At 47.5% G+C, this 57,671-nt stretch carries 44 protein-coding genes (2 of these 44 cut by a window edge); 19 read left to right on the top strand and 25 right to left on the bottom strand.

The features are described from left to right. A protein-coding gene (gene malT, locus OH458_RS08040; RefSeq protein WP_269977912.1) for an HTH-type transcriptional regulator MalT crosses the window boundary here: on the bottom strand, positions 1–233 show its beginning. The gene continues 2,476 nt to the left of window position 1, outside the view; 233 of the gene's 2,709 nt are visible here — the first part of the coding sequence; the start codon lies at positions 231–233; its stop codon lies beyond the left edge, outside the window. A 552-nt stretch (positions 234–785) separates the two neighbouring features. Between malT and OH458_RS08035 the strand changes: the two genes are divergently transcribed. The 6 genes from OH458_RS08035 to gloA2 all read left to right on the top strand — a co-directional run bounded on the left by OH458_RS08035 (position 786) and on the right by gloA2 (position 9,930). Further along, positions 786–3,239 carry a glycogen/starch/alpha-glucan phosphorylase gene (locus OH458_RS08035; RefSeq protein WP_269977911.1) on the top strand — a complete coding sequence of 818 codons (2,454 nt, stop codon included), beginning with the start codon at positions 786–788 and terminating at the stop codon, positions 3,237–3,239. Between the two features lie 98 nt (positions 3,240–3,337). After that, positions 3,338–5,518, top strand: a complete 2,181-nt coding sequence (malQ, locus tag OH458_RS08030; protein ID WP_269977910.1) for a 4-alpha-glucanotransferase — start codon at positions 3,338–3,340, stop codon at positions 5,516–5,518. A gap of 266 nt (positions 5,519–5,784) precedes the next feature. Then, the gene (gene glgB / locus OH458_RS08025; RefSeq protein ID WP_269977909.1) at positions 5,785–7,965 is read left to right on the top strand and encodes a 1,4-alpha-glucan branching protein GlgB; all 2,181 of its coding nucleotides are present in this window, start codon (positions 5,785–5,787) and stop codon (positions 7,963–7,965) included. A 365-nt stretch (positions 7,966–8,330) separates the two neighbouring features. Next, entirely contained in the window at positions 8,331–8,972 is a 642-nt protein-coding gene (locus OH458_RS08020; RefSeq protein ID WP_269977908.1) for a hypothetical protein, read from the top strand. A gap of 133 nt (positions 8,973–9,105) precedes the next feature. Further along, on the top strand, positions 9,106–9,534 hold the full coding sequence (locus OH458_RS08015; protein WP_269977907.1) for a VOC family protein: 429 nt from the start codon (positions 9,106–9,108) through the stop codon (positions 9,532–9,534). A gap of 9 nt (positions 9,535–9,543) precedes the next feature. Next, positions 9,544–9,930: an SMU1112c/YaeR family gloxylase I-like metalloprotein gene (gloA2, locus tag OH458_RS08010; protein ID WP_269977906.1), complete on the top strand. Its 387-nt coding sequence runs from the start codon at positions 9,544–9,546 to the stop codon at positions 9,928–9,930. On the opposite strand, the gene OH458_RS08005 is transcribed toward gloA2, so the two are convergent. The 9 genes from OH458_RS08005 to OH458_RS07965 all read right to left on the bottom strand — a co-directional run bounded on the left by OH458_RS08005 (position 9,927) and on the right by OH458_RS07965 (position 21,733). Continuing rightward, positions 9,927–10,727, bottom strand: coding sequence for a Cof-type HAD-IIB family hydrolase (locus OH458_RS08005; protein WP_269977905.1), 801 nt, complete (start codon positions 10,725–10,727; stop codon positions 9,927–9,929). The two genes, gloA2 and OH458_RS08005, sit on opposite strands and share 4 nt — an antisense overlap. 149 nt (positions 10,728–10,876) lie before the next feature. Continuing rightward, entirely contained in the window at positions 10,877–11,581 is a 705-nt protein-coding gene (locus OH458_RS08000) for a hypothetical protein (protein ID WP_269977904.1), read from the bottom strand. A gap of 2 nt (positions 11,582–11,583) precedes the next feature. Then, positions 11,584–11,994, bottom strand: coding sequence for a hypothetical protein (locus tag OH458_RS07995; protein WP_269977903.1), 411 nt, complete (start codon positions 11,992–11,994; stop codon positions 11,584–11,586). Between the two features lie 563 nt (positions 11,995–12,557). Then, positions 12,558–16,004 carry a hypothetical protein gene (locus tag OH458_RS07990; RefSeq protein ID WP_269977902.1) on the bottom strand — a complete coding sequence of 1,149 codons (3,447 nt, stop codon included), beginning with the start codon at positions 16,002–16,004 and terminating at the stop codon, positions 12,558–12,560. Between the two features lie 115 nt (positions 16,005–16,119). Further along, positions 16,120–17,100, bottom strand: a complete 981-nt coding sequence (locus OH458_RS07985; protein ID WP_269977901.1) for an ABC transporter ATP-binding protein — start codon at positions 17,098–17,100, stop codon at positions 16,120–16,122. A 13-nt stretch (positions 17,101–17,113) separates the two neighbouring features. Continuing rightward, positions 17,114–18,067, bottom strand: a complete 954-nt coding sequence (locus tag OH458_RS07980) for an ABC transporter ATP-binding protein (RefSeq protein ID WP_005469434.1) — start codon at positions 18,065–18,067, stop codon at positions 17,114–17,116. Next, positions 18,064–19,053, bottom strand: a complete 990-nt coding sequence (locus OH458_RS07975) for an ABC transporter permease (protein WP_038135358.1) — start codon at positions 19,051–19,053, stop codon at positions 18,064–18,066. The genes OH458_RS07980 and OH458_RS07975 overlap by 4 nt, the downstream gene beginning before the upstream one ends. Positions 19,054–19,061: 8 nt before the next feature. Then, positions 19,062–20,036 (bottom strand): ABC transporter permease, encoded by a 975-nt coding sequence (locus tag OH458_RS07970; RefSeq protein WP_269977900.1) that lies wholly within the window; start codon positions 20,034–20,036, stop codon positions 19,062–19,064. A gap of 62 nt (positions 20,037–20,098) precedes the next feature. Next, positions 20,099–21,733, bottom strand: a complete 1,635-nt coding sequence (locus OH458_RS07965) for an ABC transporter substrate-binding protein (protein ID WP_269977899.1) — start codon at positions 21,731–21,733, stop codon at positions 20,099–20,101. A gap of 437 nt (positions 21,734–22,170) precedes the next feature. On the opposite strand from OH458_RS07965, the gene OH458_RS07960 reads away from it, so the two are divergent. Further along, complete coding sequence (locus OH458_RS07960; RefSeq protein WP_269977898.1) at positions 22,171–22,959, top strand: hypothetical protein; 789 nt, start codon at positions 22,171–22,173, stop codon at positions 22,957–22,959. Positions 22,960–23,081: 122 nt separating this feature from the next. Here the strand turns inward: OH458_RS07960 and OH458_RS07955 are convergent, their stop codons facing one another. After that, positions 23,082–24,077: a LacI family DNA-binding transcriptional regulator gene (locus tag OH458_RS07955; protein ID WP_269977897.1), complete on the bottom strand. Its 996-nt coding sequence runs from the start codon at positions 24,075–24,077 to the stop codon at positions 23,082–23,084. 361 nt (positions 24,078–24,438) lie between these two features. Here OH458_RS07955 and OH458_RS07950 point away from each other — a divergent pair, with 361 nt between their 5' ends. The 3 genes from OH458_RS07950 to OH458_RS07940 all read left to right on the top strand — a co-directional run bounded on the left by OH458_RS07950 (position 24,439) and on the right by OH458_RS07940 (position 29,682). Beyond that, entirely contained in the window at positions 24,439–26,388 is a 1,950-nt protein-coding gene (locus tag OH458_RS07950; RefSeq protein WP_269977896.1) for a hypothetical protein, read from the top strand. Positions 26,389–26,447: 59 nt separating this feature from the next. Then, positions 26,448–28,034, top strand: coding sequence for a glycoside hydrolase family 16 protein (locus tag OH458_RS07945; RefSeq protein WP_269977895.1), 1,587 nt, complete (start codon positions 26,448–26,450; stop codon positions 28,032–28,034). Between the two features lie 319 nt (positions 28,035–28,353). Further along, positions 28,354–29,682 (top strand): carbohydrate porin, encoded by a 1,329-nt coding sequence (locus tag OH458_RS07940; protein ID WP_269977894.1) that lies wholly within the window; start codon positions 28,354–28,356, stop codon positions 29,680–29,682. Positions 29,683–29,820: 138 nt separating this feature from the next. Here OH458_RS07940 and OH458_RS07935 read toward each other — a convergent pair whose 3' ends face one another. Continuing rightward, a complete protein-coding gene (locus OH458_RS07935; protein ID WP_269977893.1) occupies positions 29,821–30,702 on the bottom strand; it encodes a helix-turn-helix domain-containing protein in 882 nt (293 codons plus the stop codon). Between the two features lie 141 nt (positions 30,703–30,843). Here OH458_RS07935 and OH458_RS07930 point away from each other — a divergent pair, with 141 nt between their 5' ends. Next, positions 30,844–33,618, top strand: a complete 2,775-nt coding sequence (locus tag OH458_RS07930) for a glycoside hydrolase family 3 protein (RefSeq protein ID WP_269977892.1) — start codon at positions 30,844–30,846, stop codon at positions 33,616–33,618. Positions 33,619–33,774: 156 nt separating this feature from the next. Further along, positions 33,775–34,038, top strand: a complete 264-nt coding sequence (locus OH458_RS07925) for a hypothetical protein (protein WP_269977891.1) — start codon at positions 33,775–33,777, stop codon at positions 34,036–34,038. Between the two features lie 38 nt (positions 34,039–34,076). Here OH458_RS07925 and OH458_RS07920 read toward each other — a convergent pair whose 3' ends face one another. From OH458_RS07920 to OH458_RS07900, 5 genes are all read right to left on the bottom strand, one after another. Next, positions 34,077–35,669: a BCCT family transporter gene (locus tag OH458_RS07920; protein ID WP_039481446.1), complete on the bottom strand. Its 1,593-nt coding sequence runs from the start codon at positions 35,667–35,669 to the stop codon at positions 34,077–34,079. 183 nt (positions 35,670–35,852) lie between these two features. Beyond that, entirely contained in the window at positions 35,853–37,079 is a 1,227-nt protein-coding gene (locus OH458_RS07915) for a quaternary amine ABC transporter ATP-binding protein (RefSeq protein ID WP_005469405.1), read from the bottom strand. Then, positions 37,072–37,971 (bottom strand): ABC transporter permease, encoded by a 900-nt coding sequence (locus OH458_RS07910; RefSeq protein ID WP_005469046.1) that lies wholly within the window; start codon positions 37,969–37,971, stop codon positions 37,072–37,074. Before OH458_RS07910 ends, OH458_RS07915 begins: the two co-directional genes overlap by 8 nt. Before the next feature lie 85 nt (positions 37,972–38,056). After that, entirely contained in the window at positions 38,057–39,046 is a 990-nt protein-coding gene (locus OH458_RS07905) for an ABC transporter substrate-binding protein (RefSeq protein WP_269977890.1), read from the bottom strand. Between the two features lie 201 nt (positions 39,047–39,247). Beyond that, positions 39,248–40,996, bottom strand: a complete 1,749-nt coding sequence (locus OH458_RS07900) for an SgrR family transcriptional regulator (protein WP_269977889.1) — start codon at positions 40,994–40,996, stop codon at positions 39,248–39,250. 368 nt (positions 40,997–41,364) lie between these two features. Between OH458_RS07900 and OH458_RS07895 the strand changes: the two genes are divergently transcribed. After that, positions 41,365–42,801 (top strand): coniferyl aldehyde dehydrogenase, encoded by a 1,437-nt coding sequence (locus tag OH458_RS07895; protein WP_269977888.1) that lies wholly within the window; start codon positions 41,365–41,367, stop codon positions 42,799–42,801. 23 nt (positions 42,802–42,824) lie between these two features. On the opposite strand, the gene OH458_RS07890 is transcribed toward OH458_RS07895, so the two are convergent. Then, a complete protein-coding gene (locus OH458_RS07890; RefSeq protein ID WP_269978266.1) occupies positions 42,825–43,748 on the bottom strand; it encodes a LysR family transcriptional regulator in 924 nt (307 codons plus the stop codon). A gap of 147 nt (positions 43,749–43,895) precedes the next feature. Between OH458_RS07890 and OH458_RS07885 the strand changes: the two genes are divergently transcribed. Next, positions 43,896–44,615: an SDR family oxidoreductase gene (locus OH458_RS07885; protein ID WP_005469316.1), complete on the top strand. Its 720-nt coding sequence runs from the start codon at positions 43,896–43,898 to the stop codon at positions 44,613–44,615. Positions 44,616–44,682: 67 nt separating this feature from the next. Then, entirely contained in the window at positions 44,683–44,856 is a 174-nt protein-coding gene (locus OH458_RS07880) for a hypothetical protein (RefSeq protein ID WP_005469303.1), read from the top strand. A 79-nt stretch (positions 44,857–44,935) separates the two neighbouring features. Here OH458_RS07880 and nagB read toward each other — a convergent pair whose 3' ends face one another. Further along, complete coding sequence (nagB, locus tag OH458_RS07875; RefSeq protein WP_039477618.1) at positions 44,936–45,736, bottom strand: glucosamine-6-phosphate deaminase; 801 nt, start codon at positions 45,734–45,736, stop codon at positions 44,936–44,938. A 364-nt stretch (positions 45,737–46,100) separates the two neighbouring features. Here nagB and OH458_RS07870 point away from each other — a divergent pair, with 364 nt between their 5' ends. After that, complete coding sequence (locus tag OH458_RS07870; protein WP_269977887.1) at positions 46,101–47,240, top strand: tetratricopeptide repeat protein; 1,140 nt, start codon at positions 46,101–46,103, stop codon at positions 47,238–47,240. An 85-nt stretch (positions 47,241–47,325) separates the two neighbouring features. On the opposite strand, the gene sstT is transcribed toward OH458_RS07870, so the two are convergent. The 5 genes from sstT to OH458_RS07845 all read right to left on the bottom strand — a co-directional run bounded on the left by sstT (position 47,326) and on the right by OH458_RS07845 (position 50,874). Next, positions 47,326–48,546: a serine/threonine transporter SstT gene (gene sstT / locus OH458_RS07865; protein ID WP_269977886.1), complete on the bottom strand. Its 1,221-nt coding sequence runs from the start codon at positions 48,544–48,546 to the stop codon at positions 47,326–47,328. Between the two features lie 226 nt (positions 48,547–48,772). Beyond that, a complete protein-coding gene (locus OH458_RS07860; RefSeq protein WP_269977885.1) occupies positions 48,773–49,219 on the bottom strand; it encodes a copper chaperone PCu(A)C in 447 nt (148 codons plus the stop codon). Between the two features lie 2 nt (positions 49,220–49,221). Then, positions 49,222–49,812: an SCO family protein gene (locus tag OH458_RS07855; protein WP_269977884.1), complete on the bottom strand. Its 591-nt coding sequence runs from the start codon at positions 49,810–49,812 to the stop codon at positions 49,222–49,224. Beyond that, complete coding sequence (locus OH458_RS07850) at positions 49,809–50,237, bottom strand: hypothetical protein (protein ID WP_269977883.1); 429 nt, start codon at positions 50,235–50,237, stop codon at positions 49,809–49,811. Before OH458_RS07850 ends, OH458_RS07855 begins: the two co-directional genes overlap by 4 nt. A 100-nt stretch (positions 50,238–50,337) precedes the next feature. After that, positions 50,338–50,874, bottom strand: a complete 537-nt coding sequence (locus OH458_RS07845) for a GNAT family N-acetyltransferase (protein WP_269977882.1) — start codon at positions 50,872–50,874, stop codon at positions 50,338–50,340. 226 nt (positions 50,875–51,100) lie between these two features. On the opposite strand from OH458_RS07845, the gene OH458_RS07840 reads away from it, so the two are divergent. Next, complete coding sequence (locus OH458_RS07840; RefSeq protein WP_269977881.1) at positions 51,101–52,378, top strand: HD-GYP domain-containing protein; 1,278 nt, start codon at positions 51,101–51,103, stop codon at positions 52,376–52,378. Positions 52,379–52,402: 24 nt separating this feature from the next. Here the strand turns inward: OH458_RS07840 and OH458_RS07835 are convergent, their stop codons facing one another. Beyond that, the gene (locus OH458_RS07835; RefSeq protein WP_269977880.1) at positions 52,403–53,032 is read right to left on the bottom strand and encodes a DUF2057 family protein; all 630 of its coding nucleotides are present in this window, start codon (positions 53,030–53,032) and stop codon (positions 52,403–52,405) included. 401 nt (positions 53,033–53,433) lie between these two features. Here OH458_RS07835 and OH458_RS07830 point away from each other — a divergent pair, with 401 nt between their 5' ends. Next, positions 53,434–54,831 carry a tryptophanase gene (locus tag OH458_RS07830; protein WP_005469170.1) on the top strand — a complete coding sequence of 466 codons (1,398 nt, stop codon included), beginning with the start codon at positions 53,434–53,436 and terminating at the stop codon, positions 54,829–54,831. Positions 54,832–55,198: 367 nt separating this feature from the next. After that, positions 55,199–57,671, top strand: the 5' portion of a protein-coding gene (locus OH458_RS07825; protein WP_269977879.1) for a glycosyl hydrolase family 18 protein. The gene runs 71 nt beyond the window's last position; only the first 2,473 of its 2,544 coding nucleotides appear in the window; it begins with the start codon at positions 55,199–55,201; its stop codon lies beyond the right edge, outside the window.

Below are 57,671 nucleotides of genomic sequence, written 5' to 3'. Positions count from 1 at the left end.
AGGTAGTTCATAAAACGGAAAGAGTCGTTGTCACTTTCGTCTATGCTGTACCAACCGACGTTAACTTTGTCCGATAGCCATTGAGCCGCCATCGTGGTTTTTCCATACCCCGCCGGAGAGCGGAAAAGGACCAGTTTGTAGCAAGGGGCTTGTTGCAACAAATCTAAAACTCGCGGACGAACGATAGCATTATGTAATCGACCCGGTCGGGTTAACTTAGAAGGAATCCACATCTTCTTTTCCCTGCTCAATACCCCTAATTGTTGTTATTCACTCTGCTAGGGGGTGGTGAATAAATAGCCAATAGGCCTTGTTGACAGCGATGTTACTTGAGAACGAACCCCACAGTTATTGATCAACCACGAGATTTTTGTGTAATTCACACTTTGTTGTTATCTACGCCCCTAAATTGTGACAACTATCACCTTTGTGGCGGGTTGTGAGTGCGACCTCTATCCTTTGTTGCACCAAAAATGATGAAAACTGAGTAACAGATGAAAACTTAATGTGATCAAGTATACATATCCATCAATTGGTTGTTTTTCTGAACCAACAAGTTTCATAAACAGGATGTAGGGTTAATTCGTTGATGGTGTGATCTCAATCACCAGGGTCTGCGCTCAGGAATAGTGAACTGAGAGTCAGATCACTCTGCTTTGAGGTGTCCTCCCTCTACGCCCTGAGCCCTCCTCCTAATAAGCCGTTTTGGAGGAGGATGTTTTGCTAGCCGTGCCCATGCACGATATGCCTCAGATGAATTAGAACCAATAAGTGAGATTTCTCTAATGAAACCTACGCAACAGACAAGCTTTGATAAAGCGACTTTCCAACATGACGTGAAAATGCACCTTTCAGCAACGTATGCAAAGACGGAAGAGACAGCAACGTCACGTGAATGGTACCTAGCAATGGGTAAAGCGTTAGCAGAGATAACGACACTCGATCTGCTAAAAACGGAACAAGATCCTAAAATCCAAAACGCAAAAAGCGTTAACTACCTATCACTTGAATTCCTCATTGGCCGCTTGACAGGTAATAACCTCATCAGTATGGGCCTTTACGAGCAAATCACTGAAGCGATGGCTGAGCTAGGCCAAAACCTGACTGACCTACTTGAAGAAGAGCGTGACCCTTCGCTAGGTAACGGCGGTTTGGGTCGTCTTGCGGCGTGTTTCATGGATTCATGTGCGGCTCAAGAATTCCCAACTGTGGGCTACGGTCTGCACTACGAGTACGGTCTGTTTAAGCAATCTTTCGAAGAAGGCCGTCAAAAAGAAGCGCCAGACGCATGGCGTGGTGTTGAAGGCTACCCTTGGGAAGTGGCTCGTCCAGAACTGGCACAAGAGATTGGCTTCTACGGTCACGTTGACGTTGAATATGTGAATGGCAAAGAAGTCCGTAAATGGGTACCAGGCATGACGGTAAAAGCGATGCCTTGGGACTTGCCAATTGTGGGTTACGAATCAGACACGGTGTACCCACTGCGTCTTTGGGAATGTCAGGCGATTGCTCCATTCTCACTTGCGAGCTTTAACAACGGTGACTACTTTGAAGCGCAGCACTCACTTATCGATGCAGGCAACATCACCAAAGTTCTGTACCCGAACGACAACCACGAGAAAGGCAAAACTCTGCGTCTAATGCAGCAGTACTTCCACTCAGCAGCGTCAGTACGCGACATTCTACGTCGTCATGAAGCGGCAGGCTTTGCACTCGCGGATCTTCCAAAGCAAGAAACGATTCAGTTAAACGATACGCACCCAACGATCGCTATTCCTGAATTGATGCGCATCCTTATCGATGAGAAAGGTTTGTCTTGGGATAAAGCGTGGGAAATCAGCGCGAATACTTTTGCGTACACTAACCACACGCTACTACCAGAAGCATTAGAGACATGGCCTGAGTCGTTGATTCAGCGTCTACTTCCGCGTCATATGGAAATCATCTTTGAAATCAACCACCGCTTCCTACAAGAAGTTCGTAAGATGTGGCCTGGTGATGGTGAGAAGCAAGCGAAGCTTTCTATCATCCAAGAAGGTTTCAACCGCATGGTTCGCATGGCAAACCTATGTGTGATTGGCTCGTACAAAGTGAATGGCGTGGCAGCGCTGCACTCACAACTGGTTAAAAAGGACCTGTTCCCTGAGTTCAATGAGATCTTCCCAGGTAAACTGACAAACGTAACCAATGGTATTACACCACGTCGTTGGTTGAAGTTCTGTAACCCAGGTTTGTCTAACCTCATCTCAGAAAAAATCGGCACAGAATGGCCTGCAAAACTAGAGCTACTTGAAGGCATTGCTCAATACGCGACGGATGCGAAATTCCAAAAAGCATTTATGGCCGTTAAGAAGCAAAACAAACAGCGCTTGGCGGATTGGGTTCAAGAAAACATGGGCATCGAGCTTGATACTAACGCGATCTTCGACGTTCAAATTAAGCGTCTGCACGAGTACAAGCGTCAACACCTAGACTTGCTACACATCTTGTCGCTTTACCACCGCATCATCAATGATCCAAGCTTTGAATGTACGCCGCGCGTGTGTTTCTTCGCTGCGAAAGCTGCGCCGGGTTACCACCTAGCGAAAGAGATCATTTTTGCGGTCAACAAGGTTGCTGAGAAGATCAACAACGACCCACGTATTGGCAACAAGCTAAAAGTGGTCTTCATTCCTGACTACCGCGTGAGCATGGCAGAAATCATCATCCCAGCGGCAGATGTTTCTCAACAAATCTCGCTAGCGGGTAAAGAAGCATCAGGTACCGGTAACATGAAGATGGCGCTAAACGGTGCGCTAACGATTGGTACGATGGATGGTGCGAACGTAGAGATTCGTGAAGAAGTTGGCGATGAAAACATCTACATCTTCGGTCTAGACGTTGAGGGTGTACAAGCGCTGAAAGCACAAGGCTACAACCCTTACGACTACTACCACGCGGATCCACTGCTTAAAGCGTCGCTTGATTTGCTAACGGGTGATGAGTTCACTCCAGGTCAACCTGGCTTGCTACGAGCAACATTCGATAGCCTGCTTGATGGTGGCGACCCATACCTATGTTTGGCTGACTTCGCATCGTACGTTCAAGCGCACGAAGAGATGGGCAAACAATACCAAGACCAAGCAGGTTGGGCGAAGAAAGCCATTCTCAACACCGCCTTGGTTGGCAAGTTCACATCAGACCGCTCAATTCGAGACTATGTGAACAACATTTGGAAATTAGAGTCAGTAAAACGCTAATTTACTCATAAAGCCAAGACCTTCGGGTCTTGGCTCACTCTTTTAATCTATTAAATACCCTACATTTTGAAGGTATACGCAGTCCTTCGGAGAGAGCGATGAAAGAACAAAACGCATTAAAACAAGTCGCTGAAATGGCAAGAATTGCCGACAGCTACGTAAGCGCGTGGGGAGATGAAGCAAAAGTTGAGGACGAAACGATCCGTCACTTACTTGCGTCTTTAGGCTACGACGTAACCAATGATGAAACTCTTCTACAATCGGCAGAGAAAAAGCATAAGAAAGATGTGCTTGAACCAGTATTAGTAATTCGTGATGGCGAGCCTGTAGAGGTGGCATTGAACTTGGGTGCAAGTGCCCGAGAAAGCGAGTTTAGCTGGCAGCTGGCGACTGAGCAAGGAGAGGTACTTGAAGGCTATCTTCAGTCTCAGATCGTGCGTGATGAGCGCAAAGAGGGTGGCCCTTTAGTGTTTGCACTACCAAGTGATTTGCCTTGGGGTTACCACAAATTGACCGTGACACGTAAGCGTCGCAAGTCGCCATACGAGATGACACTGATCGTGACGCCAAAAGCGTGTTTCAAGCAAGCAGACATCGAAAATGGCAAAAAAATGTGGGGCCCAAGTGTCCAACTTTATACACTTCGCACTCAGCACAACTGGGGGATGGGTGACTTTGGCGACCTAAAACAACTGGTTGCGGATATCGCCTCTCGCGGTGGCGATTTTGTTGGCTTAAACCCAATTCACTCACTCTTTCCTGCCAACCCAGAAGGGGCGAGCCCATACAGCCCGTCTTCTCGTCGTTGGTTAAACATCCTATACATCGACGTGAGCTCAGTGCCTGAGTTTTCATTGAGCATTGAAGCGCAGCAAATGGTGGGCAGTGCGGAGTTCCAGCAACGCCTACAAAAAGCGCGTGACTCTCACTGGGTCAACTACACCGAAGTGTCAGAACTGAAAATGAGTGTGCTGCCACTGCTGTTCAATGAGTTTAAGAAACGTCACCTCGACAAAAACAGCGAGCGCGCTCAAGCATTCTTGGCCTTTGTTGAACAAGGTGGTGACAGCCTAGTCCACCAAGCGGCGTTCGATGCGCTGCACGCGACGTTACATGCTGAAGATAACAACGTTTGGGGGTGGCCTGTCTTCCCTGAAGAACTGCGTCAATTTGATAATGCCGCAGTGCAGAAGTTTATTACTCAGAACCAAGATAAAGTGCATCTTTACATGTACTTGCAGTGGGTTGCAGACTCTCAAATTAAAGAAGCGCAAGCGCTGGCAGAAGAGAAAGGCATGTCTGTGGGGCTGTATCGTGACCTAGCGGTTGGCGTGGCGGACTCTGGCGCGGAAACGTGGGCGGATAATGGCAACTTGATCCTTGATGCCAGCATCGGTGCGCCGCCAGATATCTTAGGTCCATTGGGTCAAAACTGGGGCTTACCACCACTTAACCCTCAAGTATTGAAAGCGACAAGCTACGATGCGTACATCCAGCTTCTGCGTGCCAACATGAAACACTGTGGTGCACTTCGCATTGACCACGTACTTGGCTTGCTGCGTCTATGGTGGATTCCAAAAGGTGAAAACGCGACCAAAGGCGCGTACATCTACTACCCAGTTGAAGACATGCTGGCAATCTTGGCGCTTGAATCGCACCGTCACCAATGTAGTGTGATTGGTGAAGATTTAGGAACCGTGCCGGATGAAATCGTTGAAATTCTTCGTGATGCGGGCGTTCACTCCTACAAGGTGTTCTTCTTCGAAACGTCGGAAGATGACGGTGGCTTTATCTCTCCGGCGCATTACGCTGAGCAATCTATGTCTGCGCTATGTACTCACGATATGCCGACATTGAGAGGTTTCTGGCACTGCGATGACCTTAAAATGGGTCAAGAGCTTGGCTTGTATCCAGACGAAAAACAGCTCCAAGGCTTGTTTGAAGGCCGCTTAGAATGTAAGCAAGGCATTCTAGATTCTGTAGCATGGCACGGTTATCTACCAGAAGGCGTGGGCCGTGACGCTCAGTACGTTCCGATGGATTCATATTTAGCCGAAGCGTTGCAGCTGCATGTGGCTGCGGGCGCTTCAACCTTGCTGAGTGTTCAGTTAGAAGATTGGTTGGAAATGGATCAACCTGTTAACATTCCAGGTACGGTCGACGAGTATCCAAACTGGCGTCGTAAGTTGTCGATGAACCTAGATGAAGTGTTTGCACAAGAAGGCGTGAACCGTATTGCTCACAAGCTGACAGAAGTTCGTGCTAAGGTAAGCAAATAGTCGCTGCTTTCACCTTTTACATAGAAAAATATCGACTTAGTCACTCTATGTAAAAGCGTAATTCAGTACACTTTCAGAACGCTATTTTAAGCCCGCAATCATATGGCGGGCTTTTTTATAAATTAGAACAATAATATCAACTTAGTCTATGTGATGGTTTCTTTTTGCTTGCTAATACCGTGCCCCAACGGTGAGGGATAGGGACAGAATTCACCCATTCACAGTGCCAAGTCGATACATGAAAGTTCGGTTAGGGAGAGATACATTTGAAAACGGCTATTCTGGACAAAAAAACGCAAGCGTATAACCAGCTTTCTCATGCAACGTTTGTTGACCCATTTTCATTCCTTGGTCCATACCTTGATGCTGACGACGGTGCGATCCGAGTATGGATGCCAGGTGCAGACTCGGTCTCGTTGTTGATTGATGGCGAAGACCCGATTGAATTGACGCGCGAAGATGCGTCAGGCTTTATTCTTGCGGACAAGCGTGACTTACATTTCACCCACTACCAACTTGCAGTGCAGTGGGGAGAGACAGAGCAAATCGTCGACGACCCTTATCAGTATCACAATATTTATGCGGAATACGATGACCTGCATACGCCAAAAGAGATGTATAAGCACATGGGCGCGCAGTTCATTACCCTTGAACGTGACGGTAAGCAGATCAGCGGTACGCGTTTCTTGGTTTATGCTCCTCATGCAAGCGCATGTAGCTTAGTTGGGGATTTTAACCAGTGGGATGGACGCCGCACACCAATGCAGCGCTTAGATTACGGTATTTGGGGTTTGTTTGTGCCTAACCTGCCGGAAGGTACCCAATATAAGTTCGAGTTGAAAGGACCCAATGGTGAGGGGCTACCGCACAAAGCCGATCCGTGGGGCGCTCACTCTGAGCAGTTCCCGTCGTTTGCGTCGTTAACTTATGACCACTCTCGCTACGCGTGGCAAGACGAAAAGTGGCAAACCCGCCCTGTCACAGAGAAACGCAAAGAAGCCCTTTCGTTTTATGAGTTGCATGTCGGTTCATGGAAAAGAGACGACAACGGCGATTTTCTCAATTATCGCGAGCTGGCCGATGAGTTGATTCCTTATTTGGTCGAGATGGGCTATACACATGTTGAGCTTATGCCAGTTTCGGAGCACCCGTTTTACGGATCTTGGGGCTACCAACCTGTGGGCTTGTTCGCCCCGACCAGCCGTTATGGTTCACCAGATGATTTTAAGTACTTTGTTGACCAGTGCCACCAAGCGGGATTGGGTGTTGTACTTGACTGGGTGCCAGCACACTTCCCGTCCGATGACCACGGCTTAGCGAATTTTGACGGCACGCCGTTGTTCCATGATCCAGACCCACGACGTGGTTGGCATCAAGATTGGAACTCATACATTTACGATTTAGGTCGTGAGCATGTTCGTCGTTTCCTTGTCTCCAACGCGCTCTATTGGTTCGAACAGTTCCATATTGACGGTATTCGCGTGGATGCCGTGGCTTCTATGTTGTACTTGGATTACTCGCGCAGTCATGACCAATGGATTCCCAATGTCGATGGCGGCAACGAGAATTACGATGCCATTGCGACCTTGAAGTGGATGAACGAAGAAGTTTATAAGTACTTCCCAAATGCGATGACGATTGCAGAAGAATCGACCGCTTTCCCTGGCGTTTCTGCCCCAACCTTTATGGGCGGACTTGGTTTTGGGTTCAAGTGGAACATGGGTTGGATGCACGACTCGCTGTCATACATGCAAGAAGATCCGGTTCACCGCAAGTATCACCACAACACGATTACCTTCCCACTGGTTTACGCACACAGCGAAAACTACGTGCTTTCACTCTCCCATGATGAAGTGGTGTACGGCAAAGGTTCCATTCACAATAAGATGCCGGGTGATGAGTGGCAGCAAACAGCAAACTTACGTGCCTACTTAGGGTACATGTACGCGCAGCCGGGCAAGAAGCTGAACTTTATGGGCGCGGAGATCGGCCAAACGGCAGAATGGAATCATGATGATCAACTGCAATGGTTCTTGCTTGAGTTTGAACGCCATCAAGGTGTTCAAGCACTGACTCGAGATCTCAATAAGCTTTATCGTCAAGAGAAAGCGATGCACGAGCTTGATTGCGAGCCATCAGGCTTTGAATGGCGCTTGCAAGATGCCGCTGATGCATCGATTCTGGCCCATGAGCGAATCAGTGAAAGCGGCGAACGCATTCTCGTGATCTCGAATTTTACTCCGGTACCACACGAATCATTCAGAGTAGGTGTACCAAATGCAGGGCGTTACGAGCTTCTGCTTAATACCGATTCTTCTGAGTATAGCGGAAGTGGTTTTGAGGTACTGGCAGCGGTCGAATCCGATGAAACTGAGAGTGAAGGTTTGGCTCAATCACTAACGCTTCGTCTACCACCGTTAGCGACCGTGTTTTACAAGTTAACTTAACCTTCTCTAGTAATGCACAATTGTTTAAAGGCCTGACAAAATGTCAGGCCTTTCTATATAAAGCGGGCAATATTCCACTGGATTGATATCAATATCACCAACTAGCCTTTGATCGTCATATCAGTTCACAGTCTTTGTCGAATTATTCGTCTATATTCCCCCTTGAATCTGCGTCTTACCCCACTTTTGTCTTATATTTGAGAAATTTTATGCCCCAGTTAAAGTTGGGTTGATATCACAGTTTTGATCTTTAGAATGGCAATAAAACAGCGTTCATTGGATCGCCTGTTTAGGGAGCTTTGTTATATCCGACATTTCGATCGGCAAGCGGACACGGATTGTTTTGTCTATTTAAGGTACAAACAATGAAAAAGCTATTATTGCTAGGGCTGTGTACGACACCGGTTCTGGCTTCGGAGTTACAGGTTTCCGTCGATCTTCTTGAAGGAACCTATGTCGGTGAATCTAAGTATTATTACGATACAGAGTACAGTGATTTACCGGGTTTCTATCATGAGAAGAACAGTGTTGAATGGGGAATTGGTTTAAAATACATTCACGATTTTGAAGATTGGGATGTGTTCGCTAAGTTCTCTATGGGCGATTCGGAACTGCGCCATTCGCACACATGGGAAACGGGCGCACGTTACCGTCTAAATGAGAGTCATTGGTTTAGTGCTTATTGGAAAGGGACCTTTGCCAAAGAAGAGTACCAAATTGAGGATCGTGTGATTGACCCAGAACACCAGAACTCTATCACTAATGGTGAGTGGGCAATGTGGGCGATTGGACGTTATCAGTACAACCTACAATCGCAGTTTGATTTACCTCTATACGTGGGTTTTGAGGCTGCAACGGACTTGAACGATCCAGCGCTGATGCAAGACACGTTAGCGGGTTTTGTCGGCGTTCGTTACGATCAATATTTTGCTGAAGTCAGAGCGGGTGAAGACTTGATTTTTGCGACGTTTGGCTTAAGTTTCGATATGTTCAAAGAGCAAAAATAGTCCTATTTAGCGGTTCACTTACGAAATGACAAAAAGCTTCCAAGATGGAAGCTTTTTTTGTGTCTTTATTGCTGGTTAACAGACGCTAGTGTCTTTCACCGCTATGATAACAGACCTAAACAAGGAGAATCAGATGGAACCGAGAATCAGCATCATCACATTGGGCGTGGAAGATTTAGAGCGTTCGTATCAGTTTTACCGCCAACTTGGCTTCCCTTCCTCGAGAACGCCAGAAGATGGCATCATTTTTTTCAAAACGGGTGGGGTCTGCCTTGCCTTATACCCACTCGCGGCACTCGCAGAAGATGTGTCTGCTGATAAGGCGGTTACTCGAAACGGTTTCAGTGGTGTGACTCTTGCGCATAACACGCGTTCGAGGGAGGAAGTCGATCAAATCCTTGCGCTTGCTGTTCAAGCGGGCGCAACCTTGGAAAAAGAGGCGCAAGATGTGTTTTGGGGTGGGTACAGTGGTTATTTCTCTGATCCAGATGGTTATCTGTGGGAGGTCGCGTACGGTGATTGCTGGGAGTTCAATGCCGATGGCTCATTGGTGATTGAGTAGGAGCGATACATGACATTACTCGCGATCCACCACGCAGCAATTATTTGCTCTGACTATCCGCTATCCAAGCAGTTTTACACACAAACTCTGAAACTGAGAGTGGTGGCAGAAAACTATCGAGTTGAGCGAGACTCCTACAAGCTGGATCTCGCGCTTCCAGATGGCAGCCAAATTGAGTTGTTTTCTTTTCCCAACCCACCAGTTCGCCCTTCACGACCCGAAGCGCAAGGGCTTAGGCACTTAGCCTTTACTGTAGAATCGGTGCAAGAGTACGCCGAGTATTTGCGTGAGGCTGGAGTGGAGGTAGAACCCATCAGAATTGATGAGTTTACGGGTAAGCCGTTTACTTTTTTTAATGACCCAGACGGCTTACCCTTGGAACTCTACCAAGCCTAGTCGAGCAGTTGCTCCTTGATGATCTTGAATACGCCTGCCTCTGCATTGCTCGGTGCAGAAAAGCGAGCCGTTTCTTTCACTACGGGGTGGGCGTTTTCCATGGCGTAGGAGTGATAACTGACTTTTAGCATCTCCAGATCATTGAGGTAATCACCAAAACTCATGGTTTGCTCATAAGTAAACCCAAGTGATTGCTGTAAATGCTCAATGGCAGCCCCTTTGGACGCCTTGGCATTCATCACATCAAGCCAAATCTTGGCGCTGACCACCACTTGGTGCGTCTTACCAAAGGCTTGATGAAACGCTGGATAAACCAGCTCTTCTGAGCCGCCAAAATGACAGATGGCCACCTTAATGAAGTCGTCTTCGACGCTAAGCAGATCGGTAACATACTCACAGCGATGGTAGTATTTGGCGAACTCTGCTATTGCCGCTGAGTCCTTTGTTTCGATATAAGCTGACTTTTTGCCGCACAATACGATATGAGCACCTTCAATGCTGCGAGCTAATTGGATGATGCTTTTTATCGAGGGTTTGTCGATTTCGCAGCTGTAGAGTTCTTGCCCTTGGTGCATGACTAAGGTGCCATTTTCAGCGACAAACAGCATCTTATCTTTTACTGGCGCAAAGGTGTCGATCAAACTGTAGTATTGGCGACCCGAAGCGGCAGCGAATAGGATCCCTTTGTTCTCAAGTTGTTGGTAAATATCGAAGAAATCAGGATTGAGTTGACTGTTTTCATCGAGCAGGGTGCCATCCATATCGGCGGCGACAAATTTAATATCGAGTTGTGACATAGTATAGAGAGTCAGAGGACACTGTTGATTGGACTTCAGACAGTAAGTTACCTGACTTTATGGAATGCTCAAATGATTTAGTTCAATCAAAGTAAAAATGCCTTATCGAAAGTGACAAGGCATGGCAAGGGGCTTTGATTCAGTTGGCACTATTTTCGTGTCATATCTATCTGTGTGTAATCCACCTGGTAACCAATATCGTCCAACACCGCTAGGGTGATTGGTCGTATATCATTACCGTTTGCCATCACTTCCTGAGTCATTGGTGGAACATGGTTCCCTCTAGGTTCATCCTCAGATTGAATGTCATCGTATAAGTGCCCATTGGTCGAGAAGGGTAAACACGTAAACTGGGTGTTGTAGAGTCGGTTGTAGGTGGCCAGTGCAACGCTGTTGTCTTTACAAAAGCCAGAGCCATTGATCTCATCGATGTGATCCACGATAAATGGGTCTGTGGTGGAGCCAATCCCCAAAATGTGGCCAATTTCATGCAAGATGGTGCCTTTGTAACTCGCGACCTCAAAACTGGGCTGATGGGTATTGGCGTGCATCCAAATAACGCCGTATGTTGGAATCTCTAGACCGTTGATCGGCACAGACTCCTCTACTAGAGCTAAACCATCAGATTCGATCGTATCTGTCACCACAACATCAATGTCTAATGTGTGATGCTCTCTTCCCTCAACGGACTTGACGACCTCAAGCCACTCTTTGGCCGCATCAACATATCGTTGTTTATCTAAACCTTGGAACTCATTGAACCGAAGGTTAATCGTGATCGATTCATTTTGAACCGAGATGGTGTCCGCGATAGCAGAAAATGAAATAAGACTGGCAAAGAAAATTGTTTTCATGATTAATATCTAATGGCTCCACCAACGTAATAGTTCATGTTGTCGTCAATGCCAGAGTCGTTCTTTTTTACCCCAGCCCTGACTTCGAAAACGCTGAAGTGATGTGATAACTCCAGTCCATAAATAGGGCTCCACTTATCGTTGCTAAACTTGTGGTAACCCGCAATCGGAGTGACAAAGAAGTTGTTTACCAGTGGGAAGGACGGTTTCACGTTCAACCCGTAAGAATATTCTGACTCATACTTGGTATACACCAACTCATAACCGAAACGATCACCGTTAGAGTTTGCAAACTGAAATCCATATTGAACAGATCCCTTTGAGCCGCTTAACAGGCTATCAACGCCTAAGTAAAGGTTAGTTTGTGCAGCGGCTGGCATTGACAGAAATAGGAGTAAAGCGAGTTTTTTCATTGTTACATCAACGGTTTCTAAAATTTCATCAATAATAAGAGCCGAATTCTCTAACCGCTTCTTTTACTTACAAATCTTACCCCTAGCTTGCAATTCTTACGCACTAATCGACTTTACTGAAGGTCATTCAGAGCAGAAATATAGTTTTAATCATGGGTAATAAATAATACGTAAATTACTACTTTTATCCTTTTTAAATTCTTATGTTGTATCTGAATATTATGTAATGGAGTGGGAGGAGGTGACGATAGCTCCCCTTTACGCAGATGAAATATTCATTGTTAACATTGAAGAAGATATTGTTTTGATGCCGTTTGATGATTAATTCAAAGATAGTGTTGCCGTTATAAACCGCAGCATTACCACCACCAAACATGGTGAGTTGGTTGAAAACATCGACACTTATCGTCTTTTCGTTTAGTTGATCGAAAGGCTACGGGACAGGTTTGAGGGTAATTACTTGTTTTATATTGGGTTAAAAACTAACGTTTGCGTTGATAAAAAAGCGAGCCCCCAGTTCTCCCCCGAATAACTGGATGGCTCGCGAAGCTAACTCGTGACGATTATTGAGTTAGAAGTTGGTGTTTTGGAATACACACCTTTATTTTTTTAATGTGATTATCACGCTCAAACAGGTGCTTGCTTATCGATTCGCTCAGCAGTAAGCCCTCGATGTTTTCAACCTTCCCATCTGTGAAGAAGCAGCTAATGGCGGCACGGTCTGATAACTCATAAACAAAAGGCACTTGGCAGTAGGTAAATGCCAACTGATTCTCATCAACTTTGTAGCTGCATCGCTCACCCAACACGTTCAAACAATCAAACTGAGTCGCTTGAGAGAGAAACTCTTGTGGCGATAGCAGTGTTGGGTTGATGCCAATTGTCCCATTTTCCACTTCAATCCCCAGTTCTGTGAATCGAGTGATGACCTCTTCTTTTACCTGACCAGTCATCCCCGGCTGCTGAGCGCCCGCTTGTTTTGGCGTATGGGAGTACGGATCGGTTGGGAAGGCGCCGTAGTTATCTGGCGATTTATTGAACCCAATACCGGCGCGAACTTGATAATAGTAGTGCGCTAATTGAGCGGTTTCTTTACTGCTAGGATCGAGATCGCGCGCGGCGAGATAGTTTTCCTGCACCGCCAGAAGCAGTTTTGACACCATATGCCAGTAGATACAGCCCAGACCTTCATAGCCAAACATGGTGCCAGAGCGCCCGGTAAAGGCTTTATGATTGAAGACTTGTTCGTAGAGGTTATGAACCGACTCTTTCGCTTCCACTGTCAGTGCTTTGTACTGATTGCTATCGATGCTGTTGAGTGCGGTAGCCAGGTACTCGGCATTTTCAAAAGCTGGGTTGAAGTGGACCGCGCCCGTTGCATCTTGATTCACAATGCGTTGGTCTCCCGCTTTGAGCATGGCAGACAGCAGCGGCGATTGGGCAATCTGGTCCGCAGTGATTTGGTTTTTCTCCATGAAGCTTGGCAGATCGCGATCTGGGTAGAGCATAAAGCTGCGTTGATCGTCGCGATACATTTCGCTGGCAAAGAGGTTATCCAGCAAATTGACGGCCTCCTTCGGTGAAAGCACGCCTGAGCTGAGCACCGCGACTTGACCTTCAAGCATCGGGTACAGCTCTTCAATGTTAAGAGTTTCGCCGCTGTAGGTGACGATGTTGTAGGCGTTGTACAAACCGTCTTGGCGTAAGTTGCTTTGAATGCTGGAGTCGAGCACATCAAGGCTGGTGGCCAGCATGTCGGAAATCGCGCTCACCTCGACTTGAGTCTTGCCCGAGAAACCTTTCATGCGGTAGACGCGGCTGCGGTAGAGTTCGAACGCTTTCTCTAGCTGGGTCAGAATGGCTTTGCGCGTTTGGCGAGTTACGGTTTCTTGGCGAATCTCCTTGCTCGCGTCTTGCAGCACTTTATGAATCGAAAGCATCCAATCGAACACTTCTTTCGACATGGAGATCGAATCCGGTGCCGATTCCAGCAGCGCTTGGGTAAAGGCGACGTAGCGACGCATGTAATAGAGCGTGACCATGGATAAGCCGTTACCCACGATGGCATTGTTGGCATCGTTCCATTCCGGACGTTGAGTGTTCAGCCAAATACCGCCATCAAGCACGAGGTTGCTGAGTTTTGACAGCAGCGGAACCAAGATCTTTTCCGTCAAGTTGACCATGTAAACTTCATCGCCACCTTCCACGAGCAAGCGACCATCGCTACCGAGCGCTTCGACACGTTGTTCAATCTCGTATTGCAGCTCTTGGTCAAATGAGACCGTGTCCTTCGGGTTAGCAAAGAGCTGCTCTACAGAACAGAGCTTGTAAGGGACGTTCGCGTAGCTGTAGATGTCGTTCGACAGTTGTTCAGTCAGCTGCGCACCCTGATACTTTTTCGCCAGCTCAAGGAACTTAAGTAGGTAGATGATCTGGTGATCACCCCAGTAGCCGATGTTGCTCCAAGGATCGTCAGGCTCAAGCAGTTCCCAGTCGATGCCATCTTTAGTAATGCGGTAAGGGTTGTAGCCATCAATGGTTGAGGCATTCACAAATTTAGCGATAAAGGATTGAATGAAACCAGGGTAGCTCAAAGCGATCGCTTCCCAGTTTTGGAAAATGTCACGCCAGTTGCCTTGATATGAAAGTAAGCGCTCACCATTTTCATCTTTGAGTTTGATTTCGTAGTGGTTCCAAGGACGACTCGGGTCACCGTGGCGACGACCAAACGTCAGCGGCAAGTACTCGTAACTGAGGCGGATAAGCTGTGGGTCTTGGCTGTTTTTCGCAGCAGAGATGAGCTCGGCGTGAGTAAAAGAGTCGGGCAGGTCGGCGAAAAAGGCGCTGTGTTTTGCGACTACTTTTTGGTTGGCGTTGCGCAGCGTCTTGAGTACATCTTGCTTATCTAAGTCATAGTTGTTTTCAATCACACCGCCACGCATGTTGTTAAACAATACGTTCGCATAGTGGTGAACGCTGGTGTTCTCTTCGTTGGTCAATTGCCAAGCGTCCGCGCCCGACATCAACTTAACTAAGTCATTTTGGTTGTCGGCGATGCTTTGCTCGACGTTTAATCGCAGATCCGCAGGTTTGTCTAACAGGCTAATCAGTTCGCTAACCGCTTGATGATTCTTGTCGATGTCAGCAACGATCAACCAGCCTTGTTTTTCACTTGGAGCAAGAGAAAGTGTTTTGTGGATCAGATAGCTGCCGCGTACGCCTTTTGTTAGTGGCTCACTGTGGATTGACTGGCCTTGGCGAAACGCGTTCACTTGTTCGCTGCTCAGTAACAGCTGGTGGTCTCCCTGATCAAGCGCAAACACGGTGGTCGCAAGGAGAGATTCGGCAGGCTCTGCGCGATCACTCAGCTTGGCGTACATGGTGTAAAGCGCTAGCGAGGACGCTTCAACTTGTTCGTTCCATTTGTAGGCATCGACCAAGGCGCTGCGAGTTTGCAATGCCTGCAAAGGCGCACCAGACGGCAGCAGGTTTTGTACTCCGTCGAGCACATCCATGTCACGAGTTTGGTCACTCAGGTTGGTGAACTCACACTGACGCACAAATCCGAAACGCTCACTTGAACTCCAGCGGTAGCTGAATTTCAATTGCAGAGAGTGGTTTATCTCTTCAAATACGATCTTGTCCCCGATGGTATTTTTGTAGAGATTACGCTCCGTTTGGTACAGGCCATTGTGGTGTGGGTTAAACGGTTCCCAGAGCATAACGCCGTTGTCTTGTTTGACTCGAACGATGGTTTTTGAGCCGGTGTTATCGGCACTCTCATGAATGTGATCGACCGAGCGGTAAGGGAACAAGGCATTTTCTGGGCGAATGCGACCTGCGGAAAGCGCCCCGGTTGATGAGATAAAAAGCCAGTGATCGCTGGCAGAAACCACACTGATAAAGAAGGGTTTCATCTGGTCAACGTTGCTGATTTTGTAAAATCGCTCACCGTCTAAGTCAACGAATTGACCGCCAACGGCTAAGTGAGATGGAGTAGCAAAAGTCATAATTTTTTCCTTGATACCTACATTTCGCTGATTTTGAGCAATAAGAACCGTAGCCAAGCTGTGAACCTCGGTTCTTTAAGCTTAGAGCGAAATGTCTGTTTAAATCTGTTTATCGTTATAGGTGATGGCAGCGCGCGTAATGGTCTGGCCCGACTTGGGTTGGCTCGGGCACGGACTGCGTACATTGCTCAGTCGCTTTTAGGCAGCGACTGGCAAACGGACAGCCGACACTGCTGGGTTTCCACAGTGGGATGTCGCCTTTTTTCGCCATTAGCTCGCGTTTTCCTGAGTTGCCCACTTCCGGTACCGCAGAAAGAAGTAACTGCGAGTATGGATGCTGTGGATTTTGCGTCACGCTGTCGCTGTTTCCCCATTCCACCATGTGCCCGACGTACATCACGGCGGTCTTTTCCGCGAAGTAACGCGCGGTAGCGATATCGTGGGTGATGTACATAAATGAAATGCCGTGTTTGTCTTTAAGATCTGACATCAAGTTCAAGATGCCGAGTCGAACCGACACATCGAGCATTGAAATTGGTTCATCGGCAAGGATGACCTCAGGATCGACCGCAATCGCGCGGGCAATCGCGACACGTTGGCGTTGACCACCACTTAGCTCATGTGGGTACTTTTCTGCCGTCTCTTTTACTGGTGACAGACCAACCAAGTCGAGTAACTCATACACCAGTTGTGGGATCGCTTCTTTGCTCGCACGATTGTGAATCATCAAAGGGCGAGCGATGTGATGATAGATGGTATGAACAGGGTTTAACGAGCCAAATGGGTCTTGGAAGATCATCTGCACTTGGCGTGCGTATTCAAGCTCACCATGCTCTTTGATGTACTCGTTGAGCTCTTGGCCTTTAAACTCAACATTACCGCCAGTTTTATCATAGATACGAGTTAAGACGCGTGCGCCAGTACTTTTTCCTGAGCCAGATTCACCAACAATGGCCAGTGCTTCGCCTTTACGCAGCTCAAACGATACGTCGTTTACGGCGCGCATAAGATTGCTTTTCACTGACTGACCGAGTGGAAAGTCTTTGACCAAGTTTTTCACCGAGAGAATGACCTCAGGATTGGTTGCGTTTTCCATGTTTTCTCTCCTGTTAAACAAGGTGGCAAGAGACTAAGTTGCCGTTGTTGACACGCGCCAATACAGGTTCTGCCTGCTTACACTGGGCAAAGCAGTCGTTGCATCGTTCTTGGAAGTTACAGCCTTGTGGAATTTGCAGTAAGTTCACTGGGTTACCCGGGATGCCGTACAAGCGCTCTTTTGGTCCGTGAATGGTTGGGAATGACGAAATCAGTCCTTTGGTATAAGGATGCTGAGGGTCACCAAAGACGTTCTGAGCATCGCCAAGTTCAATCAGATTGCCCGCGTACATCACGCCAATTCGGTCTGCAATTTCACCCATCAAGCTCAAGTCATGGCTGATGAACAGAATCGAGAAACCGAACTTGCTCTTGAGTTCATACAGCTCATTGAGGATTTCGCGCTCGACCACCACATCAAGCGCGGTGGTTGGCTCGTCCATAATGATCAGTTTTGGCTCAAGGGCTAACGCGACTGCGATCACCACGCGTTGACGCATGCCGCCACTTAATTGGTGTGGGAAGCTCGCCATACGGTCGCCATGTATACCCACCACGTTCAGTAGCTCTACGGCACGGTCATAAGCTTGTTTGTAAGGAATCTTGCGATGAGCAAGAATGACGTCAGTTAACTGCTCGCCAATGGTAATCACTGGGTTGAGCGAGTTCATCGCACTTTGAAACACCACCGAGACGTCGTTCCAGCGGAACTTACGTAGCTGGCGATCATTCATCTTCAACACATCTTGGCCGTTGTAGATGATTTCACCCTCGGAAATCAATGCGGGCGCTTTGTGTAAGCGAGAGATCGCAAACGCGAGCGTGCTCTTGCCGCAGCCTGATTCACCTGCAATACCTAAGGTTTCACCTGGTGCAATGGACAGGCTGACGTTGTTTACCGCGCGAGCTACGCCATTTGGAGACACATAGTCAACGCATAGATTATTGATTTCTAGTAATTTGCTCATCTTAGACCTCGGCGTTTATCGGCTTCTTTTTTCAGTTTGTGCCACAGCTTGATGTGCGGGCCGGTACGTAGTTTCGGGTTGCTCACTTGGTCAATCGACATATTGACTAGTGCAAGCGCACCGCCGGTAATTGCCAATGCCATCGCTGGTACCAGCATTTCCCACCACGCTCCGGTGTACAGCGCTGACGAGGTTTGTGCCCAGTAGAGCATGGATCCCCAGCTCACTTCGGTTGCATCACCCAAACCGAGAATGCCTAGCCCCGCTTCTGAGCCCATTGCGTAGATCACCGTACCTAGGAAGCCGCCAAACACAATCGAGACAAGGTTCGGCAGGATCTCAACGAGGATGATGCGGATTTTGGATTCGCCCATCACTTCCGCAGAGATGATGAACTCCTTGTTACGAATCGCCATGGTTTGCGAGCGTATGACCCGCGCGCCCCACGGCCAGGAGGTGATCCCGAGGAGGATGGTTATCACCAGAGACCCGACTTGACCTAAGAACGCGGCCAGAACAATCAACAATGGCAATTGAGGGAAGACCAAGAAAACGTTGGTCAAAAAGTTCAAACGGTCATCAATTTTTCCACCAAAGTAGCCTGATGAAACGCCAATGATCACCGCAAGGCTCATCGCAATGATGCCCGCAGAGATCGCCACGGTTAACGATTTACGTGCGCCATAGAGCACTTGGCTGTAAACGTCGCGTCCGCTACGAGTGGTGCCAAGCACATGCTCTGCGTTGGGGGCGACATGTGGCCTTGCGACCCGTTTTTCTGGGTTATGCGTTGCCAATACTGGAGCAAAAATAGCGCCAGCCAACACAATGGAGAGTAACAGGCCGCCAATGATGGCTGGTGGATTGCCATAAAAGAAAGCGTACACTTTGCCGAGCGATTTCTTGATTCGTTGCCACGAAAACTTTGATTCACGTTTTGTCAAAGCGTGGGCGGACGATGAAGTCGTGTTAATGAGTTTGTCCATGATGCACCTTAATTCGAAATACGTGGATCGAGCCAAACGTAGAGTAAGTCAGCGATGAAATTCGCAGTCAGAACCGCTGACACCAGAATGAGTAGAATGGCTTGAATAAGTGGGTAATCGCGCGCCACAATGCCTTTTAGCAAGATGTTGCCAAGTCCTTGGTAGTTAAATACCACTTCGGTCATGATCGAGCCTGCAAACGAGAAACCAATCGCCATCGCAATGGCTGTTGCGACAGGAAGGATGGCATTGCGTCCAGCATAGCGAGACATGACGCGGTAGCTGCTTAACCCTTTCGCTTCCGCCATGGTGACGTAATCTTCGCCCAAGACGTTGATCATCGCGTTGCGCATGTTAAACACCCATGTTGAGATTCCGACGATCACCATCGAACCAACCGGTAATACGGCGTGTTTCGCGACACTGGAGATAAACTCCCACGTAAAGCCGGGGTCGAGTGCTGGGTCATAGGTGTAGGCGAGGGGAAGCATCTCGAGTTTTAAGCCAAAGAAGTAAAACAGCAGCAGCGCGGTAACGATGTAAGGGAAGTTACTGATGAACGCGAGAACCGGTGGTACTACCTGACCAAAAATACCTTCGCGTCGGTAAGAGGCATAAGTACCAATACTGACACCGATGATAAGCGCGACAATCAAAGAGCCCAAGGCTAAGAACATGGTCCAAGGTAGGGCATTGGCGATCACTTCAGAGACACTCACAGGGAACATCAGCACGGAAGGGCCAAGATCGAGGGTAAAAACACTTTTTATGTAAGCGATGTATTGCTCGAAGATGTTGCCATCCACAAAGCCATACATTTCGCGCACCGCATCCATTTGCGCAGGATCCATTCGACCTTGGGCTGCTGCAAACAAGGCATCCACGGGATCTCCGGGCATTAACCTTGGCAACATAAAGTTGAAGGATATGGCAATAAGAAAAGCGGTGAAATAAAAGCCAAATCGGCGAACTAAAAACGACATAACGAACCTTTTAACCTAGGAGCCTAACAACTTAGGCTCCTTATAATTGCTAGTGAGAGAGATTATTTAAGGTGTAAGTTGTTCAAAATAATCACGCGCTTACCGCCGTCGTACCAAACTGGTTGAACGTATGGATCTTTTTCGTTCGGCCAACCCACCACTTTCTTGGTGCTGTATTGGAACCATGTCGGGTTTGAGAACAGTGGGATAAATGGCATGTTTTGAGCTGTGTATTCTTGCAACTCAGAGATCACCGCTTCTTGTTCTTGGGCATCACCAATCTTGCCAAAACTCTCGATCAGCTTGTCGATCTCTAGTGAGTTAATGCCGTGACCCGCGTGCCATGTTTTACCAATGCGCGACGTTGAGAAGTACTCTTGGTAAGCTAAGATTGGGTTGGTTGCCACCATCGACCAGTTAATCGACATGGTGTAGTTGCTCTCTTTAAGATTCTTGTCATACACCGCCCAGTCGACTGTCTTCACATTGGCTTTAATCCCCACCTCGTCGAAGTACTCGGTGACCATTTGCACAACTTGAATCCAGTCGGTCCAGCCGTTCACAACTTCAATATCGAAAGAAATATCTGAGCCATCGCTATTGTCGCGGTAGCCGTCGCCGTTTTTATCGACCAGTCCTGCTTCATCAAGCAGTGCTTTTGCTTTGTCTGCGTCGTAGCGCGTAAGGTACCCGTACTTGTCGTTCACGTTTTTATCAATGTGCGTTTTGTACAGCTCTGCGATGCCACCTGGGTTGTAGTTGGCTGTTGGGTAACCGTAAGCGGCGATATCTACAATCGCTTCACGGTCTAGCGCCATTGAGAGCGCCTGACGAACGCGAAGATCATCAAATGGCTTTTTCTTGGTGTTTACGTAAAGGTGGATCGCGTCGTTTGCTGGGTACCAGAAGTGGTTGTTCGCTTTATCTTGAGCCACGAAGGTCGACTCAACGTCGGCAATAAAGTTGGAGCCCCAGTCAATTTCGCCTTTGATCAAAGCAGGTTGAATTTGTGAGTTGTCGTTGTACGAGCGGAAGTTGACACAATCTAGGTAAGGACGGCCTTCAAGGTAGTAATTTGGATTGCGACACAGCTCCATTTGCTGAGGCTTGAGGTATTTCACCACCGTCATTGGACCGCTACCAACAGGGTTAGGGTTGGTAAATGTGGTGAGGTCATCAACTTTTGACCAGATGTGTTTTGGAACAATGTGGTAACGCTCTAGATTCCAAGCGAATGTTGAGTCGGCTTTCGCTAGCTCGAAAACCACCGTGGTTGCATCTGTCGCTGTGATGGTTTGCAAGTTCTTACCCGACCAAATCCCCTTTTGGTCAAAGGCAGGCGCCTCTTTCGTAAGCATGAAGCTGTAGACCACGTCTTGCGCTGTTAACGGCGTACCATCAGACCATTTCAAGCCCTTTTTAAGTGTTAAGGTGATCGTTTTAAGATCATCAGAGTATGCAAATGACTCGGCTAGGCGGAAGTCTGTCTCGCCTGTCATATTGTTGAAGACCATTAGTGGCTCAAACATGATGCCGTGGTACAGGTCTTTGGTGGTGTATGGGTTGAAATTTTCCACAAAGCCTGTGTTGATGATTGGAACCGTCAGTGTTCCACCTTGCTTGATGTCTTCCGCTTGAGCCGCCGTTGAAAGCAGCATGCTGGCAGCAATGGTCGCGAGCAGAGTTTTCTTATGCATCACATTGTCCTTATTTCATTATTGGTTTGATTCATCCCCCGGAAGCGTTTCTTAAAAAGAAAGCGCTTTCTTTGGGTTGTTTTAGCTTCATGAAGTCATGAATACAAACTTTTGTGTTCAAAATAGACCTTGGATCACAGATCATTGCTTTGTGCCAAGATAATGAAATTAGAATGGGGTTTGGTTTATTATTTAATATAATCAGTTATTTAAAATGATACCCCACGTTTTTACTGTTAGTGTCTTTGAGCGTTTTCATGCTAGATTTTTACAACAGGCAGGCTGAAATAAACGATATTTTTAGATGTCGATCACTCTTTTCTCTGTGTTAAATTTGCGGATCTTCACAAATTCCACCAAAATTAAAGAAACCGCTTTCTTTGGTGGGGCAAAAAGGAAATTCTTAGCTCTTCTGTCGTGCACTTAGGGGGAATCTCGTGATCACTTTTTGGAACGGAAATAAGTCTGTTGCTAGGCAAGAATATGAGTATCAATTATTCGAGCTGTTGGCCGCAGATAGCAAGGAATTAGAACCAATACATAACGACCTTACCGACTATCCCGCTGCGGAAGATGAAGGCGCTGTGTTTGACAATGGCGCGGATGCGCTGGTGACGATTGCCGGAAACAAGAAGTTTGCTGGAAAACCCTTGATTGAAGTGAAGATTCCACTTTGTCGAGGGCTGCTTGGTTGGCGTTTAATGGTGGTTGCTCGTGAGCGTATCGACGAGTTTCGAGATTTAACATTGGCGCAATTGAAATCTAAACGAGTGGGGGTGCCTGCCACTTGGGTCGATGCTGAGCTTTTTCGAGCCAACGGGTTTGATGTTATTGAGCGCGGTTCGTTGGACGATATGCTGGGCTGGATCGAGCAGGGTGAGGTCGACTTTATGACGCTCGGCGTCAATGAAATCCATGACATTTTGGCTGACCCTAACCAGCAAACGCGTAATTTAGCCATCGAGCCAACACTGGCACTCTATTATCCATTTCCGGTTGTGTTTTATGTGAACAAAAACGGGGCTCAGTTAGCTGAGCGCTTAGGGCAACAGTGGCAGGAAAAACAGCAAATGGTGACGGAGCATTTCTTCGCTCACTATGGGGAAGCAATCGCAAAAGCAGACTTGGCTCATCGTCAGGTGATGACGTTAACCAATCCTATGCTGCCAGAAGGGTATGAGGCGCTTATTGAAGCGGACTTGTATCGGTTAACGGAGCCTCTTTGAGCCCACATGTGCATGTGAGAAAGCGGAGTGAATCCGCTTTTTCTCGACGATCGTTCTAAGTGGACGACGGCTCTGATTGAATCGGTTATCTATCGCTATGACGACCCGATCATTTCCAGCGGTTATAGCGTGCCGACGGAATCTCGCACAATCAGCTCTGGTTGAAGCTGCTTTTTCATACTCGCTGGGTTGTCTTGCACAATCGCCAGCACACCTCTTGCCGCTTCCCTGCCCATCTCTTCGACTGGGAAGTTAACGGTTGTCAATCTAGGGCGAATGTGGGCGCTGTGGTAATCATTGTCAAAGCCTACCACGGACAAGTCTTTGCCAATGGTGATGTTGCGTTCAGCAGCAACGTCATACACCGCAAGGGCAATGTTATCGTTTTGGCAGAAGACCGCGGTGATGTCTGGGGCGCGATCCAAAAGGCGTCGAGTGCGCTCATGGTTGCCATCATGGTCAAATCGCCCTTCAATCACATAGGACGGATTATAGGTGATCCCCGCTTCAGCAAGGGCTAGACGATAGCCTTGCAGTCGGTCTCGGCTATCTCCTTTACTGAGTTGACCCGTAATACAAGCGATTTTCTGATGGCCTTTGTCGAGTAAATGCTTGGTTGCAAGATAGCCGCCCAACTCGTTGTCGATAAAAATGCAGTTGTCAGCAATATCTGGGATAAAGCGATTCAAAATGATGGTTGCAGGGGTCTCTTTGACCACCTCAATGAGTTCGTCGTCAGACAGTTTGTCTGAGTGCAAAATGAAGCCATCTACGCGTTTAGAGCGCAAAAATTCAATCGACTCGCGCTCTTTGGTGTGAGACTCCTGACCGCTAGTGACAATCAAGTGATTGTTGTTACAGCGAATAGTGTCTTCCGTGTGGTGCATTAACGGACCATAGAAGGGGCCATCTAACGAGCCAACAAGCATGCCTATGCTGTTAGAGCGACTGGATGCTAATGCCTGAGCAAATGCATTGGGCTTATATCCGAGTTGCTCAATCGCAGCAAACACTTTCTTACGGTTCGCTTCTTTCACAGTCGGGTGATTGTTAATTGCACGAGAGACAGTTGCTTGGGAAACTTTGGCCAACTCTGCGACTTCTTTTATTGTAATCAAGGCATTAACTCTTTTAAAAAGGGTGTCGTTATTCGTTTACGAGTGTATGGTGTTTTACTATTTACTCGCTTTTCTTGGAGGACTCTACATTTATCTCCATTTTACCCCATAAATGTGAGCATAAACCAAAGAAAGCGCTTTCAATATGATTTAGATCTCGTAATGTAGGGGTGTTCTGTTGGCAAAATCGCCATATTCCAATGTTATTTCTAAGTCATTGATCAAATTAAGCGCAGCAGTATTGAGCAAAGACAGTCGAATGACAACTGGATATCATCAGGTGAGTGTTTAACAAAATTTACAAGAAAGCGCTTTCCTGTGTCAGATGATGAAATAGTGGAACGATATGGAAATGCACCCTATGCAAAAATTCAAACTTAAAAATAGTGCTCTACTGGTCTGTTTGCCTTTATTACTTGCTGGCTGTAACTCAGAACTGTTGGAGGAATCGAGCTCGACACCTGATAACACTGAGCGAGTGACGCTTGCTGCTCAACCTGCCCCTCTTGCCCCTTATCCCAATATCTATGGTTATGACGCTGCCGCGAGTCGTGCTGCGGGATCGGATTTTCTGCTTGGCAATCCGGATTTTCAGGCTATCTCTTACGGATCATTTCGCAAAGCTGTCCGTGACAGTGGCGACAATGCGCCGTCTGTTGAGGAGATAAAAGAAGATCTTCTGTTAATGGAAGCGATGGGAATCAAGATGATTCGTACCTATCACACGCAAGATTTCATTGATACCGAGCGAGTCCTTGCTGCGATTGATGCTTTGATGAATCCCGCGTCTCCGGACTATCGCGAAGGGTTCAAAATGTTTGTCATGTTGGGGATCTGGGTCGATGCAGTCAATGCTTGGGGTGGGGGTGACATCGATAGAACCCAAGGCAGTGCAACCAGCGAAGCGGAAATGGACAAGGCGATTGAACTGGTCAACCTCTACCCCGAAATCATCAAAGTGCTCGCTGTGGGGAATGAATCTATGGTCCATTGGGCGAACTATCATGTTTCCCCTACCGTGGTAACAGGCTATGTGAATCAACTTCAGGCTCTCAAAACGGCTGACTTTACCAAGGGCTATGACGACTTAGTCGATGAACTTCCTGTGGACGTTTGGATTACCAGTTCGGACAACTTTGCCGTCTGGGCGGGGCAAGGCGATTATGCGGGCGATGACTATAAAGCACTTATTGAAGCGGTCGACTATGTTTCGGTCCATTCGTACCCATTTCATGATACCCACTGGAATGGCGACTTTTGGGCGGTACCGTTGAATGAACAAGACTTGCCAAAACAACAGCAGCTTGAGGCCGCCATGGAAAGAGCGCAAGCGCATTTCTTAAGCCAGGTCAAAATGGTTCAAGGCAATGTGAATGCCATTGATGCAACGAAACAGATTCATATCGGTGAAACCGGTTGGTCAACCGTGTCGAGTGACGGGTTTGGGGCGACAGGAACCAAGGCATCGGACCAATACAAACAGAAACTGTATTACGACGGGTTGAGAGAGTGGTCAAATGAGTTTGGTGCCTCGCTGTTTTTCTTTGAAGCTTTTGATGAGCAGTGGAAAGCGGGGTGGGAGCACGCCGATGCCAACCATTCTGAAAAGCACTTTGGCATGATCGATATGAATGGCCAAGCGAAGTACCTGCTTTGGGATTTGCTTGATCAGGGAGCGTTTGATGGCTTGACTCGTGGCCAAGATGGTGATGGAAACCCGATTGCGCTCAGCAAAACTTACGCAGGCAACCTTGATGCTCTTATGCTCGATGCTCAGCTACCACCTTACGAAGAAGCGCCAGTGAACAGCGACAGTTATCCAGTGATTGATAGCGCATTAGCTGACGGAATCAATCTCTATTGGTGGGGCGGGAACTCGGGAATCTATCTCAGCGAATCAGGCTCATCAATTATGGTGACAGGGGGAGCAGATAACTTCCCTGGCTGGTGGGGGGCGGGGGTTCAGCCTAGCGTTGAAGCCAACCTAACGGGATTTGAACAAGGCAGCTTACATTTTGATATCAAAGCGACGCAATCTCTAGCGGATGTGGCGTTCAAACTGGGCATGCAAACGGCAGGATCTGGCACCGTTAACCACTTCGTTCAAGTGGGTGGGAATACGGCGTACCCAATCTCTACCGAGACACAAAGCTATTCCATTCCTCTGTCACAACTTGCCAATTATGAGCAAATGGACCTTAGCGCCGTAGTGGCATTGATGTTCTTCCTTGGCGAAGTGGACGGAGCGGGAGAAAACTACATTCCAGATGGCGCAACAGTCGAAGTCAGCAACGTCTACTACTCGAAATAACACCCCAGATGTTTTAGGCGATAGGGCTTGGGTCCTATCGCACGTTAGAAAGGATAATTATGTTGGACAAAACACCGATTACTCAGCTTATGCTGACTGCGATTGCGGGCTCGATCATTGCGGGATGCGCCAGTACTGCAGACACCCCAGATGCGCCATTTATCACGGGTAAAAAGCCGGTGGCATTGAAGCAAGAGACGATAACGCCGAGCGAAAAATGGCAGCTTGCGTGGCAAGATAACTTTGATGGCGAGCGTATCAACCCTCGCTACTGGTCGTTTGAGCAAAATTGCTGGGGCGGCGGTAACAATGAACAACAGTGCTACACAGACCGAGAGAAAAATGCCTTTGTTAAAGACGGTTTTCTTCATATTGTGGCGCGCAAAGAGTCATTTACCGGACCTGATAACCCTGACGGCATAGAGGGAGGCGCGACGAAAACCTTGCCCTACACATCGGCAAGGCTGAGAACCAAAGGCAAGCGTGACCAAAAATATGGTCGTTTCGAGGTTCGCGCCAAACTGCCATCTGGGCAAGGTACGTGGCCTGCGATTTGGATGCTGCCGACACAAAGCAAATATGGCACTTGGGCCGCCTCGGGAGAGATCGACATTCTTGAAGCGGTCAACCTGAACACTCAATCCGATGCGCCAGGCGCGAAACCGGGTGACGCAGAAAACCGAATTCATGCGACATTGCATTATGGTAAAGCGTGGCCAGATAACGTGCACAGTGGGTTGGGCGTTACCTTACCGAATGGGATTAACCCTGCCGACGATTTCCATACTTACGCTATTGAATGGGAAGAGGGCGAAATTCGTTGGTATGTAGACAATATTCACTATGCAACGCAAACCCATGAAGGTTGGTACGCTCAGTATGAACAAGATGGGCAGTTGGTGAATGCCGACACGCTTGCGCCATTCAATGAGAAGTTTCACTTATTGCTCAATGTCGCTGTTGGTGGTTCTTGGGCGGCCAACGCGAATGAAAAAGGCGTTAATAGCGACATTTTCCCGCAAACCATGTTGGTTGATTATGTCAAAGTGTACCGCTGCTCAGTTGACCGCTGGAAAGGGAAGGGCTGCGCTGCCACTTCAGAAAACGCCACCTTGGTAAAAGGAAATCAACCACCTGCTATTTTGGTTCAAGATGACAGCTATGCGAATGGACCCGAGTTGATAATATTTGAGGACTCACTCAACACCAGCTTAGCTTATGGCAGTTATGACCCGACTGATATTGTGGAACACGCGGAGGTTGATGAACCGAGCCGAGGCAAGGTGTTGTCTATCTCGAAACTCAATGGTGGGGGTAACCTCTATTTCCGCTCACCAAAGACCGATTTGTCGTCTTGGTTAGAATCTGGGGTACTGATCTTTGACGTTAAAGTCGAGAACATCGGCGCCGGTGTGGAGTTGGTCGTTAAGATGGACAGTGGTTGGCCTGCGACCAGTGATATCACGGTTCCTCTGGATGGAACGAGCGATTGGCAAACTATCTCAATCCCTGTTGCCGATATCATTGCAGGGGGCAATCGCTATGCTTCCGGTAGCGCCGATCCCGCCAACATCAATAACTTGCTGGTATTTGAGCCGACTGGAGAAATGACCATGTTGTTGGATAACATCCGAATGACCAAGTAATCGCTGCTTGGCTCTTCAACCAACCCGTAAAATACCGCGCCTGATGCGCGGTATTTTTGTTCCTGAGCTTCTTATCATCAGATTGGAATTTGTGATCGACCTTAAAAGAAAGCGTTTTCTTTGTGATTTAAATAACTTTTTGTAGGGGTTGTAGGTGGGTATTCTGTCCTCAATCCAAACATGAATAGCAACTCTGTCTTCATTTGAGTCTGTATCGCTCTATTGAATGCCCTACGCTTTTGAATGCTGCTTATTTTTGGATTTTTATATCAAAACAAAAGAAAGCGCTTTCTTTGGCGCGAAATAACATGGAGTTACTATGAGACTGTCTAAGATTACTCTTGCTTGCCTTATCGCGACGACTGGAGTCACCTCACTACCTGCGTTAGCAGAAAAATCCGAAGGATTCGAATTTCACGGTTATTTCCGTGCGGGTGTCCTTTACAGCAAAAATGATGACTTCAAGCGTGCTAAGTTCCCTGCATCGAAAGAGCGTTTAGGTCGATTAGGCGTAGAATCTGATAGCCACTTTGAATTGGCACTGCAAAAGAACTTTGTCAACGACGCGGGCCAGCAGATCCGAATCAAAACCCGCGCTGCTGCGGATAACGCGCAATACGCGACTAACCAGTTAGGTGCAAACGCCGATGCCACCAACAGCGAAATTGGTATGGCGGAAACTTTTGTTGAGTTTGAAGGAGTCTCCGATACCGGCGTTGTATGGGGCGGTAAACGATTCTACGGCAAAGATAACTACATCTTTATGACCGACTTTTTCTACACCGATATGTCGGGTACGGGTGTGGGCATCGAAGGCGTGGAGCTAGGTGGCAACAAATGGGATTTCGCTTACATCGCGAGTGATGACTCTGGTGATACCGGCTTTTGGGGTGACGGCAACAACATCATGCACGCGTTCCACGCTGGAGTGAACTTGGGTAGCGTCGAGCTGCATGCCATGGCGAAGTTTATGCCAGACAACATGATTGATTTAGGTTTTGGCGCGGGTGAAGAGGCCTTCGCGGAAAAAGGTTACGAGATGACAGCCATCGTTCATACCGACTCGGTATTTGGGCTGTCTGACAAAGGCTTTACCAAGTACATCGCTCAAGCGGGTAAAGGATTGGGCTCGGGTAACCTGCTAGGTGGCACGATTACGACATACAATACTTATAAACCAGGCAGTGATTATCAAAGCTGGCTAACCACAGGAACGGGCTGTGGCACTTCATGTGTTAAAGCGGTTGATGACAACGATACTTCTTTCCGCGCGCTCGCTTGGGGTGGCTATTTCTTCGATAACGGTGTGAACGTCTTCCACTCGCTACAAACTCAATACAATGACTTTGACAATGGCGCGAGTGATGGTTGGGTGTCGGCGATGGTACGTCCTACCTTCCCTGTGTCTGACAACTTCTTTATCGCAACAGAAGCAGGCTACATGTTCAACTACGAAGATCGCAATGGCGAAAAAGCCGATTCTTACGATTACAAGTTAACTATCGCACCAACTATGGTCGTCAGCTCAGGCTTTGGTCCTAACCCAGAAATCCGCTTCCTAGCGTCATACCTTGACGGACAAGACCGTGACGGCAATGGCAAAGATGGCGACTTTATTGTGGGTATCCAAGCGGATATGTGGTGGTAAAACACTGACGAGCGCAAATATTGAAGGCATCTTGTGGCCAAGAACAGGATGCCTTCCTTTTTCATACTATCCTTTTTTGTGTTGCAACTGTTCAGGCAAACACGTTCTGAAGACTTAGGGACTGCTCCTAACGCTCACTTAGCCGCTCATGGTAGCGGCTTTTTTTATTTCTTCTCGCGGGGTGAGATGAAAGCGCTGCTTGTAGCATTTTGAGAAGTAGTTGCTGTCATGAAACCCAGATTGTTCGGCAATCTGTTGCACCGAGGTGAGTTTCTCTTCCGTAATCAGCTTATGGGCGTAGGACAGTTGTAGTTGGCGGACGTACTGGTTGGGGGAGTTGTTTAAATACTGTTTGAAAAGCCTCTCCAACTGACGCTGGCTGATGAATGCGGCATGAGCAATATGCTCAGGAGAGACCTCCCCAGACGTATAGTGCTGCTCGATATAAACCATTGCGCGGCTCAACGCGTGTGTCGGTTTCGGAGCTGCTTCTTGCTGATCGGCGTAGATCCTTGCCAAGGTGATAATCAATTGCTGCATTAAGCTGTTGATCATCACTTCAAAGCCAGCTTGGCCTGTTTCGTACTCGACTCGGATCGATTCAAGAAGGTGTTTGATATCCGTCAGTTGAACTTGGGAGAGGGTCAATTTGGCTTGATAGTCAGTTGTTTGCCGCGCCAGAGGCTCAATATTGAACAGCGCTTGGTATCCCGAAAGAGCACGCATAGAAGGAAGCTCGAAAAAAGGGGCGTTGGCATCAAACATCAAGTTAATCAGCTTAAGATCCTTGACGTCTTTAAAGCCGTGTTCTGTTTCGCCCTTTATAACAAATACATCCCCTGCGGTGAGCGGATATTGGTAGTTTGCCACCAAGTGTTTGCCACTTCCCTCAACCACAAGAAAAAGTTCAGAAAAGTCATGTTGATGCAGCGCGAAGTCGGACTGATGGTCGCCATCGACAAAGGCAAAACTTAGATGTTGGTGCCGTTGGTGTGAGCTAAGTCTATATCGGATTGCCATGTCGCTAATTTCCTTGTTTGTGTCGCTTTGTTAGGAGATAAGCGAACACGGTCAGCATACTATGCTTTGTATAAGAAGCACAGTGAGTCATTCACATTGGGTGACACACAAGGTATTCATCATTCAATCATGTGGTCCATTATGCGAAACAAACAGATTCAATCCGCGCAACAGAACTTGGTTCCTGTCAGTCGTCAGGCGGCGACAGAGGGAATTGTCTTGCTTAAAAATGAACAGCATGCGTTACCGCTTTCTGACAATGATGTGGTGTCGTTGTTTGGTCGCTGCCAAGTCGACACCTATCGAAGCGGCACTGGCTCTGGCGGCGCGGTGAATGTGCCGTACGCAATCAGCGCGCTCGACGGGTTAGAGGCACACCCTGCTATCACCCTTAATGCAGAGTTAGCGACAACGTATCGACGTTGGGTTGACGCACACCCTTTTGACGATGGCGGTGGCGGTTGGGCGGCAGAGCCTTGGTTTCAAGAAGAGATGCCCGTCACTGCAGATTTGGTGAGCGAGGCGGCACAAAACTCGACTAAGGCGATTGTGTTTATTGGTCGAACGGCGGGTGAAGATCAAGACAATGACGACCAGCCGGGCAGCTATCGATTGACCTCCCAAGAAACCCAAATGCTCGTCGAAGTGTGTCGACATTTTGATTGCGTGATTGTCGTGATGAACGTGACCAACATTATGGATATGTCGTGGCTAGAGACGCTAGAGGGGCATGAGTCAATCAAAGCGGTGATGTTCAGTTGGGCTGCGGGTATGGAAGCTGGAGATGCGCTGGCTGATGTTTTGTCCGATACCGAATCACCCAGTGGTCGATTGACAGATACCATTGCCTATCAGCTTGAGCACTATCCATCTTCCGCTAATTTTGGCGACAAGCGGCGTAATGTCTATCAAGAAGATATCTATGTCGGGTATCGCTACTTTGAAACTTTTGCGCCGCAACACGTCCAATTCGAATTTGGCTTTGGTCTGTCATACAGCGAATTTTCTAAGCGGGTGCTTGATTTCCGTGTTGAGGGGGAGGGGGCAAAAGCAGCGTTACATGTCGACGTTGAAGTCACCAATACAGGTGATCGTTTCTCGGCGAAAGAGGTTGTTCAGCTCTATGTAGAGGCGCCTCAAGGCAAGTTGGGTAAACCTGCGCGCACTTTGATCGCCTTTGATAAAACACTCAAGCTGGCTCCTCATACGTCGCAAGTGCTCCACCTTGTGGTACCCATTGATCGACTCGCATCGTATGACGATAGTGGGGTAACGGGTCACAAGAGTTGTTATTTGCTCGAAGAAGGCGAGTATCGTTTCTATCTTGGTGGCAGCGTGCGTCAAGCGCAGCCCATTGCTGAGACTTGGTGTTTGGCCACTTTATTGGTGATTGAGCAATTACAGGAAGTCTGTGCGCCTATAGAACCTATTGAGCGATTAAAGCCTGGTCAAATGAATGAGCACGCGGTCTATGAGGCTCGCTATGAAGTGGTGCCAAAGCGAACTGTTTGTATGCGAGAGCGCATTGACGCCAATCAGCCACGTGAGATTGCACAAACGGGAGATGTGGGCTTAAAACTCGGTGACATTAAATCAGGTAAGGCATCGTTAGAGGCGTTTGTTGGCCAATTATCGGCGGAACAAATGGCGATTCTGGTGCGTGGCGAAGGTATGTGCAGCCCTAAGGTGACTCCAGGCACAGCGGCCGCGTTTGGTGGCGTGTGTGACAGTCTGTTCGAATTTGGCATTCCTATTGCCGCGGCTGCCGATGGGCCTTCCGGTATCCGCATGGACAGTGGGCACAAAGCAACGCAAGTTCCTATAGGGACATTGCTAGGCTGTACATGGAACCGAGAGCTCAACCAACAACTGTTCAATCTCATTGGTCAAGAGCTGCGTGCCAACCAGATTGATACTCTGCTCGGCCCCGGGATCAATATTCATCGCCACCCATTAAATGGTCGCAACTTTGAGTATTTCTCTGAGGACCCATTTTTGACTGGCATGATGGCATCGGCTCAAACGCTAGGTTTACACCAAGCGGGCGTGTCAGGAACGATTAAGCACTATGCAGCGAACGATCAAGAAACGGCTAGGGTAGACGTGGACAGCGTGATGTCTGAGCGCGCTTTGCGTGAGGTTCACGTCAAGCCGTTTGAGATGGCGGTGAAACTGGGTAAAGCGTCGACAATCATGACCTCCTATAACCCGGTCAACGGCCATTGGGCTGCCTCAAACTACGATCTCAATACCACCTTGCTACGTGAAGAGTGGGGATTTAGCGGCATAGTGATGACCGACTGGTGGGCGAAGATGAACAACCCCATCTCGGCTGGAGAGGAGTCAAAAACCTACACCTCCTACATGCTGCGGGCGCAAAACGATCTCTATATGGTGGTTGAGAATGATGGGGCGCAGCGCAATGCCATGGAAGATGACACCCTTGCAGCACTGGAGTCGGGAGCCTTAACCCTTGCAGAGTTGCAACGCAGTGCGATGAACATTTGTCGCTTCATTTTGAATGCGCCAGTGATGGAAAGGCCGCTTACCGCTTATGAGCCAATCAAACGCTTTAAAGCCAAAACACAGGCGGAGATAACTACCGCACATCCAGTCGATGTACCGATGGAGCTCGGCGCCTCGCAGAATATCGAGTTGGATGTTATGGTCGAAAAGGCTGGGATTTACCAATGCCAAGCGGTGATGAAATACTCGCGAGATGCGTTGGCTCAGTCGTCATGTAGCCTTTACATTGATGATGAGTTCAGTATGAGTTTGGCAATTAACGGCACAGATGGAAAGTCAGTGCGCGTTGATGGCCTTCAGATTCAACTGGAAAAAGGCCAGTACCATCTGTCGATAAATTTCGTCAAACCGGGGGCAGAAATTGAAACTCTAACTTTCAACCTGTCATAGCACTGTTTTTGGATCTGGGTGAAGCCTCTACAAGTCTGTGGGGGCTTCTTGAGCCAACTGTTATTAACTCAATGAGCATCTGAGTGTTTACTCAAACTATGCGTGATTCACTATTTGTACCATCAATCAAAAGGCTCGTGATTGTTAGGGAGTGGTATGAAAAGTAAAAACAAAGCGATTGTTGCGGCGGCTGTGTTTGGGTTCGCGCTGTTGATGATGCAGTTAGAGGTGGGCGGTGTCGTGATGTTTATTATTGCAGTGATGGCATTTTTCACCTGTGCGCTGCAGTCAATCATGCATTTGACGGGGTACAAAAATGGTGATGTGTTTGAGGTTTATCAGGACTCGGAAAACATAGAAGCTCAGGCTCTCGCTAACTTAACCAAAGATAAAAACGAGTGTCAGAAATCGCGAGATTAACAATAAAAAGGCCTGCAATCGCAGGCCTTGTGATTCTATTAGGCGTAGCTTAATTTGTGATGCTGCATTTCAGTTCGCATCCCCATCACTAAGCTGACACACATGACCAATAAGATCACGGTGAACGGTAAGCCCGTCGAGATAGTCCCGGCTTGAAGTGCTTGAATCGCTTCGGTACCGCCAACCCACAGTAATACTGCGGCAATAGCACCTTCGATGGAGGCCCAGAAAATACGCTGTGGTACAGGGGCATCAACTTTACCACCAGAGGTGATGCTATCAACAACCAGTGATGCAGAGTCCGAAGAAGTGATAAAGAACACCATGATCAACACAATCGAAATCACCGATAAGATCTCACTCATTGGCATCGCTTCATACGCGTAGAAGAGTGAAAGGGTGATGTCACTGAGCCCGTTTTCACCGAGTTCGCCCACTTTGCTGATCACCTGTTCAATGGCAATACCGCCAAACGCCGACATCCAAATTAGCGTAATGCTGGTTGGGATTAAGATTACTGCCGTAATGAACTCACGTACGGTACGACCTTTTGACACGCGAGCGATGAACATACCGACACATGGTGACCAAGAGATCCACCAAGCCCAGTAAAAGACGGTCCAACCATGCATCCAAGCTTCGTCTTCACGGCCATGAGGGTTACTCAGGGCAATGACATTCTCCGCATAGCCAATCAAGGTATCTGGAATTGAGCCCAGTGCAGCGGCTAAACCTGCCAAAATTACAAACATCAGTAGGGCAAATGCGACAATCAAGTTGGTATTGCTGAGTACTTTTACTCCGCCATCGATACCGCGTACCACAGAGACAACCGCCAGTGATGTGACAAACGCAATCACACCCAGTTGCAGGCCAAGGCCAGTTTCAAAGCCAAATACATGACCAATACCGCTCGCCGCTTGTTGAGCGCCAAGACCTAGAGAGGTCGCAAGACCAAATAGAGTCGCGAGTACGGCTAGAATGTCGATGATATGGCCAAACCAACCCCAAGTACGGTCACCCAGTAGTGGGTAAAACACCGAGCGGATGGAGAGTGGTAAGCCCTTGTTGAAGGCAAAGAATGCCATGGCTAAGGCAACTACTGCGTAGATTGCCCAAGGGTGTAAGCCCCAGTGGAACATGGTCGCGCCCAATGCCACACGTACTGCTTCTTCAGAATATGGCTCGACATTTAACGGCGTTTCATACCAACCAGTAAAGTACGCAACGGGCTCTGCGACGCCCCAAAACATAAGACCGATACCCATGCCAGCAGCGAACAGCATCGCGATCCATGACAAATTGGAGTGTTCCGGTTTGGCTTCTACGCCACCGATACGGATTTTGCCGTAGGGAGATAACGCTAAGCCAATACAGAAAATGAGGAACAAGTTCCCAGACCACATGAAGAGGTTGTCAAAACTTCCGATGATTTGCCATTTGATGCCATCAAGAGAGGCTTTCGCTGTTGCAGGATCCACAACAAGCAAGGCAATTAAAAAGAGGATGATTAATCCGGCACTGGCACCAAACACAGGGTTGTGAACGTCAAATCCCCATTTCTGAACGTTGTCCTGACCCACAGTGTAATCAGTGTTTTCGATGCTATACCTATCCTTAGTACTACTCATTTATCCTCGCAAATAGTTAGAGTTCGAAATAAAAATCGCGGCAAGGTTAACAGAAATAGCAAATAAACTAAAGTTTGATCACGAAATTGACCACAATTCATGCTTGCTTGTTGTATTGAGCACTAATGAAAAACGCTGGCGAGGCCAGCGTTTTATATCGGGTGTTATGTTTTAAAAATGAGCCTACGAAGCCTTATGGAGCTTTGGGTCGGGGCGATTTTCTCCTTCCACGTTATCGGCAAATATTTCCGCAACAGCACTGCGTTCCAACTCGCCTTGAAGATTTCCTTCATCGTCCACGACGGGGAGCGAATAATCGCTTGAAATACTTTCCATCAAGACTTCTTCAATCGCTGAGTCAGGCGAGATGGCAGGTACTTCTTCGTATATTTCGTCACCGATCTCTTCCGTAGAGGTTTGCTTCGCAGCATCGAGTAGTCCCTCTTTGGTCAAAACGCCTTGATAGCCTTCGTCGGTCACATGATAGGCGTAATCTTGTTTGATGCCTTTCATCTGCGCTATGGCTTCTTGAATCGTGTTTGCTGTGATTCGTGACGCTGGAGGATTCATCACCGTTTCAACAGTTAATGCACGGGCACGGTTCACGTCTTTGACGAAAGCTTCAACGTAATCATCCGCTGGGTTAAGCAAGATTTCATCCGGTGTGCCTTGCTGTACGAGTAAGCCATCTTTCAAAATGGCTATTCGGTCTCCAAGGCGCAGCGCCTCATCGAGATCGTGAGTAATGAACACGATAGTTTTGTGCAACTTTTCTTGCAACTCGATCAATTGATCCTGCATTTCACTGCGAATAAGGGGATCCAACGCAGAGAAGGCTTCATCCATTAGCAGGATTTCTGCATCGGTACACAGGGCACGCGCTAGGCCAACACGCTGCTGCTGTCCGCCAGATAGCTGTGAAGGGTATTGGTTTTCGTACCCTTTTAGACCCACAGTATCGAGCCACTGAAACGCTTTGTCTGTTCTTTCTTGTTTCGAAAGTCCTTGAATCTCTAGCCCATAGGCGACGTTGTCAACAACGGTTCTGTGCGGGAGAAGACCAAAGCGCTGAAACACCATCGACATCTTTTTGCGACGAAATTGCTCAAGATCTTTTTGGTTGAGCTGCATCACATCGGTGCCTTCCACCAGAATTTTACCTTCGGTTGGGTCGATAAGGCGATTGAAGTGGCGAATGAGCGTTGATTTTCCTGAGCCCGAAAGCCCCATGATGACGAAAATTTCACCTTTGTTGATTTTTAAGTCGATCTCTTTAAGGCCTACTGTGTGGCCAGTATCAGCCAAAACTTGGTCTTTACTGTCACCGCGTTTCACCCGCTCCATGACCGAAGCGGGTTTTGGACCAAACACCTTGTACAGGCCACTGATTTCGATAAGAGGCTTAGTCATGTTTTAGATCTCCTAAGTGAGCCTGAGTTCGTTTGGCGTACGCTTGCGACGCGCGGTCAAATAGGATGGCCAATGCAACAATGGCAAAACCATTAAGAAGGCCAAGAGTAAAGTATTGGTTAGTAATGGATTTTAGAACAGGTTGTCCCAGTCCTTTTACGCCTATCATCGACGCAATCACGACCATGGAAAGTGCCATCATGATGGTTTGGTTGATGCCTGCCATAATGGTTGGCATGGCAAGCGGCAACTGGACACCAAACAGTCTCTGCTTGGCGTTGGCACCAAACGCAGTCGATGCCTCTAATACTTCTTTGTCGACTAGACGGATACCCAGGTTGGTGAGTCGAATGACGGGTGGGATGGCGTAAATGACGACCGCGATGAGACCCGGAATTTTACCGATACCTAGTAGCATGACCACGGGGATCAGGTAAACAAACGCCGGCATGGTTTGCATAATGTCGAGCATCGGTGTCACCGTCGATTGGACACGGTTGGATCGTGCCATGGCAATGCCAATGGGGATTCCAAGCACAATGGAGAGCATGGTACAGACGGTAATGATGCTTAGCGTGCGCATTGTGTCATCCCACATGCCGAAATAACCAATGAGCAAGAGTGAAACTAGGCAACCGACGCCCAGTTTCCATGAGCGACTCGCAAAGTAAACGAGCGCTGTAAACACCGCGAGTGTAATGACCCAAGGTGTCGAAATAAGCAGTTTTTCGAACCAAACTAGGAACGAGAGCAGAGGATCAAAGAAGGATTCGATCATATCGCCATATTCGCGAGAAAAGTCGCGATACGCACCATCGAGTGTTTTGCGGATAGCCCTCAGATCGGAGCGATCCATTTCTGGAAAGCTACTGAACCAGTTTTCGTTAGACATCTATAAATTCCTTTTCTTCTCCTCACCCTGTTGATGAGTAGGGTGAGGAGTACATCTTTAGTTTAGCGTTGAATGGCTAGCAGGATTAAAGAGCTTGTTTGATTTTGTTTGCGACTTCAGGTGAGACCCAAGCTTGCCAAATTTGCGGATAGTCCTCTAGGAAATGGAACATCGCTTCTTCGCCGTCGGCTTGGTTATCTTCCATCCATGCAAGCAGGCGGTTCATGTCTGCGTTGGTAAAGCCACGTTTACTGAAGTAGTCATAAGCTTGTGGTGCGCGCGTTGCGAACTCTTCAGTGGTAATGGTATGAACCGGTGAAGGTGGGTACATGGTTGGTTTTGGATTTGCACACTCGCTTTGAGTGGTACAGTTGACGAATTCGTCTTCATTGACACCGCTGCCAAAGTCAACTTTCACCATGTCGTATTTGCCCAATACAGCAGTAGGTGCCCAGTAGTAACCAAACCACGCTTCTCCGCGTTCATTGGCTTTCGCGATAGCACCTGAGAGACCCGCGCTCGAACCTGGATCGACAATCGCAAATCCGGCTTTGTCTAACTCCATTGCGTTGAACAGGTTACCCGCACTGATTTGACAGTTCCAACCGGCTGGACAGCTGTAAAAAGCGGATTTATCGGGGTCTTCTGGGTGCTCAAACAATTTTGCGTGTTTTTTCACCCCTTCAATGGTGGCAATCTCAGGGTACTTTTCAACCAGCGCTGCTGGAACCCAAAAACCTTCTTCACCACCATCGACCAGAGATTTACCAGCATAGCGTAAGCGCTTATCTGCCACCCCTTTGTCGAGCGCATCTTTTAGGCTATTACTCCACAATTCTGGGGCCACATCAGGCTGGCCTTTTTCAATCATCGAGGTGCCTGTCGGCATAGTATCGCCAGGAATAAGTTCAGCGTCACAGCCGTACCCATGCTCAAGAATAAAGCGGTCAATGTTGGCAATAACCGTCGCTGAGTTCCAGTTCATGTCCGCGATGGTCACTTTGCCACATTCGCTAGCCTGCGCATTTAGAGCGGTCGCGCTCATTACTAACAATGCAGCCGTTGTTACTCTCATCATAATTTCCCTTTTTAATGAATGCCTTATAAAAATAGAGATCTAATGATTAGAGTTCAAATTAAAAATTGTCGATTTTGGGCTTTGAATTCAATAATTAAGTGATTTGTCTCACAAAATTACGGTTGAATTTACTTTTATTACTTAATGAAAGTTGGGGTTAGAACGGTATGTCAACTTTGTTGGTTCGAGCTCAAATGATTAATCTGCGGACCACACATTCTTAATGTCAGGCCAGCCCCAGTTAGTGAGTTCTACGTCCTTGAGCACCCCATGAAAGCGCAACGTTTGTCGATGATGAAACAGCGGCGTTAGCCAGTATTGATTGATCAAGGCTGAGGCGATGGGCTCAAGAGCGTCTAAGTAGTCTGGCAGAGGTGTTTGTGCTCGCAAATCGCTTAAAGCCTGAGTCAGCCAAACCTTAGACTCATGACCGATACAGCTTTGTAATACCGGATTGTGATACAAGCTGTTGAAGGCGGACGCGTGCCGATTATCATCCAGGTTAATGTTGGTCAGAATAAGCGACTCGTTGAGCTTTCCTTCCATAGCCAACTGATTGATTTCACGAAATGAGTAGGTGTTGACGCTAACTTGCGCTCCTTGCTTCTCAAGTATGGATTGAAGGGCCAATGCGCAGTTTTTTAGGGCTGTGTAATCGTATACTGCAATGGAAATATGCTCTGGAAGCGTCACTTTGGGCGCGTCTGGTCTGACGATTTTGTGCCACATGGGCAAGAGGTTCGAGGCAATTTCACAGCCAAACAGCGTATTGGTTTGCTCGAGCTGCTGTAAGATTATTTCGGGACGGATAAAACTGGATAGATACCGACGTTGTTTATCATTCAGCGTCGATGGAGATTGCTGGTTAAACAGAACAAACAGACAGCCGTCTTCCACTCGCGATTGTTGGCTAGCTACTTGCGCTTTTGGCTCCACAGCGTGAGAGAGGTAATAGTTACAGCCTTGGTCGCGCGCTTCTGGCTGATTGGTTTCAATCTGCTTGTTGACCATTTCTTTCTCATCCAACTGCCAAATGGTGACTTGGTCGGTCAACGCTCGGCACGCATAGTAGTGATCAAAGGCTTCCAAGCGCAGACGTTCGCCAGAGTGCTCAACCACCGCAAATGCGCCACTGCCAGTGACGAGCTTTGAATCCGTTTTTTCCAACTGCGCTGGTGGCTGGATGCCATACTTCACCCCAGAGATTAGACCGCCAAATCCCTTGTCTTGTATGGCCAACTTAAATACCACCTTGTTGCTAAGTGGCGCGGTTGCCTCGATAAGATGCGACATTTCGCTTTGGTAATGTCCCAATGTTTTAAGCTGGTTGAACAAGGCTGCAATACTGCTCGCGTCAATCGGAGCACCATTGTGGAAGGTGAGACCAGGTCGCAGATAGAAGGTCCATTCGCACCTTGCTTGGTCATAATGCCAATGGTGTGCAAGCTCAGGTTGAAGTTCCCCGTCGGCTCCACTGGATACCAAACAGCAATAGATTTGCCTTAGCAAGTAGCGTTCGCTCGAACGTTGCAGATGGTGAGGAACGAGGCGTTCGAAAGGTCGTTTGTAAGTAAGCTGAATATGCAGCTGTCCTTCGCGTACTGTCGCTCCCGAGGTGCTTTGCAGTAGTCGACCAAAGGCTTGTTGGTCGCCGTCTAACAAACTGAGTGCTTTTTCATACTTCCCTTCTTGAATACGCAAGGTCGCAAGTTGGACTTTGAGATCGCTAAGAGAGTAAGTCAAATAAAGCGTGGAACGTTGGTTTCGACCGACCTTTGGAGACCAAGTTAACCATCCGATTTTTTGCATATCTTGCAATAAGTTACGTGCATGACGCGTGCTGGTAAACATGGCATCTGCCACTTCCGGCAAGGATGTTTTGATCTCTTCGTTTATGCCCAATGGCACCAGACGCGTGTAGTAGCGAAGTAGCGTGAGGTCAGACACAATAATCTCCAGATAGGGTGAAGGCGAAAGCAATTGTTTGTTCCTCATATTAGCGCTTTTAAGCCGAGATTGCGCTAGGCGGTGGATATATGCAGCAAAAATAGGAAGGAATTTGTTTTTATTGCTGAGTTTTTGTTGTCCTATTTTTTCGGCAAACTGGCTCTGTGGTTTGCCACACCTCGGGCACTGGTTGGCAATATGCTCCTGACACCCCCACGACCATATCAACCAGTGCTCTTTCCAAGTTACGACGCGCATAAATGTTAAACAATGAGATAGAGCACTCACTCTAGAGCCAAGCAGGCGAGACTTTCAGAGGATTTGTGACTAAGATTATGCCGAGATTATCTACAAGTATTGGCTAAGTTATGGAAAGAGTGGTTGACTTGAATCGTTGGCAAAAAGAGCACATCAAATCGGAGCATGATCTTAAGCTGCTCTTTCACGAAGTGAGTGCATGCTATAACGCTCAACCTTATCCAGATTATCAATCACGAGTTGAACAGCTCAAGTTGCTAAAAAGTGCGCTGTTGGCGAAGCAGCAAATTTTGGCGGATGCGCTCAGTGAGGATTACGGTTTTCGCAGCCAGTTTGACAGCGTCATCTGCGACATTTTGCCGGCGGTTTCGCACATCAACTATACCATTAAGCACCTTAAAAAGTGGATGAAGCCAAGTCGTCGCTCTGCGGGCTTATTGCTAACGCCATCTTCAGTCAGCGTTGAGTACCAACCCCTGGGCGTAGTGGGCGTGATTGTGCCGTGGAACTTTCCGATTGTTTTGAGCATTGCGCCGATTGTCACCGCTATTGCGGCAGGAAACCGAGTGATGGTGAAGCTCAGCGAGCATACTCCTCATACAAACCAAGTGCTGAGTGAAATTTTTGGTGAGCTAGATAAGCAGATTTACTCAGTGGAAGGCGAAGCCGATATTGCCAGTCACTTCTCTCAATTGCCTTTTGATCATCTTCTCTTTACGGGGTCGACTCCTGTTGGCCGACTTGTTGCTCAGGCCGCGGCAAAGAATCTCACCCCTGTCACGCTAGAGCTTGGTGGAAAGTCCCCGACGATCGTCGACGATAAGATCGAGCTTCGCCGCGCCGTCGACGCTGTCATGCTAGGTAAATCGGTCAATGCAGGACAGATATGCGTTGCACCCGACTATGTGCTAGTGCCAAAGGGGAAAGAACTTGCGTTCATTCGCCTCTATTTAGAGCGTTACAAGTCGCTTTATATAGACAAGAAAGGCGCCGATTCGGTTACTCAGATCATCAATGATGCACAGTATCAGCGGTTAACTCAGCTGTTAGAGGATGCTAGAACCAAAGGGGCGGGCATTCATACCATCGAAGGAGTAGAGGTATCTGGGCGCAGAATGTTGCCGCACTTAATCACCGGAACAACGGAAGAGATGCTGGTGATGAATCAAGAGATTTTTGGTCCGATTTTGCCAGTGATTGGCTATCAACATCTTAATGAGGTGTTTGCTTACATCAACTCGAAGCCAAGACCTCTTGCTCTGTATTTGATGTCCGATGATAAAGTGCTCCAACGTCAAGTTATCGAGCATACGCACAGTGGCGGCATCGCTATCAATGATACCTTGCTGCATGTTGCCGCCGAAGATGCTCCATTTGGTGGAATTGGAGAGTCGGGTCTTGGCCATTATCACGGTATCGAAGGTTTTATGACGTTTTCAAAAGCCAAAACTGTATTGATGACGCCAAGCTGGTTACCAAGAAGCCGCCTGATACTCAAATATCGAAAGCTCGCTCAGAGCGCGTTGGCTAAGTTGTTTATTCGTTAAGATCCCTTTTGCTGCTCTCGCCGTTAGAGAGCAGCATTGTCCTTAATCCTCTCGTTTTGTCTTTGGAAGTACTCTCTTGCAAAGCTAATAAACAGTTTGAGCCGCTTGGGTTGGTAGCGGTCTTTGGGATAAATCATAGAGAATTCAACGCTGGGCACGCGCCAATCTTGAAATACTTCTTTGAGTGCCCCCTGCCTCAACTCCTCTTGGCAATAGATAAGAGGAACACGAATAATGCCGTGATCTTTTAATGCCCCCTTAACCAGCACTCTGCCATTTTTGCATTTTAGGTGGCCATTAATATTCACATCCATGACTTGCTTTGTGCTAGGGTGTTCAAAGCTCCAACGCGTGACTGACCCTGTTAAACATTGGTGGTGGCGAAGTTGGTTCGGGTGTTCAAGCGGTGGCGAACTTGCTAAGTAGCTAGGGCTTGCCAATGTGCCCATCTCAACGTTCATCAGTTTGCGTGCCACAAATCCCGCATCGTCAAGTTGCCCCATTCGAAATGCGATATCAAATTCATCTTCAATGAGGTCAACGCGATGGCTGCTAAACTCGAGACTGACCGTCACGTTCGGATGGCTGATCATGAACTCTGAAATCAAATCCGCTATAAGCTCTTCACCCAAGTAACCACCAACCGCATTCACTTTTATCACGCCTTGAAGAGTTTCTGTATCTTCAGTCGCAGAGCTCAAGGCTTGATCGATCGTGCCCAGAGCGTGAGCGCACTGTTGGTAGAAGTGCCTTCCTGCGTCGGTTAGTTTCAGTGTCCGCGTGGTTCTGATGAGCAGGGTAACCCCCATCTGTTTTTCCAGTTGACTGATCTGGCGTGAGACATGAGAGCGAGAGACATTCAGCGCCTCGGCCGCTTTGGTAAAGTTTCCTAATTGGGCAATAAGGACGAAAGATCGAATATCGGCAAGATTGATTTGGTTGAGCATCATAGCCCTCCTGTACAGGTGTTTTATTGTTGCACCCTAGCAACAGTGTTTCAACTGTAGCTGTATATATCAACAAACCGGTTTTTTTTACTATATCGCCATCGCAGCCAAACTGAGCTGCAATTTTGAACAGATGAGAGGTAGACAATGAAAAAACTTATCGTAATTACAGGCGCGAGCTCGGGTATTGGTGAAGCCATTGCGCGTCGACTCAGCGAGGCTGGACATCCTCTTCTTCTACTTGCTCGTCGTGTTGAGCGTTTGGTTGAACTCAATCTTCCAAATACACTGTGTGAAAAAGTCGATGTGACAGACAAAACCACGTTTGAAGCAGCGATTGCCAAAGCTGAGCAGCAATTTGGTCCGGTCGATGGACTGGTCAATAATGCGGGCGTCATGCTTCTTGGCCAAATCGATAGCCAAGAGGCCAACGAATGGAAACAGATGTTCGACGTTAACGTGATCGGACTGCTCAATGGTATGCAGGCGGTGTTGGCACCTATGATGGCGCGCAATAGTGGTACCATCATTAACATCAGCTCGATTGCGGGTAAAAAAACCTTCCCAAACCATGCGGCTTATTGCGGTACTAAGTTTGCCGTTCATGCGATTTCAGAAAATGTTCGTGAGGAAGTGGCCGCTTCTAATGTCCGTGTTACAACTATTGCGCCAGGGGCGGTAGAAACGGAGTTGCTCTCTCATACCACGTCGCAAGACATCAAAGCGGGCTATGACGATTGGAAACAGGAGATGGGAGGCGTGCTCGCGGCGGATGATATTGCGAGAGCCGTTGAGTTTGCTTACAACCAACCTCAAAACGTGTGTGTGCGTGAAATTGCGCTCGCACCGACCAAGCAGCAGCCTTAATTGTGCGATGTCATCTATACTCGAAGTAGTGATGGACTATGTGGTCAACACACTGGGAAGGTGAACTATGGAACTACGTAATGAAAAAGGTGAGGTGACCCAAGTTGCCGATAACCTAACCATAAAAGAAGTCTTGGAAATGGGCTACTCTATCGATTTGTGCGATGAGGCGTTTGATCCGAATGAGCATTGGAGCGCGTCGTCTCCTCATCAGGGCAGTTCTGAAATGCCAGAAAGCTGATGCTAAATGCACTCTTCGAGTGAAAAGAAAAAATCCGAGCCATAAGGGCTCGGATTTTTAATTCTGGCGTTCTAAGAATTTAGAAACCTTCGATGTTTTTTGCTTCTAGCTCAGTGAAGTACTTAACTGTTTTCACTTTTAGCTCCTGCGTTGCAGGTTCGTCACATACGATGACTGATTTCGGGTGAAGTTGCAGTGCAGAAACCGTCCATAGGTGGTTTACGCTGCCTTCAACCGCTGCTTCAAGAGCAAGCGCTTTGTTGTGACCTGTCACTAGGATCATGATCTCTTCAGAATCAAGCAGAGTACCGACACCGATAGTCAGTGCGTATTTAGGTACTTGGTTGATGTCGCCATCGAAGAAGCGAGAGTTAGCGATGCGAGTATCTTCAGTCAACGTTTTGATACGAGTACGTGAAGACAGAGAAGACGCTGGCTCATTGAACGCAATGTGACCATCGTTGCCTACACCGCCCATAAATAGGTTGATGCGGCCGTAAGATTTGATTTTATCTTCGTAGCGTTTGCACTCAGCTTCGTTGTCTTCAGCGTTGCCATCAAGAAGGTTGATGTTCTCTTCTTGGATATCAATGTGATTGAAGAAGTTGTTGTACATGAAAGAGCGGTAAGACTCTGGGTGATCCGCAGGGATGCCGATGTACTCATCCATGTTAAATGTCACAACGTGCTTGAAGCTTACTTCACCAGCTTTGTGTAGCTCGATAAGTGCTTTGTAAGTTGCAAGAGGAGTACCACCAGTTGGTAGGCCAAGAACGAAAGGACGTTCTGCAGTTGGTTTGAAGTCGTTAATGCGTTTAACGATGTGCGCTGCTGCCCACTTACCTACTTGTGCTGCTTGGTTTAACGGGATAAGTCTCATTTTTTGCCCCTAAGTATTAGAATTTATGATGCTCTGAAACATTAATTCGCATTATAAAATAAGTTTTTGCGATCTTCTATTGTTTTCGGTCAAATTTTCTTGATTAATTTGATTTGTGATTAAGTTTTGAACGGTTAAACGTTGTCGTTATTGAGTTTAGCAGTTTGCTTTCGAGGTGGGAGGGCATTAATTCACACCGTTAATTTTTGATGCTTCAATGATGACAAAGGCAATACGCCCGCTAAATGTTCGCCAATAGACTAGCTTTAAGTGATATGCATACAAAATAGGGTATGATGTTAGCGCTCAATTTATTGGGCAGACAGCCGATAACCAAATGTTGAAGAAAAACAAAGAAATCTGAATGAATATTATAGGTATTGCGATAGGTATCACGGGGTTGCTATTACTCTGCATGTTCTTGTGGATGCTGGCACTGTCGGTGCGCAAAAAGCGTTTAGAACAAGAACGAAAAGAGCGAGAGATCGCTTATCGCAAAGCTATGGAAAAAAATCGTAAACAGGAGCGCGAAGATCGCATTTATAAGGCGGAAGGTGGTCACATACCGACGATCTTATTTTTGGCGAAAGAAGCAGAGCGAACCAAACCGAAAGAAGCCTTATATTGGTACACCAAAGCGGCAAAGTTGGACAACGTGACAGGCATGTACGGGATTATTCGCTTAAGTGCCAAAATGCAGCAAGACGTTATCCTCAGAGAGCAGTCTAAGTTTTGGAAAGTTTGCATAGCGGCATCTGAAGGGAGCTTACAACATAAGTTCGAAATGGGCGTGGCGCTGTTCCATGGTCGAGGCACAGAGCCAGACCAATACAAGGCGATTCAAGTCATGGAAGCGGCTGCCTCTCATAATCATATTGATGCGTTAATCTTTCTCGGCGACTGGCATGTGTCGGACAACAATGGCAACCCAGATCCTGCAATGTCGATAGAGTATTACCGCCGCGCGGCGAAGCTGCGTAGCAATGAAGGGCGCATGAAGCTCGGACTCAGCTATATCAAGGGGATTGGCGTCGAGCCAGATCACGCCAAAGGTTGTTATTGGCTAGAGCGAGCCGCAGAAAAAGGCTACTTAGAAGCGATGTATGCGGCAGGGGAAGTGTGGATGGACTACAAACCCAATGGCAACGCCATAGCATATATATGGCTATTCTTAGCGAGTCAACTTGGCTACGAGCGAGCCAAATCACTGCGAGACAGAGTCGCGCTCAATATCGGGGTCGATACCGTGGTTGGGCTCCAAGGGCTAAGTAAGCCGATGATGAAAAAAATTCGCGAGAATAAAGTCGGCAAGCACTCAATCATCAAGGCTCTAAACAAACTGTACAAGCGCAACATTCCGTTGTTGGAGCAAACGCCTACAGAAGCAGAGCAAGCGCCAGAGTTATTAAAGGTTGAAGAGCAAACGGCAGAAGCTGTGGAAGCGGTGATTGAAGATAAACCGGCGAGAATGGATTTCAGCCAGTCTCCAATGGATAAGAATTAGGCCATGGTAAGAAATAGGCAATGGTAAGAAATAGGCAATGGTAACAAATAAAAATGGCCTCTTAACTAGAGGCCATTTTTTTGATTTATGCTTTTGCTTGTTTCTGTTTCGACTTACATACCGCGGCAGTGAATACCACATCTGTCGAACTGTTGAGCGCGGTTTCTGCTGAGTCTTGAACAACACCGATAATAAAGCCTACCGCAACCACTTGCATCGCAATCTCATTTGGAATACCAAACAGGCCACATGCCAGCGGGATTAACAGCAACGAGCCACCTGCCACACCTGAAGCACCACAAGCGGATACTGCCGCAACCAAGCTGAGCAATAGAGCGGTAAGCAGGTCAATCTCAATACCCATAGTGTGTACTGCAGCTAGCGTTAGCGTTGTAATCGTAATTGCCGCGCCCGCCATGTTGATAGTTGCACCTAGCGGAATAGAAACCGAGTACGTGTCTTCATCTAGCTTTAGCTTTTCACACAGCGCCATGTTGACCGGAATGTTTGCTGCGCTTGAACGAGTAAAGAAGGCCGTGACGCCACTTTCACGTAGACATTGCAGCACCAATGGGTATGGATTTTCGCCGGTTTTTACGAACACGATGATTGGGTTAACCACAAGCGCAATGATCGCCATTGAACCTAATAGAACCGCAAGCAGGTGTGCGTAGCCAGCAAGCGCGTCAAAGCCCGTTGTTGCCAGTGTTGATGCAACAAGGCCAAAGATACCGAATGGCGCTAGGCGAATGATGAAACGAACGATTTGTGAAACACCGTGGCTAAGATCTTCAAACACCGCTTTGGTCGTTGCTGAGGCATGATGCAGTGCCAAACCTAGGCCAACTGCCCAAGCAAGGATACCGATGTAGTTAGCGCTCATTAGGGCGTTAACTGGGTTATCTACTAACTTGAACAGCAAAGTATGCATCACTTCCGCAATACCTTGTGGTGGTGTTGTACCTTCGGCACCAGAAACAAGCGTTAACGTAGTCGGGAACAAGAAGCTAAGTACGACAGCAGTTAATGCCGCTGTTAGTGTACCGAAAAGGTAAAGAACCACGATTGGGCGCATGTAGGTGTGTTGGTTTTTCTTCTGGTTGGCAATTGAAGCGGCGACCAGAATAAACACAAGAATAGGTGCGACTGCTTTTAGTGCACCGACAAAGAGGCTTCCAAGTAATCCCGCATCTTTCGCTGACTCTGGAGCAATTGTCGCTAGACCAACACCAAGAATGATACCGGCTAGGATTTGCAAAACCAGATTGCCACGAGCGAAACGCGCAATAAGTGAGTTGTGTTGCATAGTTATCCCTGCAATGAATAAATTTATAGATTTTTAGTAATTTCAGTTATCTCAAACTGAGCAGGACATACTAGCGTGTTGAAATATTGTGTCTAGATTTAATTGAAAATTAGCAGGAAAAATTAAGATTAACCATTAAGTGTGAATTTTGTGTTGTATTATTGTTTTTATGAGTAACAAAAAAGGAGCGCAATGCTCCTTTTGGCTTGGTCACAAAGAAATCAGTTTAATGATGATGCTTCATACCACTCATCACTTTTTTGATAGGGGCATTGAAGGTCTGTTCTTGACCGTTGGCGAAAGTGATTTGAACGTCAATCGCTTCCCCTTCCACTAACGGTTGGGTTAGGTCAAACAACATGATGTGTAAGCTGCCGGGTTTCAACTCAACTTTTCCATTTGCAGGAACGGTGATCGACTCAATTTGGCGCATTTTCATCACATCGCCCTCTTTAATCACATCATGCAGTTCTACTTTACCCGCTGCTTCGGTGGACGCAGAAACAATGACTCTGTCGTTTTCACTGCGGTTCATTATTTCGGCGAATACTGCACTGGTGGCGGCATTCGGTGGTGTAGCTCTCGCGTAAGCATGATGAGTCATGATATCCATGTTCGCTTGGGCAAGTGGGCTCAGTGCCAAGGTTGCAAGAAGCAGTGATTTCAACTTCATGGCTATTGTCCTTCTAATGTGATGGATTGAAACGCTTCTACCAATGGTGCCGGTGTTAGCGTATGTGGCACTTTTGTTATGAGTGTGCCATCTGGTTTTAGGAAGTAAAAATAGGAACTATGATCAAGGGTGTATTTCAATTCTGAGTTTTCTAGCTCAGTCTTTCTAAAAATCACCCCGTATCGGTGAGCCAGTGGCGTGGTGACGTCAAGCGGCGCTGATAGTCCTTCTATCATAGGGTGGAAATACTGCGCATATTTGTAAGAGTCTGCAGCGGCATCGCGCTCTGGATCCAGCGAAATGAACATCGGACGAAACTTCTGTTTGGTTGCTTCATCGACTTGATTGAGTGCGCCGGCTAGCATCGCCAAAGAGGTAGGGCACACATCAGGGCAGCGAGTAAAACCAAAATAGACCACACGGATACGTGAGTCGCTGGTATCGAAGATGTTGACTTCTTGGTTATTTTCGCCAAAAAGCACGACTTGGCTTGGTTGAGTGTCCGCTTGTTTTGGTTGATTGTCTAAGTAACTTTTTAGCCCAAACCCCAATACAAACGCGGTGATCAATATTAATGTCCAATTTTTACTCATCGTTCCATCCTAATGGCCGTGTTAATTTGACTCTTTCCATCTGACAACTGACCAACCCAGGTCATGGCTTCCAAGGTACAGACGGGGAGAAGGATCTCTCCGATATAGATGTTGTCCTGCTTTTTGTTCAGTTTGAATAGCGTGATGCCCATCTCCATCTCATAACCTTCGAGCGTTAACAGTAGGGACTCACTGTCAGATGACGACCATTCGACTTGAATTTGGGTTGGAATCAAAGGCTGGCTGACATCTCGATCCAGTGTCACCGTGATATCGTTTTCGCTACACGGTTTGGTTGAAAGCAGGCAGTAGTCATCTAAAGATGGACGAGCGGCCTCGCTTTTATACCAATGATAGAGATCACCAGCGAAGAACCCCGCGCAGAGGGCCAAGGCGATCAGTGCGAATTTAATGATTGAAGGCACGTTACGCTTCCTTCGTTTATAAAATCGCAATCCTAGCACTTCAGTAATGTAAATACATGAGATAGCGAAGAATTATGTGCGGGTGGTCAAGCCAATCTGCTTAGCTATGCTGACTCTTAATCCCATAAACGGCGTGGTCGAGAATGCGATCGCCCACTTTTTCAGCATTAGTGATAATACCTTCCAGCGTCATTCCGACTCGTTCTGCAACTGCTCGGCTAGCGAGGTTGTCTTTTGCGGCAGATAGCTCGACTTTCTCTAGCTTGAGTTCATTGAATGCAATATCAATAAGCTTGGTGACTACGCGGGTAATAATGCCTTTTCCTTGATGAGGCTGAGACAACCAATACCCGACTTCTGCTCGTTTAGTATCATGGTTAATGGTGTTGAAGCTACAGTTACCTACAATTTCACCTTGGTAAATGATGGCACAGGTCATGGACTTTCCATCGGCATAGTCATGCAGCATACGCTGGGCAAACAGCTTAAAGTCTTGTTCTGCATGGCAAAATGCTGGCCATGCAAGCCATTGAGATAGGTATTCTTTTTGCTCGGATACTAATTCTACATAGCGAGGAGCGAAGGATTCCTGTATGAGTGCAAGTTGCAACTCATTGTCGATCTGGACGGTAAACATAAGATCTCCTAGAGAGTGTGGTTACAACAAGCTAACAGGAACGCACTGGTAAGACCATAACTACTTCAAATAATTGACTTTTTGTGTGGCACGAAATTATTGGGTTACGTTATATAAATCACATAATTGTAAATAGCCGTTATATTGATGTGGTTTTTGTCTGGCACTTTAGTTTACTCTCTCGGCACTAAAATAATAACAACGAAAATTGTTGGTGCGGAATAATATGGAAGTGTCACTTGATCACGTAAGCGTCGATTTACGTCAGGTGTTGTTTGAAATGGCTTGTGCGCTGGATGCGGTTGGCGTGGATGATATCCATCACGGCCATCGAGTGGCTTATATCGCGTATCGCTGTGCCCAAAGAATGGGTTGGAGTGAAGAAAAGGCTCAAATTGCCTTTTCACTGGGTTTGATTCATGACTGTGGCGTTACGGAAGCAACGGAAAGAAGCGCACTGCTAGAAAGCTTGGTGCCCAAAGACACGATTTCTCATTGCGTGAAAGGGTATGAACTCCTTCGTGCTTGCAAACCTTTGGAGTTTTTAGCCGTCCCAATTCTTTATCACCATACATGGTGGTCTGAGCTAGCGCAGACAGAAGGCATTTCCGAGGAGGATAAGCAGTTCGCCGCGCTGCTGTTTATATCCGATAGAGTTGACTATCTGCATGCCAACTATTGTCCTGATAGCTACGGCAATGTGACTCAATCTAGCCGTGAGGTGATTACGCAAGAGTTGTTAGCCAACGCATGGACTATGTTTGATGCCAATCATGTTCAGCACATGGTTGAGCTGATCAACAGTGATGACTTTTGGTTCTCCATGGATTCGCGCTACATCGAGAATTTAGCTTATCGTTTTGACGGCGTTCCGTTCTTTTCCACCCACCTGACGTTAGAAGAAACCATTTCGGTTGCCGAACTGTTTGCCCAGATTGTAGATGCAAAAAGCTCATTTACGTTTGAGCACTCTCGGAACGTCGCAAAACTGACGGAGTTTCTTGGGCTGCAACTTGGCTACTCACATCGCGTTCAACGAATGTTGTACTTAGCGGGCCTCGTTCATGACATTGGTAAGCTGAAAACGCCAGTCGCGATTTTGCATAAACCGGAAGCCTTGACCGAAGAGGAGTATGTTTGTATCCGTCGACATGCGACCGACACGCGTCATGCTTTGATAAAAATGTTTCATTGCCAAGAAGTGATCGATTGGGCATCCAACCACCATGAACGACTCGACGGTTCTGGATACCCAATGGGTAAGACAGCCGAACAACTCGATCAACCAAGCCGGATTGTGGCAATCGCGGATGTGTTTCAGGCGCTGACACAATCGAGACCTTATCGAAAAGGGTTAACGCTCTCTAAAGCGATGTGTATTCTCAAGGAGCTGGTGGAGAAGGGGCAACTGGATGAAAAGGTCTATGGTTGCTTACAACACCATGCGAGGTGCTGTTACAACATCTCTACCGGTCTCGATGAGCTAGCAACGGCGCACCAGTGAGCACGCCGTTGCTTGAGCTGTAATCTATTGAGCTAAAAGAAACTGTTTAAAGCGCTGCTGCGTTTCTTCATCGGCTTCTTGATACCAAAAATGGAGCATCTGCTCTGCGGTGTTTTCACCTTTCAAATCATCCATTGAGACATTGGTTGGCATCGGGAGCGAATTGTTCAATGAAGCGATGCCGTCATGTCGATTGTATTCGGCGATTTCAAGTTTGAAATTGCGCCCAATTTGCATACCTTCCTTTGCCAGTTGTTCTTGCTGAACGGAAACTACCTGACCGTTTTGGTTCTTAAATTGCCAATCGGCAGATTTAATCTCTGCTTTTGCTTCGCGCACGTTTCGGTAGCTTGGAAAGTCGAACACAAGCTCACTCTCTTTTGCCGCAAACTTGGCAACGATAGGATCACTTTCAACAATGATTCGATCCTTTCCTTGAGTAAAGTAAGGCTTGTATAAGAACAGAATTTGGTTTTCGCCATCAGGTAGGGTCACTGTCTTTTGAGATGAGAAAAGACCACCATCCAGTTGCGGCTTTTGTTCATTGACCAGAAGGACTTCAACTGTATCTGGAATGGAAATCGTAACGTCTGCCAGTGCATTTGTACTTAAACCCAGCGCGGCAAACGCCAATAATGAGGTTTGGACTTTCATAAATTTCGCCGTAAAAACAGAGTGGACTTAACTCTGCCAACCTGAGTAGGCGAATGCAATCAGAACCATAACAATGAAGGGAATTTTGACCGCAACATGACGGAGAGTACTCTATTTTTATAAAGTGAGTCGCATTTCACGGAAAGGGGAAAATTAAGCGACTATATTGTTGGTCAGTTTGCCACCAACGATAAGGACAACGCTATGAATTGCATTTGGATGCACGACAGCCGATACGTGTTGTTGTCATGGTATAACTTAGACTACTGCCTCTCGCTACAAAGCAAAGAAACAGACTCACTGTAATTTCCTCTCGCGCATTTCGCGCACATTCAAAAAGTTATGTATTTAGCCAGATACAGATTCCTCTGTAGGGCCAGTTATATCTATAGGAAATTATAATGAAACGTATTCCAGAACCTTTTCGCATCAAAATGGTAGAGCCGATCAAAATGACCACTTATCAAGATCGGGTCGAGGCGCTCAACCAAGCCGGTCTCAATCCTTTCTTACTCCGAAGTGATGATGTGTATATCGATCTGCTCACCGATTCGGGCACAGGGGCCATGAGTGACAATCAGTGGGCTGGCATCATGATGGGGGATGAGTCTTATGCGGGTAGCCGCAACTATTACAACTTGTGCGCAGCTGTCGAGCATTTCTTTGGCTACAAGTTAACGGTTCCTGCTCACCAAGGGCGCGGCGCTGAGCAAATTCTATTTCCAGCACTCATTGAGCGTATGCGTACGGTTCGCGGTGGCACCGATCCTGTATTTATCTCGAATTATCACTTTGACACCACTGCTGGGCACATTGAGTTAAATGGTGGTAAGGCAATCAATGTGGTTGATGAGCATGCCTTTGACACGACCACGCCGTACGACTGGAAGGGTAACTTTGATCTGCAAAAGCTGGAAGCGACGATCGAAGAGCATGGGGCGCGAAACATTTGTGCAATTATCACCACCGTGACGTGCAACAGCTCGGGTGGACAGCCAGTCTCTATGGCAAACATGCGTGCGGTCTACGAGATTGCAGTGAAGAACGACATCCCCGTAGTTATTGATTCCGCGCGTTACTGTGAAAATGCTTACTTCATTAAGCAACGCGAAGAAGGGTATCAAGACAAGTCGATTCTCGAGATCATTCGAGAAATGTACCAATACGGCGACATGCTGACGATGTCAGCTAAGAAAGATCCGATGGTTAATATTGGCGGAATGTGCTGTATTCGTGATCATAAAGAGCTGTTCCAAGCAGTGCAGACACGTTGCGTACCGATGGAAGGTTTCGTGACATACGGTGGTATGGCTGGCCGTGACATGGAAGCATTAGCAAGAGGCTTGTACGAAGGGGCGGATGAAGACTATCTGCATTACCGTATCAGCCAAGTGCAATACCTTGGTGAGCGGCTACGTGAAGCTGGGATTCCTATTCAATATCCTACGGGTGGTCATGCCGTGTTTGTTGATGCAGCGAAAATATTGCCCCATATTCCTGCGCACGAGTTTCCCGCACAAGTGTTATGTAACGCACTTTATTTGGAAGCTGGGGTCCGTGCTGTCGAGATTGGCTCCTTGTTGTTAGGTCGCGACCCGGCAACCGGAGAGCAGAAAGCATCAGAATTAGAGTTGATGCGTCTAACAATCCCAAGACGTGTTTATACTAACGACCATATGGACTACATCGCGGATGCCATTATCGCGTTGAAAGAGAGTGCGCACGAGCTAAAAGGGCTGACATTTGAGTACGAACCACCGGTATTGCGCCACTTTACCGCGCGTTTCAAATCGAAATAATTCCCTTATTTTTATGTAACCGAAAAAGGTCAATAGACTCGAAATACTGCCTCAGCGATTTTTCACTGGGGCAGTGTTCTATTTTAATCCCATGTCTTTAGCTAGTGACAGATTCTGCATTTTATTCATAAGCATACGGTTTCTTCTGCAACTCAATGAGTTTATAAATTCTGACTCAGTATCCAATTACTGATGTAACAAAGTGCTAACACGATTATGAATTTTGACTTTGACTCGTAAAGCACTTTTATTTTTTCCAACTAAAAAAAAGTCTCTTAAATACTGAAGTGGATGTTCTTCATTAGTTGTAGAGGAACAGCTTTAACTCTGACTTTAGAGTGAACTTCAAGGAATGAGAGAAATAGATATGAATCGTATTACTTTGTGTGCAGCTAGCATCGCGATGGCACTTTCTGGGGCCACGCTTGCAGCACCAGCCGCTCCAAGCGTCGACGTATATGGCTCGAACAACCTACAATTTTCTAAAATAGAACTCGCAATGGAAACCACCTCTGGCTACAACCAGATGGTGAAATACAACGAGCAAGCGAACATCACCGTTAAGTTTAATCAGTGGAGTGGCACTACGGGTGACACTTACAAGATCTTATTTGATGGCGTTGAAGTGGCGACTGGCCCGATTACTGGCAGCCAAACCACAGCAAACTTTACCTATGGCCAAGGTGGTCGTTATCAGATGACGATTGAAGCATGTGATGCCACAGGTTGTAGCGCAAGTGCTCCAGCAGAAATTGTGGTCGCGGATACGGATGGTTCGCACTTAAAACCACTGACAATGAATGTTGACCCGAACAATAAAACCTACAATACCGATCCCAATACTGTTGTGGGTACTTACTTTGTTGAGTGGGGTATCTATGGCCGTGAGTACACCGTGGACAATATTCCAGCCGATAACCTAACTCATATTCTTTATGGCTTCATTCCCGTTTGTGGTCCGAACGAGTCGGTGAAATCTGTTGGAGGCAACAGCTTCAACGCGTTGCAAACTGCATGTCAGGGCGTTGCGGATTACGAAGTGGTCATCCATGACCCTTGGGCTGCTTACCAAAAAAGCTTCCCGCAAGCCGGTCACGAATACAGCTCGCCTATCAAGGGCAACTACGCAATGTTGATGGCGCTTAAGCAGCGTAACCCAGATTTGAAAATCATCCCTTCTATCGGTGGTTGGACACTGTCAGACCCATTCTACGATTTTGTAGACAAAGCAAATCGTGACACTTTCATCGCGTCAGTGAAGCGCTTCCTGAAAACGTGGAAATTCTATGATGGTGTCGACATTGACTGGGAATTCCCTGGTGGCGGCGGTGCTGCGGCGGATAAAGGTGATCCAGTAAACGATGGCCCTGCGTACATCGCATTAATGCGTGAACTGCGTGTCATGCTTGATGAACTCGAAGCAGAAACTGGCCGTACTTACGAATTGACGTCTGCAATCGGTGTTGGTCACGATAAGATTGAAGACGTGAACTACGGTGAAGCGATTCAATACATGGATTACATCTTCGCGATGACCTACGACTTCTATGGTGGTTGGAACAACGTAGTGGGTCACCAAACGGCGTTGTACTGTGGTTCGTTTATGCGCCCTGGTCAGTGTGATGGAACAGGCCTAGATGAAAATGGCGAACCGTACAAAGGTCCTGCTTACACCTCTGACAACGGTATTCAATTGCTACTCGCTCAAGGTGTTCCAGCCAACAAGCTCGTACTGGGCACTGCTATGTACGGTCGTGGTTGGGAAGGTGTGACGCCAGATACATTGTCTGATCCAACCGACCCAATGACAGGTGTTGCAACAGGTAAACTCAAAGGTTCTACCGAGCAAGGCGTTTGGGAAGATGGCGTTATTGATTACAAAGGCGTGAAAACCTTCATGCTTGGCGATAACAAGCAGGGCGTTAATGGCTTTGAATATGGCTATGATGAGCAAGCAGAAGCGCCTTGGGTGTGGAACCGTTCTACTGGTGAGTTGATCACGTTTGACGATGACCGCTCAGTGAAAGCAAAAGGCGCGTACGTGCGTTCTCTTGGCCTTGCTGGTCTTTTCTCTTGGGAAATTGATGCTGACAATGGCGATATCCTAAATGCGATGCATGAAGGGTTAGCGGGCGGCACAACAACGCCAGTAAACCGCGCACCAGTTGCCAATGCAGGTGCTGATGTTACGGTTGTTGGTCCTGCGACTGTGTCTCTTGACGGCAGCGCTTCAAAAGACTCTGACGGTACTATCGCGAGCTATCAGTGGAGCCAAGTGTCCGGCACGCCAGTGACTTTGGTTGGCGCAAGCAGTGCCGCGGCAAGCTTTGATGTCAATGAAGTCACACAGACACAAACTCTGAGCTTCAAACTGACAGTCACTGACAACGAAGGTGCAACAGCATCAGATACCGTGACGGTTACTGTCAACGCTAAGGATCTACCACCTGTCAACACGCCACCAGTGGCAGCGATTGTCGCACCTGCGAATGTCAATGCGGGTGACGTGGTGGTCGTTGACGCTTCTTCTTCAAGTGACGCGGACAACGATCAGCTGACTTACACTTGGGATGTACCAGCAGGTTTAAATGCAACTGTGGATGGTGCAACAGTGAGCTTTGTTGCTGCTGAGTACACGCAAGACACATCACTTGCTTTCACGGTAACGGTAAGCGATGGCAAAGCGACCGCTTCGGCTTCTTCGACTGTCGTTGTGGCGAAGAAGGTAACCGGTGGCGATCTTTGTAGCGACCTTTGGAGTGCATCTACGGTATACACTGGCGGCAAACAAGTTTCTTGGGCTGGTAAAGTGTGGGAAGCGAAATGGTGGACTAAAGGTG

This window comes from Vibrio sp. MarTm2 (assembly GCF_027587055.1).
Classification (GTDB): domain Bacteria; phylum Pseudomonadota; class Gammaproteobacteria; order Enterobacterales; family Vibrionaceae; genus Vibrio; species Vibrio sinaloensis_D.
Note: the sequence above shows the minus strand (reverse complement) of the source record. Positions and strands in the feature narration are given on the sequence as shown.

Coding starts and splice junctions, on each gene's coding strand:
- OH458_RS07950 (WP_269977896.1), top strand. CDS start 24,439: ATGCAAAAATTCAAACTTAAAAATAGTGCTCTACTGGTCTGTTTGCCT.
- OH458_RS07910 (WP_005469046.1), bottom strand. CDS start 37,971: ATGTCTAACGAAAACTGGTTCAGTAGCTTTCCAGAAATGGATCGCTCC.
- OH458_RS07970 (WP_269977900.1), bottom strand. CDS start 20,036: ATGTCGTTTTTAGTTCGCCGATTTGGCTTTTATTTCACCGCTTTTCTT.
- OH458_RS07925 (WP_269977891.1), top strand. CDS start 33,775: ATGAAAAGTAAAAACAAAGCGATTGTTGCGGCGGCTGTGTTTGGGTTC.
- OH458_RS07920 (WP_039481446.1), bottom strand. CDS start 35,669: ATGAGTAGTACTAAGGATAGGTATAGCATCGAAAACACTGATTACACT.
- OH458_RS07980 (WP_005469434.1), bottom strand. CDS start 18,067: ATGAGCAAATTACTAGAAATCAATAATCTATGCGTTGACTATGTGTCT.
- OH458_RS07905 (WP_269977890.1), bottom strand. CDS start 39,046: ATGAGAGTAACAACGGCTGCATTGTTAGTAATGAGCGCGACCGCTCTA.
- OH458_RS08005 (WP_269977905.1), bottom strand. CDS start 10,727: ATGTCACAACTCGATATTAAATTTGTCGCCGCCGATATGGATGGCACC.
- OH458_RS07995 (WP_269977903.1), bottom strand. CDS start 11,994: ATGAAAAAACTCGCTTTACTCCTATTTCTGTCAATGCCAGCCGCTGCA.
- OH458_RS07830 (WP_005469170.1), top strand. CDS start 53,434: ATGAAACGTATTCCAGAACCTTTTCGCATCAAAATGGTAGAGCCGATC.
- malQ (WP_269977910.1), top strand. CDS start 3,338: ATGAAAGAACAAAACGCATTAAAACAAGTCGCTGAAATGGCAAGAATT.
- OH458_RS07880 (WP_005469303.1), top strand. CDS start 44,683: ATGGAACTACGTAATGAAAAAGGTGAGGTGACCCAAGTTGCCGATAAC.
- OH458_RS07975 (WP_038135358.1), bottom strand. CDS start 19,053: ATGGACAAACTCATTAACACGACTTCATCGTCCGCCCACGCTTTGACA.
- OH458_RS07895 (WP_269977888.1), top strand. CDS start 41,365: ATGGAAAGAGTGGTTGACTTGAATCGTTGGCAAAAAGAGCACATCAAA.
- OH458_RS08035 (WP_269977911.1), top strand. CDS start 786: ATGAAACCTACGCAACAGACAAGCTTTGATAAAGCGACTTTCCAACAT.
- sstT (WP_269977886.1), bottom strand. CDS start 48,546: ATGCAACACAACTCACTTATTGCGCGTTTCGCTCGTGGCAATCTGGTT.
- OH458_RS07915 (WP_005469405.1), bottom strand. CDS start 37,079: ATGACTAAGCCTCTTATCGAAATCAGTGGCCTGTACAAGGTGTTTGGT.
- OH458_RS07990 (WP_269977902.1), bottom strand. CDS start 16,004: ATGACTTTTGCTACTCCATCTCACTTAGCCGTTGGCGGTCAATTCGTT.
- nagB (WP_039477618.1), bottom strand. CDS start 45,736: ATGAGACTTATCCCGTTAAACCAAGCAGCACAAGTAGGTAAGTGGGCA.
- OH458_RS08020 (WP_269977908.1), top strand. CDS start 8,331: ATGAAAAAGCTATTATTGCTAGGGCTGTGTACGACACCGGTTCTGGCT.
- OH458_RS07885 (WP_005469316.1), top strand. CDS start 43,896: ATGAAAAAACTTATCGTAATTACAGGCGCGAGCTCGGGTATTGGTGAA.
- OH458_RS07985 (WP_269977901.1), bottom strand. CDS start 17,100: ATGGAAAACGCAACCAATCCTGAGGTCATTCTCTCGGTGAAAAACTTG.
- OH458_RS07965 (WP_269977899.1), bottom strand. CDS start 21,733: ATGCATAAGAAAACTCTGCTCGCGACCATTGCTGCCAGCATGCTGCTT.
- OH458_RS07860 (WP_269977885.1), bottom strand. CDS start 49,219: ATGAAGTTGAAATCACTGCTTCTTGCAACCTTGGCACTGAGCCCACTT.
- OH458_RS08015 (WP_269977907.1), top strand. CDS start 9,106: ATGGAACCGAGAATCAGCATCATCACATTGGGCGTGGAAGATTTAGAG.
- OH458_RS07840 (WP_269977881.1), top strand. CDS start 51,101: ATGGAAGTGTCACTTGATCACGTAAGCGTCGATTTACGTCAGGTGTTG.
- OH458_RS07930 (WP_269977892.1), top strand. CDS start 30,844: ATGCGAAACAAACAGATTCAATCCGCGCAACAGAACTTGGTTCCTGTC.
- OH458_RS07845 (WP_269977882.1), bottom strand. CDS start 50,874: ATGTTTACCGTCCAGATCGACAATGAGTTGCAACTTGCACTCATACAG.
- OH458_RS07940 (WP_269977894.1), top strand. CDS start 28,354: ATGAGACTGTCTAAGATTACTCTTGCTTGCCTTATCGCGACGACTGGA.
- OH458_RS07890 (WP_269978266.1), bottom strand. CDS start 43,748: ATGCTCAACCAAATCAATCTTGCCGATATTCGATCTTTCGTCCTTATT.
- OH458_RS08000 (WP_269977904.1), bottom strand. CDS start 11,581: ATGAAAACAATTTTCTTTGCCAGTCTTATTTCATTTTCTGCTATCGCG.
- OH458_RS07945 (WP_269977895.1), top strand. CDS start 26,448: ATGTTGGACAAAACACCGATTACTCAGCTTATGCTGACTGCGATTGCG.
- OH458_RS07835 (WP_269977880.1), bottom strand. CDS start 53,032: ATGAAAGTCCAAACCTCATTATTGGCGTTTGCCGCGCTGGGTTTAAGT.
- OH458_RS07870 (WP_269977887.1), top strand. CDS start 46,101: ATGAATATTATAGGTATTGCGATAGGTATCACGGGGTTGCTATTACTC.
- gloA2 (WP_269977906.1), top strand. CDS start 9,544: ATGACATTACTCGCGATCCACCACGCAGCAATTATTTGCTCTGACTAT.
- OH458_RS07935 (WP_269977893.1), bottom strand. CDS start 30,702: ATGGCAATCCGATATAGACTTAGCTCACACCAACGGCACCAACATCTA.
- OH458_RS07855 (WP_269977884.1), bottom strand. CDS start 49,812: ATGAGTAAAAATTGGACATTAATATTGATCACCGCGTTTGTATTGGGG.